Source organism: Polynucleobacter sp. AP-Reno-20A-A9 (genome assembly GCF_018882085.1).
Lineage (GTDB): Bacteria > Pseudomonadota > Gammaproteobacteria > Burkholderiales > Burkholderiaceae > Polynucleobacter.
This window is the reverse complement of the sequence record NZ_JACVPB010000010.1, coordinates 1-56,011: the sequence shown is the minus strand read 5'-3', so window position 1 is coordinate 56,011 and position 56,011 is coordinate 1. Positions and strand designations below refer to the sequence as shown.

General features: G+C 45.3%; 62 protein-coding genes (1 of these 62 cut by a window edge). 22 read left to right on the top strand and 40 right to left on the bottom strand.

Features of this window, described 5'->3' with window-relative positions:
• Window positions 1–2,188, bottom strand: partial view of an NADP-dependent isocitrate dehydrogenase gene (locus ICN39_RS09150; protein WP_216233730.1) — the 5' portion only. It extends 47 nt beyond the left edge of the window; only the first 2,188 of its 2,235 coding nucleotides appear in the window; the start codon lies at window positions 2,186–2,188; its stop codon lies off the left edge, out of view.
• A 236-nt stretch (window positions 2,189–2,424) separates the two neighbouring features.
• Between ICN39_RS09150 and ICN39_RS09145 the strand changes: the two genes are divergently transcribed.
• Window positions 2,425–3,621 (top strand): MFS transporter, encoded by a 1,197-nt coding sequence (locus ICN39_RS09145; protein WP_216233729.1) that lies wholly within the window; start codon window positions 2,425–2,427, stop codon window positions 3,619–3,621.
• Here the strand turns inward: ICN39_RS09145 and ICN39_RS09140 are convergent.
• The gene (locus tag ICN39_RS09140; RefSeq protein ID WP_216233728.1) at window positions 3,618–4,634 is read right to left on the bottom strand and encodes a DUF6352 family protein; all 1,017 of its coding nucleotides are present in this window, start codon (window positions 4,632–4,634) and stop codon (window positions 3,618–3,620) included. The genes ICN39_RS09145 and ICN39_RS09140 overlap by 4 nt on opposite strands.
• 87 nt (window positions 4,635–4,721) lie before the next feature.
• Here ICN39_RS09140 and ICN39_RS09135 point away from each other — a divergent pair, with 87 nt between their 5' ends.
• The gene (locus tag ICN39_RS09135) at window positions 4,722–5,069 is read left to right on the top strand and encodes an FKBP-type peptidyl-prolyl cis-trans isomerase (RefSeq protein ID WP_216233727.1); all 348 of its coding nucleotides are present in this window, start codon (window positions 4,722–4,724) and stop codon (window positions 5,067–5,069) included.
• Window positions 5,070–5,149: 80 nt separating this feature from the next.
• Here ICN39_RS09135 and ICN39_RS09130 read toward each other — a convergent pair whose 3' ends face one another.
• Entirely contained in the window at window positions 5,150–6,142 is a 993-nt protein-coding gene (locus ICN39_RS09130) for a transglycosylase SLT domain-containing protein (protein WP_216233726.1), read from the bottom strand.
• Between the two features lie 507 nt (window positions 6,143–6,649).
• Between ICN39_RS09130 and ICN39_RS09125 the strand changes: the two genes are divergently transcribed.
• Window positions 6,650–7,672, top strand: coding sequence for a DNA/RNA non-specific endonuclease (locus ICN39_RS09125; RefSeq protein ID WP_216233725.1), 1,023 nt, complete (start codon window positions 6,650–6,652; stop codon window positions 7,670–7,672).
• Here ICN39_RS09125 and ICN39_RS09120 read toward each other — a convergent pair.
• Window positions 7,664–7,906, bottom strand: a complete 243-nt coding sequence (locus ICN39_RS09120; RefSeq protein ID WP_215359302.1) for a DUF3820 family protein — start codon at window positions 7,904–7,906, stop codon at window positions 7,664–7,666. The genes ICN39_RS09125 and ICN39_RS09120 overlap by 9 nt on opposite strands.
• Before the next feature lie 152 nt (window positions 7,907–8,058).
• On the opposite strand from ICN39_RS09120, the gene ICN39_RS09115 reads away from it, so the two are divergent.
• The 5 genes from ICN39_RS09115 to ICN39_RS09095 are packed head-to-tail and all read left to right on the top strand — an operon-like array spanning window position 8,059 to window position 11,002.
• On the top strand, window positions 8,059–8,973 hold the full coding sequence (locus ICN39_RS09115; protein ID WP_216233724.1) for a DUF6662 family protein: 915 nt from the start codon (window positions 8,059–8,061) through the stop codon (window positions 8,971–8,973).
• 12 nt (window positions 8,974–8,985) lie between these two features.
• Window positions 8,986–9,165: a hypothetical protein gene (locus tag ICN39_RS09110; RefSeq protein WP_216233723.1), complete on the top strand. Its 180-nt coding sequence runs from the start codon at window positions 8,986–8,988 to the stop codon at window positions 9,163–9,165.
• A 30-nt stretch (window positions 9,166–9,195) separates the two neighbouring features.
• Window positions 9,196–9,756: an FMN-binding protein gene (locus ICN39_RS09105; RefSeq protein WP_216233722.1), complete on the top strand. Its 561-nt coding sequence runs from the start codon at window positions 9,196–9,198 to the stop codon at window positions 9,754–9,756.
• Window positions 9,756–10,577 (top strand): FAD:protein FMN transferase, encoded by an 822-nt coding sequence (locus ICN39_RS09100; protein ID WP_216233721.1) that lies wholly within the window; start codon window positions 9,756–9,758, stop codon window positions 10,575–10,577. The genes ICN39_RS09105 and ICN39_RS09100 overlap by 1 nt, the downstream gene beginning before the upstream one ends.
• Entirely contained in the window at window positions 10,574–11,002 is a 429-nt protein-coding gene (locus ICN39_RS09095; protein WP_216233720.1) for a hypothetical protein, read from the top strand. Before ICN39_RS09100 ends, ICN39_RS09095 begins: the two co-directional genes overlap by 4 nt.
• Here ICN39_RS09095 and ICN39_RS09090 read toward each other — a convergent pair.
• From ICN39_RS09090 to ICN39_RS09075, 4 genes are read right to left on the bottom strand one after another with little or no spacing between them, the layout of a single operon-like run.
• Window positions 10,986–11,504, bottom strand: a complete 519-nt coding sequence (locus ICN39_RS09090) for a DUF6803 family protein (RefSeq protein ID WP_216233719.1) — start codon at window positions 11,502–11,504, stop codon at window positions 10,986–10,988. The genes ICN39_RS09095 and ICN39_RS09090 overlap by 17 nt on opposite strands.
• Before the next feature lie 26 nt (window positions 11,505–11,530).
• On the bottom strand, window positions 11,531–11,743 hold the full coding sequence (locus ICN39_RS09085; RefSeq protein WP_216233718.1) for a DUF2892 domain-containing protein: 213 nt from the start codon (window positions 11,741–11,743) through the stop codon (window positions 11,531–11,533).
• Between the two features lie 49 nt (window positions 11,744–11,792).
• A complete protein-coding gene (locus ICN39_RS09080; protein WP_216233717.1) occupies window positions 11,793–12,104 on the bottom strand; it encodes a metalloregulator ArsR/SmtB family transcription factor in 312 nt (103 codons plus the stop codon).
• Between the two features lies 1 nt (window position 12,105).
• Window positions 12,106–12,999, bottom strand: coding sequence for an MBL fold metallo-hydrolase (locus ICN39_RS09075; protein WP_216233716.1), 894 nt, complete (start codon window positions 12,997–12,999; stop codon window positions 12,106–12,108).
• A gap of 69 nt (window positions 13,000–13,068) precedes the next feature.
• Between ICN39_RS09075 and ICN39_RS09070 the strand changes: the two genes are divergently transcribed.
• A complete protein-coding gene (locus ICN39_RS09070) occupies window positions 13,069–13,887 on the top strand; it encodes a sulfite exporter TauE/SafE family protein (RefSeq protein ID WP_216233715.1) in 819 nt (272 codons plus the stop codon).
• 62 nt (window positions 13,888–13,949) lie between these two features.
• Entirely contained in the window at window positions 13,950–14,450 is a 501-nt protein-coding gene (locus ICN39_RS09065) for a hypothetical protein (protein WP_216233714.1), read from the top strand.
• A 69-nt stretch (window positions 14,451–14,519) separates the two neighbouring features.
• On the opposite strand, the gene ICN39_RS09060 is transcribed toward ICN39_RS09065, so the two are convergent.
• The 6 genes from ICN39_RS09060 to ICN39_RS09035 all read right to left on the bottom strand — a co-directional run bounded on the left by ICN39_RS09060 (window position 14,520) and on the right by ICN39_RS09035 (window position 22,094).
• On the bottom strand, window positions 14,520–15,248 hold the full coding sequence (locus ICN39_RS09060) for an ABC transporter ATP-binding protein (protein ID WP_216219709.1): 729 nt from the start codon (window positions 15,246–15,248) through the stop codon (window positions 14,520–14,522).
• Between the two features lie 30 nt (window positions 15,249–15,278).
• A complete protein-coding gene (locus ICN39_RS09055) occupies window positions 15,279–17,207 on the bottom strand; it encodes an ATP-binding cassette domain-containing protein (RefSeq protein ID WP_216233743.1) in 1,929 nt (642 codons plus the stop codon).
• A gap of 2 nt (window positions 17,208–17,209) precedes the next feature.
• Complete coding sequence (locus ICN39_RS09050) at window positions 17,210–18,088, bottom strand: branched-chain amino acid ABC transporter permease (protein ID WP_215359283.1); 879 nt, start codon at window positions 18,086–18,088, stop codon at window positions 17,210–17,212.
• A gap of 141 nt (window positions 18,089–18,229) precedes the next feature.
• On the bottom strand, window positions 18,230–19,414 hold the full coding sequence (locus tag ICN39_RS09045) for an ABC transporter substrate-binding protein (protein WP_216233713.1): 1,185 nt from the start codon (window positions 19,412–19,414) through the stop codon (window positions 18,230–18,232).
• 135 nt (window positions 19,415–19,549) lie between these two features.
• Window positions 19,550–20,467 (bottom strand): EamA family transporter, encoded by a 918-nt coding sequence (locus tag ICN39_RS09040; protein ID WP_216233712.1) that lies wholly within the window; start codon window positions 20,465–20,467, stop codon window positions 19,550–19,552.
• Window positions 20,460–22,094, bottom strand: a complete 1,635-nt coding sequence (locus ICN39_RS09035; protein ID WP_216233711.1) for a GMC family oxidoreductase — start codon at window positions 22,092–22,094, stop codon at window positions 20,460–20,462. Before ICN39_RS09035 ends, ICN39_RS09040 begins: the two co-directional genes overlap by 8 nt.
• 288 nt (window positions 22,095–22,382) lie before the next feature.
• Here ICN39_RS09035 and ICN39_RS09030 point away from each other — a divergent pair, with 288 nt between their 5' ends.
• Both ICN39_RS09030 and yjgA read left to right on the top strand, forming a co-directional pair.
• Window positions 22,383–23,168 carry a hypothetical protein gene (locus ICN39_RS09030; protein WP_216233710.1) on the top strand — a complete coding sequence of 262 codons (786 nt, stop codon included), beginning with the start codon at window positions 22,383–22,385 and terminating at the stop codon, window positions 23,166–23,168.
• Window positions 23,169–23,227: 59 nt separating this feature from the next.
• Window positions 23,228–23,755 (top strand): ribosome biogenesis factor YjgA, encoded by a 528-nt coding sequence (yjgA, locus tag ICN39_RS09025; RefSeq protein ID WP_216233709.1) that lies wholly within the window; start codon window positions 23,228–23,230, stop codon window positions 23,753–23,755.
• On the opposite strand, the gene ICN39_RS09020 is transcribed toward yjgA, so the two are convergent.
• The 6 genes from ICN39_RS09020 to ICN39_RS08995 form a co-directional block, all read right to left on the bottom strand.
• On the bottom strand, window positions 23,752–24,840 hold the full coding sequence (locus ICN39_RS09020) for an acyltransferase (RefSeq protein ID WP_216233708.1): 1,089 nt from the start codon (window positions 24,838–24,840) through the stop codon (window positions 23,752–23,754). The genes yjgA and ICN39_RS09020 overlap by 4 nt on opposite strands.
• A gap of 39 nt (window positions 24,841–24,879) precedes the next feature.
• On the bottom strand, window positions 24,880–25,479 hold the full coding sequence (locus ICN39_RS09015; RefSeq protein WP_216233707.1) for a cytochrome c: 600 nt from the start codon (window positions 25,477–25,479) through the stop codon (window positions 24,880–24,882).
• Window positions 25,476–26,711, bottom strand: coding sequence for a sorbosone dehydrogenase family protein (locus ICN39_RS09010; RefSeq protein WP_255532417.1), 1,236 nt, complete (start codon window positions 26,709–26,711; stop codon window positions 25,476–25,478). Before ICN39_RS09010 ends, ICN39_RS09015 begins: the two co-directional genes overlap by 4 nt.
• 108 nt (window positions 26,712–26,819) lie before the next feature.
• Window positions 26,820–28,979 (bottom strand): TonB-dependent receptor, encoded by a 2,160-nt coding sequence (locus tag ICN39_RS09005; RefSeq protein ID WP_216233706.1) that lies wholly within the window; start codon window positions 28,977–28,979, stop codon window positions 26,820–26,822.
• A gap of 31 nt (window positions 28,980–29,010) precedes the next feature.
• The gene (locus ICN39_RS09000) at window positions 29,011–29,187 is read right to left on the bottom strand and encodes a hypothetical protein (RefSeq protein WP_216233705.1); all 177 of its coding nucleotides are present in this window, start codon (window positions 29,185–29,187) and stop codon (window positions 29,011–29,013) included.
• A 34-nt stretch (window positions 29,188–29,221) separates the two neighbouring features.
• Window positions 29,222–29,920, bottom strand: a complete 699-nt coding sequence (locus tag ICN39_RS08995; RefSeq protein ID WP_255532415.1) for an HdeD family acid-resistance protein — start codon at window positions 29,918–29,920, stop codon at window positions 29,222–29,224.
• A gap of 67 nt (window positions 29,921–29,987) precedes the next feature.
• Between ICN39_RS08995 and ICN39_RS08990 the strand changes: the two genes are divergently transcribed.
• The 4 genes from ICN39_RS08990 (at window position 29,988) to ICN39_RS08975 (ending at window position 31,269) form a co-directional block, all read left to right on the top strand.
• Window positions 29,988–30,212 carry a hypothetical protein gene (locus ICN39_RS08990; protein WP_072583213.1) on the top strand — a complete coding sequence of 75 codons (225 nt, stop codon included), beginning with the start codon at window positions 29,988–29,990 and terminating at the stop codon, window positions 30,210–30,212.
• Between the two features lie 14 nt (window positions 30,213–30,226).
• Entirely contained in the window at window positions 30,227–30,586 is a 360-nt protein-coding gene (locus ICN39_RS08985; protein WP_255532414.1) for a hypothetical protein, read from the top strand.
• An 81-nt stretch (window positions 30,587–30,667) separates the two neighbouring features.
• Entirely contained in the window at window positions 30,668–30,898 is a 231-nt protein-coding gene (locus ICN39_RS08980; RefSeq protein ID WP_072583215.1) for a hypothetical protein, read from the top strand.
• On the top strand, window positions 30,898–31,269 hold the full coding sequence (locus tag ICN39_RS08975; protein ID WP_370623720.1) for a type II toxin-antitoxin system death-on-curing family toxin: 372 nt from the start codon (window positions 30,898–30,900) through the stop codon (window positions 31,267–31,269). The genes ICN39_RS08980 and ICN39_RS08975 overlap by 1 nt, the downstream gene beginning before the upstream one ends.
• A 28-nt stretch (window positions 31,270–31,297) precedes the next feature.
• Here ICN39_RS08975 and ICN39_RS08970 read toward each other — a convergent pair whose 3' ends face one another.
• Together ICN39_RS08970 and ICN39_RS08965 are read right to left on the bottom strand one after the other, a co-directional pair.
• Window positions 31,298–31,612, bottom strand: coding sequence for a hypothetical protein (locus tag ICN39_RS08970; protein ID WP_216233702.1), 315 nt, complete (start codon window positions 31,610–31,612; stop codon window positions 31,298–31,300).
• A gap of 148 nt (window positions 31,613–31,760) precedes the next feature.
• The gene (locus ICN39_RS08965) at window positions 31,761–33,038 is read right to left on the bottom strand and encodes a serine hydrolase (RefSeq protein WP_216233701.1); all 1,278 of its coding nucleotides are present in this window, start codon (window positions 33,036–33,038) and stop codon (window positions 31,761–31,763) included.
• A 179-nt stretch (window positions 33,039–33,217) separates the two neighbouring features.
• Between ICN39_RS08965 and ICN39_RS08960 the strand changes: the two genes are divergently transcribed.
• Genes ICN39_RS08960 through cobA form a run of 3 tightly spaced genes read left to right on the top strand, consistent with a single transcriptional unit; the run spans window position 33,218 to window position 36,330 of the window.
• Entirely contained in the window at window positions 33,218–34,933 is a 1,716-nt protein-coding gene (locus ICN39_RS08960; RefSeq protein ID WP_216233700.1) for a nitrite/sulfite reductase, read from the top strand.
• A complete protein-coding gene (locus ICN39_RS08955) occupies window positions 34,930–35,496 on the top strand; it encodes a DUF934 domain-containing protein (protein WP_216233699.1) in 567 nt (188 codons plus the stop codon). Before ICN39_RS08960 ends, ICN39_RS08955 begins: the two co-directional genes overlap by 4 nt.
• An 18-nt stretch (window positions 35,497–35,514) precedes the next feature.
• Complete coding sequence (gene cobA, locus ICN39_RS08950; RefSeq protein WP_216233698.1) at window positions 35,515–36,330, top strand: uroporphyrinogen-III C-methyltransferase; 816 nt, start codon at window positions 35,515–35,517, stop codon at window positions 36,328–36,330.
• A 5-nt stretch (window positions 36,331–36,335) separates the two neighbouring features.
• Here the strand turns inward: cobA and ICN39_RS08945 are convergent, their stop codons facing one another.
• From ICN39_RS08945 to ICN39_RS08935, 3 genes are all read right to left on the bottom strand, one after another.
• The gene (locus ICN39_RS08945; RefSeq protein ID WP_072583222.1) at window positions 36,336–36,710 is read right to left on the bottom strand and encodes a hypothetical protein; all 375 of its coding nucleotides are present in this window, start codon (window positions 36,708–36,710) and stop codon (window positions 36,336–36,338) included.
• The gene (locus tag ICN39_RS08940) at window positions 36,707–37,048 is read right to left on the bottom strand and encodes a DUF6516 family protein (RefSeq protein ID WP_216233697.1); all 342 of its coding nucleotides are present in this window, start codon (window positions 37,046–37,048) and stop codon (window positions 36,707–36,709) included. The genes ICN39_RS08945 and ICN39_RS08940 overlap by 4 nt, the downstream gene beginning before the upstream one ends.
• Before the next feature lie 62 nt (window positions 37,049–37,110).
• Entirely contained in the window at window positions 37,111–37,479 is a 369-nt protein-coding gene (locus tag ICN39_RS08935) for a sirohydrochlorin chelatase (protein WP_216233696.1), read from the bottom strand.
• Between the two features lie 90 nt (window positions 37,480–37,569).
• On the opposite strand from ICN39_RS08935, the gene ICN39_RS08930 reads away from it, so the two are divergent.
• Window positions 37,570–38,589 carry a calcium:proton antiporter gene (locus ICN39_RS08930; protein ID WP_216233695.1) on the top strand — a complete coding sequence of 340 codons (1,020 nt, stop codon included), beginning with the start codon at window positions 37,570–37,572 and terminating at the stop codon, window positions 38,587–38,589.
• 30 nt (window positions 38,590–38,619) lie between these two features.
• Here ICN39_RS08930 and ICN39_RS08925 read toward each other — a convergent pair whose 3' ends face one another.
• From ICN39_RS08925 to gspG, 15 genes are all read right to left on the bottom strand, one after another.
• The gene (locus ICN39_RS08925) at window positions 38,620–39,549 is read right to left on the bottom strand and encodes a M23 family metallopeptidase (protein WP_216233694.1); all 930 of its coding nucleotides are present in this window, start codon (window positions 39,547–39,549) and stop codon (window positions 38,620–38,622) included.
• Window positions 39,550–39,554: 5 nt separating this feature from the next.
• On the bottom strand, window positions 39,555–40,775 hold the full coding sequence (gene gspF, locus ICN39_RS08920; RefSeq protein WP_216233693.1) for a type II secretion system inner membrane protein GspF: 1,221 nt from the start codon (window positions 40,773–40,775) through the stop codon (window positions 39,555–39,557).
• Between the two features lie 32 nt (window positions 40,776–40,807).
• Entirely contained in the window at window positions 40,808–42,235 is a 1,428-nt protein-coding gene (locus ICN39_RS08915; protein WP_216233692.1) for a GspE/PulE family protein, read from the bottom strand.
• A gap of 46 nt (window positions 42,236–42,281) precedes the next feature.
• Window positions 42,282–44,576 carry a type II secretion system secretin GspD gene (gspD, locus tag ICN39_RS08910; RefSeq protein ID WP_255532412.1) on the bottom strand — a complete coding sequence of 765 codons (2,295 nt, stop codon included), beginning with the start codon at window positions 44,574–44,576 and terminating at the stop codon, window positions 42,282–42,284.
• A gap of 50 nt (window positions 44,577–44,626) precedes the next feature.
• Complete coding sequence (gene gspN / locus ICN39_RS08905) at window positions 44,627–45,457, bottom strand: type II secretion system protein N (RefSeq protein ID WP_216233691.1); 831 nt, start codon at window positions 45,455–45,457, stop codon at window positions 44,627–44,629.
• A gap of 11 nt (window positions 45,458–45,468) precedes the next feature.
• Window positions 45,469–46,128: a hypothetical protein gene (locus tag ICN39_RS08900; RefSeq protein WP_216233690.1), complete on the bottom strand. Its 660-nt coding sequence runs from the start codon at window positions 46,126–46,128 to the stop codon at window positions 45,469–45,471.
• Window positions 46,129–46,211: 83 nt separating this feature from the next.
• On the bottom strand, window positions 46,212–47,618 hold the full coding sequence (gene gspL / locus ICN39_RS08895; protein WP_216233689.1) for a type II secretion system protein GspL: 1,407 nt from the start codon (window positions 47,616–47,618) through the stop codon (window positions 46,212–46,214).
• Between the two features lie 75 nt (window positions 47,619–47,693).
• Complete coding sequence (gene gspK, locus ICN39_RS08890; RefSeq protein ID WP_216233688.1) at window positions 47,694–48,644, bottom strand: type II secretion system minor pseudopilin GspK; 951 nt, start codon at window positions 48,642–48,644, stop codon at window positions 47,694–47,696.
• A gap of 20 nt (window positions 48,645–48,664) precedes the next feature.
• Window positions 48,665–49,444, bottom strand: a complete 780-nt coding sequence (locus ICN39_RS08885) for a type II secretion system protein J (protein WP_216233687.1) — start codon at window positions 49,442–49,444, stop codon at window positions 48,665–48,667.
• Window positions 49,445–49,647: 203 nt separating this feature from the next.
• Complete coding sequence (locus ICN39_RS08880) at window positions 49,648–49,881, bottom strand: antitoxin (protein ID WP_216233686.1); 234 nt, start codon at window positions 49,879–49,881, stop codon at window positions 49,648–49,650.
• A 102-nt stretch (window positions 49,882–49,983) separates the two neighbouring features.
• Window positions 49,984–50,925: a nucleotidyl transferase AbiEii/AbiGii toxin family protein gene (locus tag ICN39_RS08875; RefSeq protein ID WP_216233685.1), complete on the bottom strand. Its 942-nt coding sequence runs from the start codon at window positions 50,923–50,925 to the stop codon at window positions 49,984–49,986.
• The gene (locus ICN39_RS08870; protein WP_223146559.1) at window positions 50,925–51,569 is read right to left on the bottom strand and encodes a DUF6088 family protein; all 645 of its coding nucleotides are present in this window, start codon (window positions 51,567–51,569) and stop codon (window positions 50,925–50,927) included. The genes ICN39_RS08875 and ICN39_RS08870 overlap by 1 nt, the downstream gene beginning before the upstream one ends.
• 214 nt (window positions 51,570–51,783) lie before the next feature.
• Window positions 51,784–52,212 (bottom strand): type II secretion system minor pseudopilin GspI, encoded by a 429-nt coding sequence (gspI, locus tag ICN39_RS08865; protein ID WP_216233684.1) that lies wholly within the window; start codon window positions 52,210–52,212, stop codon window positions 51,784–51,786.
• The gene (locus ICN39_RS08860) at window positions 52,209–52,925 is read right to left on the bottom strand and encodes a prepilin-type N-terminal cleavage/methylation domain-containing protein (protein WP_216233683.1); all 717 of its coding nucleotides are present in this window, start codon (window positions 52,923–52,925) and stop codon (window positions 52,209–52,211) included. Before ICN39_RS08860 ends, gspI begins: the two co-directional genes overlap by 4 nt.
• Window positions 52,852–53,358 (bottom strand): type II secretion system major pseudopilin GspG, encoded by a 507-nt coding sequence (gene gspG / locus ICN39_RS08855; protein ID WP_216233738.1) that lies wholly within the window; start codon window positions 53,356–53,358, stop codon window positions 52,852–52,854. Before gspG ends, ICN39_RS08860 begins: the two co-directional genes overlap by 74 nt.
• 305 nt (window positions 53,359–53,663) lie before the next feature.
• Between gspG and ICN39_RS08850 the strand changes: the two genes are divergently transcribed.
• A complete protein-coding gene (locus tag ICN39_RS08850) occupies window positions 53,664–54,050 on the top strand; it encodes a hypothetical protein (RefSeq protein WP_216233682.1) in 387 nt (128 codons plus the stop codon).
• 514 nt (window positions 54,051–54,564) lie between these two features.
• On the top strand, window positions 54,565–55,653 hold the full coding sequence (locus tag ICN39_RS08845; protein WP_216233681.1) for a glycosyltransferase: 1,089 nt from the start codon (window positions 54,565–54,567) through the stop codon (window positions 55,651–55,653).
• Window positions 55,654–56,011 lie beyond the last annotated feature (358 nt).

Sequence of the window (56,011 nt, the reverse complement as noted above, 5' to 3'; positions counted from 1 at the left end):
GCATTACTGCTTCAAACTTCTCCGAATCAGGCATGAAGTAACCGCCAATATCCGCTGGCTTACCTTGAACTGCCTTGAGTTCATCCGCAATCTTTTGCTCATTCTCAATCAAAGATTTTGCCAAAGGAGCGAAGTGCGCTTGCAATTCTTTATCTTCTGTTTGAGCAGCCAATGCTTCAGCCCAGTACATAGCAAGGTAGAACTGGCTGCCACGGTTATCTAACTCACCAGTGCGCGGTGAAGGCGATTTATTGTTATCTAGCAACTTACCAGTTGCTTCATCCAAAGTGCGGGCCAAGATTTTCACCTTATTGTTGCCAGTCTTATCACCGATATCCTCAAGAGATACAGCTAAAGCCATGAACTCACCAAGTGAATCCCAACGGAGGTGGTTTTCTTCTACCAACTGTTGAACGTGCTTAGGGGCTGAACCACCAGCGCCCGTTTCGAACAGGCCGCCGCCAGCCATCAAAGGCACGATGGATAACATCTTTGCGCTTGTACCTAATTCCATAATTGGGAATAAGTCAGTGAGATAGTCACGCAAAATATTACCGGTCACAGAAATAGTGTCCTTGCCACGAATCACACGCTCCAAGGTGTAACGCATTGCTCGTGTCTGGGACATGATTTGAATATCTACACCCTTCAGATCGTAGTCCTTGAGGTAGGTATGCACCTTCTTAATTAATTCAGCTTCGTGCGGACGGTACTCGTCGAGCCAGAATACTGCTGGGGTGTTGGAGAGGCGCGCGCGATTCACGGCCAACTTCACCCAATCACGAATTGGCGCATCTTTAACCTGACACATACGCCAGATATCGCCCTCTTCCACATGTTGCTCAAGCAATACGGTGCCATCATCAGCAACGATACGGGCTACACCCGCTTCAGGAATCTCAAAAGTCTTGTCGTGTGAACCATACTCTTCAGCCTGTTGAGCCATCAGACCGACGTTAGGTACTGTACCCATTGTCGTTGGATCAAAGTTACCGTGTGTCTTACAGAAATTAATCATTTCTTGATAGATTCGGGCAAAGGTGCTTTCAGGAATGACTGCCTTCGTGTCATGCAAACGACCATCAGCACCCCACATTTTTCCGCCAGCACGAATCATTGCTGGCATGGAAGCATCCACGATCACATCGCTTGGAGAATGGAGGTTGGTAATACCCTTAGCAGAGTCCACCATCGCCAATGCTGGACGATGCTCGTGGCAGGCATGCAAATCTTGAATGATTTCTTCGCGCTTAGATTCTGGCAAAGTTTGAATCTTTTCGTACAGGCTACTCATACCATTATTGGCATTCACACCCAACTCTTCAAATAGCTTAGAGTGTTTTGCAAAAGCATCCTTGTAGAAAATCTTTACTGCGTGACCAAACACGATTGGATGAGAAACTTTCATCATGGTTGCCTTGACGTGCAAGGACAACATCATGCCGGTCTTATAAGCGTCTTCGATTTCTTTTTCATAAAAATCACAAAGGGCTTTTTTACTCATATACATGCTGTCGATAATTTCGCCAGCCAATAAAGAGACTTTTGGTTTAAGAACGATAGTCTTACCGCTCTTGGTTACCAAGTCCATCTTCACGTCGCAAGCCTTAGTCAACGTCATAGACTTCTCACCAGCGTAAAAATCGCCGCCATGCATATGAGAAACGTGAGTACGAGATGCCTGACTCCACTCCCCCATCGAGTGTGGATTCTTACGAGCGTAACGCTTCACAGCAGGAGGAGCGCGGCGATCAGAGTTACCCTCGCGCAATACAGGATTTACTGAACTACCTAGGCATTTGGAATAACGAGTGCGAATGGATTTTTCTTCATCCGTTTTTGGATCTTCAGGAAAATCAGGAATCTTGTAACCTTTGTTTTGCAACTCTTTAATGGCTGCGAGTAGCTGAGGTACGGAAGCACTAATATTTGGCAACTTAATGATGTTGGTATCAGGCAATAAAGTCATTTTGCCTAACTCAGCCAAGTTATTGGGAACTTGCTGCTCAGGGGTCAGGCATTCAGGAAACTCAGCCAAGATACGAGCAGCAACTGAAATATCACTCGTCACGATCTCCACGCCAGCAGGAGCTGCAAAAGTACGAATAATTGGCAGAAATGCGCGAGTGGCCAAAAGTGGCGCCTCATCTGTCAGCGTATAAATAATCTTTGATTTCTCTGAAGCCATGAATGTTTCCTCAATATTGAAAAAATTACAGAGTCAGGTTTTTACCCTGTCGCCCTCAAATCCACATTTTGCAAGTCGCTTTTAGCGCATCTTTTGCCAATGAGGCGAGATTTCCATTTTAAATCATCGGACCTAGCAAAAATGGTGGTTTTGCACCTTAAAGCGCCTGATAAAGGGCAATTTAAGGGAATCCCCCGAGACAACTTCCACTGCAAATTCACCGTACACTGCAAGCCATGACCAGCAAACATCCTTTACTTAACAAAAACCTGGTGCTGCTGATCATTTGTCAGGGGCTATTCCTCACCAATAACGTCACTTTTATCGCCATCAATGGGCTAGTAGGGCTTAGCTTGGCACCAGCCAGCTGGATGGCCACCCTACCCGTCATGGGCTATGTTGTCGGGGGCGCCTTTTCCACCTCCATTGTGGCCAAATCTCAAAACTACTTTGGGCGCAGAGTCTCTTTCCAGCTAGGCTTGCTAGTAGCAATGCTCTCAGCACTTCTATGCGCGTACGCCGCCATTACAAGAAACTTTTGGCTTTTAGTCTTGGGGACCTTTATTGCAGGTTATTACAGCGCCAATGGGCAGCTCTACCGCTTTGCTGCAGCAGAACTGACAGACCAGAGTCAACGCGATAAGGCGATCTCTTGGGTGCTTGCTGGTGGCATTCTTGGTGCAGTCATTGGACCCAATCTAGCCTCCTGGACGCGAGATCTATTTGATACCGCCTTTCTGGGGGCATATCTCACTCTATCCATTGCCGGGTTCATTGGCATCTTCGTGATGCAGTTCATTCGCTTTCCACAAGAACTCAAGGCGCAGCATGCACTTACTGATGGACGCCCTTTAAAAGTCATCCTCCAGCAACCCGTCTTTATGGTTGCCATCATTGGTGCAGCATTAGGGTATGGGGTTATGAATCTACTCATGGCCGCCACACCTTTAGCGATGCAAATATGTGGATTACCATTCTCGGACACCGCTTTAGTTCTGGAGTGGCATGTGATTGGCATGTTTGCTCCCGGATTTTTTACAGGCTCACTCATCCAACGATTTGGGGTATTGAAAGTGATGGGGACCGGGGTGTTTCTGAACTTCATCTGCATTGCAATCGCACTGACTGGAACCGATCTCCATCAATTCTTTATCGCCTTATTTTTGCTCGGCGTTGGCTGGAACTTTTTATTTACTGGCGCTACTTCTTTAGCAATGACTGCATATCAACCCAATGAGCGTGACAAAGCACAGGCTGCCATTAACTTCTGTGTTTTCGGAACTATGGCCTTCACTTCCTTTGGATCGGGTGCCCTAGTCACTTCACATGGTTGGAGCATCCTGAACTGGGGATCCCTCATCCCCGTTGTAGTGAGCGGTCTGGCGATTTTCTGGCTTGCTGAGCAGCGTAGAAAATCGCGAGTGCAGGCTTAAGAAGTTTTTGCTAGCGGCAGGTTAAACAATAGGTTTTGAGGCTTTAACTTCAGCTGCTGCTGGTCGTTCATGGCAATGGCCATATATACCGGCTTACCAGCCTGCGCCTTAGCAACAGCAGCCTCATCAATAAAGTCTAGGCGAAATAAACAAATCACTTTCTGCAACTCATCTGCCTCAACCAATTCTTTGTTGTAAAGCTTATTAAGTATTTCTGTAGCGGCTGCATCTAAGCCGACATGCCATGACCACTTAGGATCAGTAATTTGCTGCATCGGCGTAATGCGTACGCCAATACCTAGAAAATGTTTTATCCATTTCTCCAAGACGCGACAAAAATGATTAATGGGCTCATGCCCAAAATTTAACTGAACCGCCAAATCAAAATCTTCGTTTCGCGTCCAGTAGATGTCGGCATTGTCTTCGTGCAGAACATCCAGATCGGCTGAACGCATTGTCATTGACTTACCTTTAAGTAAATCCATGATGTTGCCGGTATCACTAGCCTGGGCATTACGAGCAACTACCTCATCATCTGCGCCCATCACAATGCCATCATCAATAATGGTAATCTTTTGAGTTCTGAAAAAAAGCTCACCCATTCGCGCTTCTAATGGATGCGCATCCTTACCAAGAATATGTCTTATGAAAATCTGGGCAAGCTGAGCAATAAATAATGGCGGCACGTCTACTCCCTCACCCTTAAATAAACTCATATAAAAATTCTCTAGGGAGCTTGCCGCCAATAAACGCTTCCGATAACGCAGCCAAACACGATAGTTCTCCTGAATATCCTCATCAGCCATCGCCGAGATTTCATCATCAGCGAGTTCTGTGCGAGGGTTTTCAGTCAGACGCTGATGCAGCGAGCGCTCGATAGGACAGGATTCAGGAACCAGCTTGAGCTCCGGCCTCTGCATATAAGTACGCAAAAAGTCGTCTGTCACCAACAACTGATCATCGGAACTAATTGTCAGGGTGCTATATGCAGAATTTGGCCAATAATTTGTCATACATTTTTGCTAAAGCATTATTACCGAAAGAATTTACAGAGCTCAGAATATACTAGCCAATCAATTTGTGTGAAATAGGAAAACATCATGAGTGAACTCAAAAAAATCGATACCGTTGTAGGCGAAGGCAAAGAAGCTACAAAAGGCAATCATGTGGACGTGCATTACACCGGCTGGCTCTATGATGAAAAAGCGGCTGACCACAAAGGTCAAAAGTTTGACAGTTCTTTAGATCGTGGCCAGCTCTTTAGCTTCCCTCTGGGCGCTGGACATGTCATCAAGGGCTGGGATGAAGGCGTGGCTGGCATGAAAATTGGTGGCAAACGCACCCTGATCATTCCCTCTGAGATGGGCTATGGCCCTCGCGGTGCAGGCGGCGTCATTCCTCCAAATGCTACCCTCATATTTGATGTTGAGCTCCACGGCGTTAACTAAGCCATCAGCAAAAGGCAGCAAAACAAAAGCCACCCTCGGGTGGCTTTTTATAGTCTTCTGTCCATTCAAGAGCTGAAAACTTAAGAGCGTAGATCCTTGCCGTTCAGTGTCAAGCGATTAGATGAACGGTTTTGACACAAACCAATCAGGCGATTTCTTTCAGCCATCACTTTGTCCGCATAGCCGCCATCATCCTCAGCATTCGCAGCACCAACGTAATACTTCAGGCCATTACGCAATGAACCAGCCGTGGCAATCAGGTATTTCAAAATATAGGCGCCAACACGGATATTGACTTCAGGCTTAGCAGCCTCAGAAGTTCCGCCAAAGATTGCATACTTATCCTTGTGTACCGAGGTCATTACCTGCATGAGACCTTCAGCACCAGCATGACTCTTGGTGTTTGGGTTGAAGTTAGATTCCACTGAAATCACTGCCAACAAAAGTACCGGGTCGATGTTGACCTCTTTTGCAATCAAGATCGTATTTGAAACGTACTCTTCAATCTTGGCGCGGTCGAGACTGTATTTCTTCTCAAAGAAGTCAGCCACAGCACGTTGATTCTGAATCGAGCCCATTAAGTTGCTATCCAAAGCCTGGGGATCAATCTTGGACGTTGGAATGCGATCAGACAGATGAGAAATTGACTTCACCTGCATTTGCGCCACAGAAGGCATCAACAAAGCTACAGTCTGCTGCTTGGCGCTAGTTAAACCAGATGCAATAGGAGTTTTTGACTTGCTATAGATCACCGCCGCGATCTCGGTATCAGCGGTTTGAGCAGCCGCTGCTGCATTGGACTCTTTGTATTGATTGAGCATCCCAAAACCGTTGCTCCAAACCAGATGGCGCGCTTCTTCAGGAACCAGAATACGAGCCAGATCAAAAGGGCCGGCATTGGTACCGTTGCCTGAAAGCCAAAGCCCAACCACCATAAATACAGTTAAGACAAGTAAGCCATTTATGACTCGATAGGCAGGAGCCATGGCGTGCGCTAGCAGCTCTTTAGCAGTCAAAACACTTGACTGCGCATTCTTCATATCGCTCAAATTGTTAGCTAAACATTTACTCATTCATTGTTTGCAAGACCTCAAAAAACTAGATTACCGTTTTATGCTGCATTGCAATATCTTAAAAACATGGGTCATCCTAAGAAGTTTCTTATATCAAGTCAAGAATAAAGAACTAAAAATCAATAACTTATTGATCTAGGAATCCGGGAGATCCCGTATATAGATCTCCGAAAGCATATATAAGTTAATAAAATCAATAGCTTATACAAGTTAGGGAGCGCTAATTTCACTCTATAAAAAATTGCCTTAAAGAGGACTTTTTTGTGTTTTTGGCCAAAAATTCAGCCACCAAAACCATATATTTAGTGCTTTGACTCCTGCAATTTTCTAGGGATAGTAGCAAGATACTACTTATTACAATTCGCCATTTCAATAGCACTCTTTAAGAAAAAATGCATTTTGATAGGCAGAAAGTTATCAAGAGAGCCCTGATTCTTATTAGCTCTGGAGCTAGCTCAAGATAAAAAGATGGGTGCTCGGAAAGCGAAGCTCATACACTAAGAACCCATGAAATTCCTTCGTCACCTTCTTGCCCTTATAGCGGTTTCAGCCTCATTAAATGCACTGGCGGCTTTTGAGGAATGCAAAGATCTGTTTCCGGCTCAGCAAATACCAATGAGTCCGCAAATGGGGCGCGACCTTTGCTTTGATAGTTTTGCCATCTACTACTCCCCCAAGGATAAGAAGCCAATCTATGCCGTTGAGAAGCTCAATCGAGAGCAGCTCTCCGCCCCACACCCTCGGAGAAGCAATCAGTTTTATGAAGAAGCCAGGCTACCCTTCTCTGAACGAGCCTTGCTCTCGGATTACCGTGGCAGCGGCTATGACCGTGGTCATAACGCCCCAGCCGGTGACATGAGTAATGAACGCTCAATGGCTCAGTCTTTCTCATTGGCCAATATGATGCCCCAGGCAAGGCAAAACAATCAGGGTATCTGGGCCAAGAATGTCGAGGAGCCGACTAGAGCTTATGTCAAAAGATCTGTTGGCGATATTTACGTATACACAGGCTCCATTGGTAATAGCGGCAGTATTGGCAGAGGTCGCGTAACGATTCCGAGTCATTTATACAAGTTGGTATACGACTCCAATAAAAATATTGCTTGGGCATATTGGATTGAAAACACCAATGAAGCAAGTATGACTCCACCCATCTCCTATCAAGAGTTGGTGCAAAAGACGGGAATTGACTTTCATTTACCCGTAGGTGAAGGCAATACGGCAAGTAATGCATCAGCGGAAACCCATGACATCAAGAGGCAAAAGACTCTGGTAGGTGGTTGGTATCCCATTTTTTTTGACGATTACTCCCAAAATAAACTCAATGATGTCGTTAACAACATCAAGTCAGGCAAGGTGGCGAGCATTCAAATTCAATATGACCGCAATGAAAATCTTGCAAAGCAGATCGCCTCTCACATTGAGTCTCAGACCAATTTAAAAATCAGCCCAGTTCAAAGCAGCCCACCAGAATCGTCAACAGTGACTTACGAACGAAATCGCGTTACGCTGATTGTTCGCTCAAAGTAATTTAGATTTTGCTTGTAGGCCGTGTGCCCGCTGGATTGGCGCCAAGAGTCCACGCAAACCATTGTGGTCTAAGGTGTGCATTAACTCCAATAACTCACCAAGCTCACCTTTAGGAAAACCTTCGCGAGCAAACCACGCCAAATAATTCCCCGGCAAGTCAGCCAATGCGCGCCCTGCATGCTTACCAAAAGGCATCTTCATCAAAACCAGTTTTTCCAGGGACTCAGCATTCATTTGGGGAAATCTTACAAGCAAAAAAGAATAGGCCTATAGATTCCGCCACTTCTTGGGTAATGGTTATTTTATTTAGTTGAGAATCATTCTCATCTAATGCTATATTGAGAACCATTCTCATTTAGATTAATAACCACCAACCTCAAGGGACCATGAAATTGACCATTAATAGACTTCTTGCCTTTAGCCTCTTCTTAGTTGCCACACTTCACTTTTCTTTGGCCCATGCAGGCGAGGGAGTGTTTGGCTGGATTTACACCTTAGATTTGCAGCCCAAAGGCAAGCTGGAATTTGAGCAGCGTCTGCAGCTCAATCAGCAGCAAGCCGCAGGAACGTACGATGCATTGACTGCGAGGACTGAACTGGAATATGGCTTAACTAACGACTTGCAAGTGGCCGGCTATATCAACTCTTACTACACTAGTGCAAATCAAAATTACACCAATCCAGAAGCATGCGGAGATACACCAACCTGTACAGGGGGTTATGGCGTCCCTTCTTCGCACGATCCATCTACAGCTTATAAGAAAAGTGGTATTGAAGGTGGTTCATTAGAGGCGATTTATCGCATCACAAATCCAGTAACTTCACCTGTGGGCGTAGGGCTTTATTTAGAGCCGACATGGGGAAGAAATAAAGATGAGCTCGAAGCGAGACTTTTACTGCAATCGAACTTTATTGATGACCGATTGATATTGGCAGGCAACGTTGTAGCCGCGAATGAGCGCTTAAAGTTTATTGAAAATGGCAATGTTCCTGAATCGATGCTCGATTTCCTGGTGGGCGCTAGTTATCGCTTTGCTCCCAAATGGTCGGCAGGTGTAGAGGCTCGCTTTCACAATGATTATTCAGAGTTGAATTTACGCAATCAAGTTCAAAGAGCTACTTTTGTAGGCCCCAATATGCATTACGCAGCCAAAGACTGGTGGGTTACTGGTGCCTGGCGCTATCAACTTGCAGGCGGCACTTGCATGGGTGGCGGAGAAGCTGAATGCTCAAATGCTCGCGTCTGGGATAGCCACTCAGTAAATGAATTCATAGTCAAAGTTGGCTTCCCGCTCAATTAACCGAAAGTATTTATGGAAATTCAGAACCTATTAGTTGCAGCTTTAACTCACTTAGTGAAGTTTCAATCCACCCAATGTCAAACTGCCAAGGAAAGAGCGCTGATGATGTTTGAAAAATTATCTACCCTCGAAGATATCAACCCAGAAATTCAAGCGCTTTGTAATGAGGTAAATGATTTACTCGCAGCCTAAGTATTCATTCATTGCCCCCCTAACTAGCCCATGAACTGGAAACCCAACCCATTAGCAATCCTTGGTTTGGCCATGATGAGTGCGCCCATCATGGCCCATGCAAAAATTTATGTTTCTGCAGAGCAAGCACAGAAAATTCTTTTTCCCAACAAAACACTGACGAAGAATCCCATCATCATTACAGATGATCTTCAGGAAAAGATGCGTATAGCCTCTAGCATTCGCTACCCTTTTCAGGGGGAGCGTATCTGGAAGGCAGCTGACGGCTCCTGGTTTGTTGTTGACGAAGTCATTGGCAAACATGAAATGATTACTTATGCCGTTGCCATTCACTCAAATGGCAGCATCGCTGGCATCGAAGTTTTGGAATATGTTGAGTCTTATGGCTATGAAGTAGCAGAAGCAGAATGGCGTAAACAGTTTGTCGGCAAGACTGCAAGCGACCCAATTAAGCTCAATCAAGATATTCAGAATATTGGTGGCGCAACGCTTTCCTGCAAGCATCTCACTGATGGGGTGAAGCGGTTAACGGTTTTATATGACCTGGCCCTGAAGAGCCCTCATTCAAAACCAAGCCCTGAAAAGCAATAATGTTTCGCTGCAAACCGCTTCTTGGAACCTTTGTAGAGATCTCTATAGATCAAGACGATGGTCAAGCTGCAATAGATCATGCTTTTGAGACTATTCAGATGGTCCAAAATCTCATGGGATTCCACGACCCTAAAAGTGAACTAAGCCAAATTAATCAATGCGCCCACTTAGCAGCAGTAGAAATTCATCCATGGACTGCGCAAGTCATCCGCATTGCGAAAGAGGTTCACCTTGAGTCTGATGGCTTATTCAATTGTGGCATTGGTCATCGCCTGGTTGCTGCGGGATTATTACCGCGTCACATCACTTTCTCTAATCATGAGCTTGGTGGCGTTGAAGATATGCACTTCTTGGCGCCCGACTTGATTCAGTCTTCCCGTCCAGTCTGCCTGGATCTGGGCGGAATCGCGAAGGGGTTTGCAGTAGATATGGCGGTTAGAGTCTTAATATCTGAGGGCATCACATCTGGCTCAGTAAATGCTGGTGGTGACCTACGGGTTTTTGGGAATACGTCCCTCCCAATTCAACTTCGCCACCCTGAGACCCCTGAGGAGTTAATTGAAATCGGCTCTTTGAAAGATGGGGCTATAGCCACAAGCAGTCTTTACTTTGCAAAAAGAGATCGTCAGAAGAGTCACATCATTAATCCTTTGGCTCAGAATTTATCGGAGGTTCATGTGGAAATTTCTGGATCTTTCTCCATCCTTGCAAAAGAGTGTGTTTATGCAGATGCACTCACGAAGGTTCTAGCTTTATCCAATAATGAGTATCACCCTTGCTTTAGCCGTTTCTCAGCACAAGCCCTGAGGATTGCCGCATGAGTCGCCTTGGGAAGATGCCAGGCTGGCAAAGAACGTTTGTCATCTGCAGCATGATGACTTGTTCTATCACTGGTCTTATGTATCTTCTGGGCCATCAATTTCTGATACAAAAATCTACCCTTGGTACCTACAGCGTTCTCGCTGCCCACGGCGTTGCTGCACTGCTGGCCACCTTAGCGCTTGGCTCAGTGTTACCTTTTCACATCAAAGCGGGCTATAAGTCGAAAAAACAGTTATGGAGCGGATTCAGTCAGCTAGGCTTTCTTGCTGCGCTGCTGGTTTCTGGCGCTCTACTCTATTACGGCCCCGAGGAGATACGAGATGGCGTAATAGAAACCCACTGGGTAGTGGGCCTCCTATTTTTTGCTATTTTTATATTGCATGCATTTACCAAACTTCGTAGCGCAATTAATGTGGATGTGTAACCGGCATCGGCGCGTCGGTTGCATGAGTGCTAGCTTGGTAGCCAAGCAAGCCCGGATCAAGCATGCCACTAATCATTGCAACGTGTCCAAAAACCAAGAAGAGCGCTACACAGATTGCATGAATCTTGAGCTTGCCCTCTTGGTTTAGGCTCCTATTAACAAAACCTAATTCTTGCAGAGCGATCCATATCAATGGTAGACCTCCAATTAAATAAGACCCAACCGCTACTACGTCAATCACCGTTCTCCACTCACCCGCTTGCGTAATTGGAATAACGGCAGTAAAGACGAGATACCCAATCACACCAATGAAGTAAATACCAACTGCAGCACCAGATATGCGGTTAATGCGCCAAACAAGGCCATGAAATTTTCTGGTAAATAAAATATAGAATTCGGTAATCGCCAAAGTTTCGGCAAGCACAATTGGAATAGCCATAAAAATCATAAGATTCCATGGCTGATTGTCTGCTAATAGCTGCATGTAGTGGGTCATATTCATACGTAGATTCCAAAAATATTAAAAAATTACTTACAGCACGAGTCTTTGCCAGAAGAAGCTCCACATGAGCTAATACCCAACAAAGGATAGGCAGGACAAAAACGGAATAAGCCTGTTGCAAGTGGAATGAAGCCAAGCCAGCCCCACCAACCCACTACGCCATTTGCAGCTAGGCCCACTAATAGTGCGCCTATAGCAATTCTGAGGATCCGATCAATACCGCCGACATTGCAATTCATGTTGAACTCCTTTTGATAAAAAATGACTTGAATAATGATGTTTGAACAACTATCTTTTGCAATAGTATTTATAGAGCAAGCCCATTACCGCTACAGCAACCTCGCTAGCCAGGGAATAGTAAATCTGCTTTCCTTCTCTGCGCGTCTTTACCAGCTTTTCCTTGCGAAGAACGGTTAATTGCTGAGATAGGGTAGGTTGATGCAAGTCCAAAGCAAGCTCTAGCTCGCTGACACATTTTTCACCTTGGCCAATCTCACATAACAGCATCATGCGATCGCTATTGGATAAGACCTTCATTAATTTGCAAGCATCCGCAGCCGATGCCTGCATTTTCTTTAGCTCAGATTTAGTAATAGTCATATTAAAGAGTGTTCAAGGGGATTCTTAAGTAAGACTTGCCATTAGCTTCTGGGGTCGGCAGGTGGCCAGCTTGGATATTGACCTGGATAGATGGCAATATGAGATTAGGCATATCTAAAGTGGCGTCACGTTTATTGCGCATTTGCACGAATTCACTCTCGCTAATGCCCTCGTGCACATGAATATTAGACCGCTTCTCCTCGCCAACAGTTGTGCAATAAGCCACAGGACGATCTGTAGGCGGATAGTCATGGCACATATATAGCGTGGTCTCATCAGGATAGGACAGCACCTTCTGAATGGATCGATATAAGGTCTGGGCGCTACCCCCAGGAAAATCACAACGCGCCGTACCAACATCAGGCATAAATAGAGTATCCCCAACAAATAGAGCATCTCCAATTTCATAAGCCATACATGCAGGCGTATGGCCAGGGACATAAAGCGCTTTTAGCGAGAGGGCTCCAAATGACAAGGATTCACCATCCTTCAATAGTCGATCAAACTGAGATCCATCAACCGAAAATTGCTCACCCAGATTAAAAACATTCTTAAAAACGTTTTGTACATTAGTGATGTGATCTCCAATGACAATCTTCCCACCCGACTTACTTTGGATATAGGGAGCTGCTGTGAGGTGGTCAGCATGCGCATGGGTTTCCAGAATCCAATCTAACTGCAACTGCTCATTTTGCATAAAGCCAATGACTTCGTCAGCACATCGAGTAGAAGTTCTACCTGATTTGGAGTCATAGTTCAGGACCGAGTCTATTACTGTGCAGGGGCTTTTCTTGCCCGCATAAACAACATAGGTAAAAGTCCCGGTTTCTGGATCAAAAAACGCCTTAACATCAGCACGAGAGCTTGGATTCACAAAGACCTTTCTTGGCAACATCGTATTTATTCTCGAAAAGAGTAAATGATATATATATTTATATATTATCTTAATATAAAATTAATTGCAATGGACTACTCAATCTTCATCAGCCCCTGCTTGGGTCTTATTGTGGGCTTATTAATGGGTCTTACAGGTGCTGGTGGCGGCATTCTTTCTGTCCCACTTTTAGTCTTTGCCCTCCACCTGACCGTTGCAGAGGCTGCACCCATCTCGCTTGCAGCAATCTGTCTTGCGGCAGGGGTTGGCGCATTACTGGGACTGAAAAACAAGATTCTTCGTTACAAAGCTGCAGGATTCATGGCATTCTTCGGCCTAATACTTTCCCCAATCGGATTGTGGGTATCTCAGCGCCTCCCTAACGCGCCACTATTAATTCTTTTTAGCTGCACCCTGTTCTATGTCTCCATTCGTCTATATCGGCAAGCTCACAAAGAAATTCATGGCATACCTGACTTTGAAGGTAAATCACCGCCACCATGCTTGCTGGATTCCTCCAGAGGTAAGCTATCTTGGAATGTTCCCTGTGCCAGAGCATTAATGCTGTCAGGTGGATTAGCAGGCTTTCTATCGGGGCTCTTGGGTGTAGGCGGAGGCTTTGTTATTGTTCCTGCCTTGAAGCGCTATACCGATTTACCCGTCAACTCAATCGTCGCGACATCATTGGGTGTGCTTGCCATTATTGCTGGGGGCGGCACTTTTTTCTCTGCTATGTCCGGCAATCTCAATATCATCATTGCAGCACCTTTTGCAATGGGGGCATTACTTGGATTACTGACGGGCCAAGAATTAGGCAAAAAATTAAGCGGTCCAAGATTGCAGCAAATCTTTTCTGTTTTAACATTTTGTGTAGCTGTCAGCCTGATTGTTAAGGGATTTTCAAGCTAATGAAAAGACCTTTGGCGTCCTTTACCTTTATTCTTATATTCAGCCTTTTGGGAGTCCTGCTGATGTCTATTACAAAGCCAAGCACTTTTTTATCGACCTCTATTAGCATCGTCTCTGGCACAGTCAGCAATCTCAATAATGAGCTGCTGGAATACGTAAATCCCGAAAAGCCCACTCACGACCATTCGTCACAATATTACAAACGTTTCTTTATTTCTAAATTTAATTTAGGTGATAAAGCAGTCGAAGCAAAGTTTTCATCTCCCATGAAGATTGCCGAAGGTGATCAGATTACCGTGTCAGGATACCCAAAAGGTGACAGCTTCCAGGTTCTTGCCTATAACAACCAAACCCAACGAGTGATCAGCAATGAAAATTGGGTTGTATTGGGCTTGGGCGCTCTCTTCTTCCTTGCAGTAGCCGTAGGCCTACTCAATGGCGAGCTAGTAGCTGAAGGCGCACTGATTCCTAAGCTCTTTCTATTTGGATTTACGCTAGTAGCAATTTATATGGGATACAGAGCCCTCTTGATACGCGAGGCAATTAAACTAATATCAAACTGAGGTCACCCAAATAAAGAAAAAGCCCTTATTGCTAAGGGCTTTTTTATTACTTTCAGATGGGACAACAACTTAGTGGCCACCTGCGCCGCCTAAGTAAGCCGCTTTCACAGCAGGATCGTCCTTGAGCTTTGCAGCAGGTCCATGAGTAGCAATCTTGCCATTCTCTAGAACATAACCGTAATCAGCTACGTTTAAAGCGGCAGCAGCAAACTGCTCAACCAACAACATGGTTACGCCCTGTGACTTGAGGTTAGAGATGATCTTAAATACTTCCTCAACCAAGATTGGCGCGAGTCCCATGGATGGCTCATCCAAAAGAATGATCTCTGGGTTCAACATCACAGCACGAGCCATTGCTAACATCTGCTGCTCACCACCAGATAGCGTTCCAGCTAATTGATTGCGACGCTCTTTGAGGCGCGGGAACATTTCAAGAGACTTTTCCAAGTCATGCTTGATGTCGCCTTTTGGACGACTGCCTGTGAATCGCGGAAATGCGCCAAGCAACAAGTTGTCTGTTACAGACATCGTTGTAAACACACGGCGACCTTCAGGACTGTGAGCCAAACCTAAACGGGCGATTTTATGAGAGTCATAACCGTCAATTTTCTCGCCGCCTAATGTGACTTCGCCAGCCGTTGGTTTGATCATGCCTGTAATAGCGCGCATGGTCGTCGTTTTGCCAGCACCGTTTGAGCCAATCAAAGTAATCACTTGCCCTTTAGGAACATCAATATTGATGCCGTGGAGGACTTTTACTTTGCCGTAGCCTGCTTCAAGATTCTTAATAGATAACATGGTATTTACCGATTCAATATGTTCTAGTGATTAAGTACCCAAGTAGGCATGAATCACCTTCTCGTCTGCCTGAACTTCAGCTGGCTTACCTTCTGCAATCTTCTGACCGAAGTCCAATACAGAAACGGTATCGCAAACTGACATCACCACATCCATATGATGCTCAATCAGGATGAAGGTAATACCGCTATCGCGGATCTTACGAATAATGCGCAAGAGCTCTTTAATATCGGGAGCCGTCAAACCTGCAGCTGGCTCATCCAAGAGGAGCAACTCAGGATCCAACGCCAAGGCACGGGCAATCTCGAGTAAACGCTGCTTGCCGTATGGCAAGTTACGCGCCTCTTCATTCGCTAAATCATCTAGGCCGACGAATTTGAGTAAGGCCATTGCACGAGCATATGCTTCAGCTTCTTCTTTCTTATAACGTGGCAGATGTAATGCAATTTCCACCATGTTTGATTTGAAAGTGTGATGCAAACCAACCAAAATGTTTTGGATAGCAGTCATCTCGCCGAAGAGCTGAACGTTTTGGAAAGTACGTGCGATACCTGATAGCGCAATGTCAGAAGAAGTCTTACCAACAACACTTTCGCCAGAGTAAAGAACGTTACCAGCCGTAGGTACGTAAATACCAGTCAATACGTTCATCATCGTGCTCTTACCAGATCCGTTAGGACCGATCAGACCATGAATAGTGCCGCGCTTGATGCTGAGATCAACATTGTTCAATGCCTTTAAGCCACCGAACTGCATTAATACAGAGTCGACTTTCAGGAGCTCAGCGCCTGTATTTTGGTTGGCAACAGTACTAATGAAGCTAACGGAATCATCCACCGCTTCAGCGTCACCGCCACGAGTAGTTTTTGCCTTACCAGCAATAGATTGGTAGAAGCTCTTTGCAAAACCAACAATACCGTTTTGCAAGTAGTACACCACCAACAAAATCATGAAGCCGAAAATACTGAGACGCCAGTCGGAGATGCTATTTAACCAGAATGAAAATGCTGCCAAACCGACTACACCAGCAATAGGAACGGCTACCCGTCTTGGAGTAGTTACTTGCTTTGACAAGGCCATGCCAGCACCCACTACCACCACGATTGCAATAATGGAAGCAACGATACGGAATAGATTGATGTCATCCAAGAGTTTTGGCAACAAGACGATGATGGCAGCACCAAGCAATGCGCCCAAGCGAGACTTACGTCCGCCCATGATGATGCCGAGTAAGAAGAGAACAGCCAATTCATTGTTATAGGTGTTTGGTGAAATGTATTGCTCTGAGTAGGCATATAAGCAACCAGCCAAACCTGCAAAGCCAGCACTAATCACAAATGCGATCACCTTAAAGCGATATACAGATACGCCCATACAGTCACAAGCAATTGGGCTATCACGCAATGCTTCGAATGCGCGGCCAATTTGGGACTTCACAAAACGATCAACTACGATCAGTGAAATGATCAAAACTGCGGAAACTAGCCAGAAGTACTCCGCCTTAGTCATTGGTACACCCATTAACTCTGGCTTTGGAATCTTGATGCCCAAAGGACCTTCAGTCAACCAAGTCATCTCATTAATCAGAATCTGCGCAATCGTACCGAACGCCAAAGTCACCATCGCCAAATAAGGGCCAATGACTTTCAAGGCTGGTAACGCTAGGATTCCACCAAAGATCGCGGTAACAACAATAGCAGCCGGAATATTGACCCAAATTGGCATGCCAAAGTGGAAATACAAAACACCAGCGGTATACGATCCAATTCCGAATAAGGCTGCATGCCCCAATGAAACCTGACCAACATAACCTACGACGATATCCAAACCATATAACAAAATGGTGTAGATCAGAATCGTTTCAACTAAGTGAATGTAGTAAGGGTTGTGAATAAAGAGGGGCAAACAAATCAGGCCCGCAATCGCAATCAATATAGGTAATAGAGACTTCAATTTCATCATTAAACTTTCTTAATCGCAGATTTGCCGAAGAGACCAGATGGTTTGTACGCCAACACGAGCAATAACAAGATCAAACCAGGCACATCTTTGTAACCAGTAGAGATATAAAAACCGGTTGCTGTTTCTACGATTCCGAGAATCAAGCCACCAACAATAATGCCAAGGCCGCTAGATAAGCCGCCAATAATCGCTACAGCGAAAGCCTTCAAGCCTAGAGCACCACCCATGGTTGCGCCAGTCAAGGTTAACGGCGCAATCAATACACCTGCAAACGCTGCAGTTAAAGAAGAAAGTGCATAAGAGAAGGTAATGACTACGCTAGTATTAATGCCCATCAAGCCAGCAGCATCACGGTCGTTTGCTGTAGCAACAACCGCCTTGCCGTAAATAGTTTTGCGGTTAAAGAACTCCACCAACAACATCATCACTAACGCGCCAACGACTACCAAGATTTCCATTGGGAGAATATTTGCACCCAAGAAACTCATTGGCTCCATTGGTAACGGTGATGGAAATGGCAATGCATCACGACCCCAAATATTTTCAGCTACGTTCTTGAAAATAATACCGAGCGCGATGGTAGACATAATCCAACCAAACTCAGATTTAATCTTGATAGCAGGGCGAACGCCGATCAGCTCAACGAAGCTACCTTGAATCATTCCGAACAAGCAAACCACTGGAATCATCACCCAGTAGTTCATGCCAAAAGTATCTACGCAAGTTAAACCTACAAGAGCACCTAACATCAGCGCCTCACCCTGACCGAAGTTCAAGGTGCCAGATGTGGCAAATGTGAGCTGAAAGCCGAAAGCGATGACCGCGTAGATCATCCCCACTGCTATGCCGCTCGAGAGGATTTGTGCAAACATGTCCATGTTATTGGCCTAAATATTCAAAAAACTGTTTTATTAACGAATCCGACATTGTAAGCAAAACGCCGCTTGTAGGCGGCGTTTTGCTTTATCTAATGCTGCAGTGCAAAATAATTATTTAGATTGCCTGCCCTAGAGCTTAAATTACTTCTTTTTCGCTGTTGCGTCTTCAGCATTCAAGAACTGAACACGGCCGCTTTCAACCACACCCATAACCACGTCTTTTGACTTGATGGCCTCATGGTCAGTTGCAGTGAATGGCTTGTTATAGGTAATCACAACGCCTTCAACAGGAGCCTTCAGGTCTTGCAATGCTGCCAAAATCTTTGGTCCTTCTGTGCTATTTGCCTGCTTGATAGCGGCAGCTAACAAGTAAACAGAGTCATATCCCTGAGCAGCAGAAACTGGGGATGCAATGATGCCGTTCTTAGGCTTAAAGTCTTTCAGGTAAGCCTCAACGAAAGCTTTGCGCTTTGGAGTTGTTGCAGGCTGCTGAATGAAAGTCTCAGGCATAGTTGCGCCATCACCATTTTTACCGGCTGTATCAATAAAGCTAGCCATTGACAAAGTCCAGCTACCAATCATTGGTTTTTTCCAACCCAACTTCGCCATACCGTTAGCAATTTGTGCCAACTCAGGTCCAATTGCGTAAGTCAAAACAACATCAGCACCAGCATTTTTTGCTTTGAGCAACTGTGAAGTCATATCAACGTCACCAATGTTGAACTTCTCAACAGCAACTGGAGTTACGCCGTAACCCTTCAATGCCTTCTCCAAGTCCTCACGACCTAACTGACCGTAGTTAGTTGAGTCAGCCAAAATGGCTACTTTCTTCAAGCCACGCTTCTCAACCGCTTCTTTAGCGATCATTGGTGCTTGAATGTTGTCAGCTGCAGCATTACGGAAAATATAGTTTTCAGCAGCATTTGGGAACTGGTGCGTAATTAAAGAACCAGTAGCAACGTTATTAAATACTGGAATCTTTGCATCTTGATAGAAACGCTGTGAAGCCAATGCAACACCAGTGTTGATATAACCCAAAGTAGCAACTACTTTTTCGTTGTTAATCAATTCTTGTGCAATTTGTACGCCACGCTCGTTTTTCGCTTCATCATCGCGCTCAACCAAAACAATTTTGTTGCCGTTGATACCACCAGCAGCATTAATTTCTTTTGCAGCAAGGCGAACACCGTCACGCATACTGACACCCATTGAGGATGAACCACCAGTAAACGGTCCTGCAACACCAAGTTTGATATCGGCAGCATAAGCGCCGGTTGTAAGCATTGCAGCAGCTGCTACTGCAAAAATGTGATGACGAATGTTCATAAAGTCTCCATGACTAAAAATTGCTAATTAATAAATACTTTTTTATAGGTAAAACCGAAACGAACAGTTATCTTACTGTTAATACAAAGGCAAAAAAAGGGCTTTGTATTAGGGTTTTACATTAGCCCCAAAAGCTCAAGAAAGGCGCCGCTTAAGGCTAAGTTCAATGTTTGGCCAAAAAAGGTTAATGATTAGTCCAACAATCACCAAGCCTGCTGCCAAGATCTTCCAGACAGGCAAAGACTCCCCCAGGAAATACGCTGCAGCCCCCATGCCAAATATCGGCACCAGCAAAGGCGCAGGGGCAACCACCGCTGCTGGATGCTTAGAGAGAAGCCAGGCCCATGCGGAATAGCCAAAGATGGTGTTTCCCCAAGACTGCCAAAGGACACCGGCCCATGCCCCTACTGGGGCTGAGGTTAAAGATGCATTCATATGCTCCCACCCACCCTCAAAAAAGAAGGAAATCGCAAATAAGGGGGGAATAGCGAAAGCACTTGCCCAAACCACGTAAGCCAGCATATTGATGGAGCCAGCCCTACGGCTAACCGTATTGGCAACCCCCCAAGAAAAGCCAGTAAATACCACCAAGGCAAGCCCCAAGAAGGTGGTTGTGGCATCTGTATGCAGGGCAATAATCCCTAATCCGGTCATAGCAACCAATACCGCCAGCATTTGGTAAGTACGCAAACGCTCTTTGGCAAAAAACATTGCAAAGCCGATAGTAAAAAATACCTGAGTTTGGATCACCAGAGAAGCTAGACCCGGGGAGATTCGGCCATCGATCGCAAAGTACAGAACTCCGAACTGTCCTACACCTACTGCCAAACCATAAATACAAAGATTGACCCAAGATGTTTTGGGTCTTGGCACAAAGAAGACCAAAGGAAGAAATGCAAAGGTATACCTCAGTGCAGCGAACAAAAATGGCGGAAAAGCTGCGAGTGACAATTTAATGACTACAAAGTTCGTGCCCCATACCGCCACAATAGCCAACGCTAGCAATAAATGACTAGCGGGTAATGAATAGCTTTTCTGTGAAGTCTTAGGCACGCGTCAGTAATTCCGCCACACGCTCAGCGATCATCATTGTAGGAGCGGCAGTATTGCCAGAGGTAATCGTAGGCATGGCCGAAGCGTCAACCACACGCAGATGATGAATGCCTCTCACGCGTAATTCAGAATCGAGCACTGCCATCGGATCGTTATCGCGCCCCATCTTGCATGTACCCACTGGATGGAAGATGGTAGTGCCAATATCTCCCGCCGCTTTAACCAACTCATCATCCGTTTGATATTGCATACCTGGTTTGTATTCTTCTGGAGCGTAAGGACCCAGGGCAGCCTGCTCAACAATCTTCCGAGTTAACCGTAAAGACTCTGCCGCAACCTTGCGATCTTCATCCGTCGACAAATAATTGGGACTAATCACTGGTGGCGCCTCGGGATCGGTCGAGTTGATGTGAACACTTCCCCGCGAGGTAGGGCGTACATTACAAACACTTGCTGTGAAGGCGTTAAATGAATGCAAATCTTCACCAAATTTTTCGAGAGACAAAGGTTGCACGTGATATTCAACGTTGGCACTCTTTTGCTCTGGCGAGCTATACGCAAATGCACCCAACTGTGATGGTGCCATCGACATTGGGCCAGATCGCTTGAAGAGATATTCCAAGCCGATCATCATCTTTCCCAAAAGGGTATTGGCTTTGGTGTTCAAGGTCTTAATGCCATTCACCTTGTAAACCATGCGCAGTTGTAAGTGATCTTGTAAGTTCTCGCCAACACCTGGAAGATCGGCAATAACAGAGATACCTAATTGGTTTAAATGTGCAGCAGCGCCAACACCGGAGCGCTCCAATATTTGCACACTACCAATTGCACCCGCACTCAATAACACTTCGCCACCCTGCTCGATGGCACATAAGGCTTCGCGGGATTTGCCATCCTCGATGTATTCAACCCCAAGGCAATTTTTAGTAGCGGGATCAATGTTGAGTTTGGTCACAATAGCTTGAGTTAATACTGTGAGATTAGGACGCTTTGCAGCATCCCTTAAAAAAGCTTTGGAAGTATTCAAGCGCCAACCAGCGCGCTGACTGACATCGAAGTAACCCACGCCAAAGTTATCGCCGCAATTGAAGTCCTCTGAAGCCGGAATGCCCGCCTCAACTGCAGCCTCTTTAAATCGATCCATGATGGGCCAACGTAAGCGCTGCTTTGAAACAGTCCACTCACCACCCTTACCATGCCACTCATTTGCGGCGCCGTGGTAATCCTCAAATGCCTTGTAGCGCTTGAGTGCATTTTCCCAAGACCAAGAATCATCCCCAGTTGCCTGCACCCAAGACTCATAGTCACCCGCTTGACCACGCATATAAATCATGCCGTTAATGGATGAGCATCCGCCCAAAACACGGCCACGCGGATACAACAAAGATCGTCCGTTTAAGCCTTTTTCAGAAGCTGTTTTAAAACGCCAATCCGCCCTTGGGTTATCAATGCAATATAAGTAGCCAACTGGAATATGGATCCAGATGTAGTTGTCATTCTTACCTGCCTCAATCAGCAAAACCTTCTTATTGGGGTTTTCAGTCAAGCGCTTAGCCAACATGCAGCCGGCACTACCGGCTCCGATGATGATGTAATCGTAGAGATTATTTCGATTGATTTCAGTCATAACTATTTCTCAAAGCAAATCTTTTATTGGCACCCATTATTCCTCAAACACAGAAAATGGGTTCATACTTATTCCAATAAAGGGTTTGCTGCTTAGATAACCACAATATATGCGACTTCACGGAAACATCAATCCAGCAAACTAAAGCTCTCTTCAGCCCTCTAATTGCCGCCCGCCCAAATGTCCTCGTTAAAAATTTTTGTTGTTTTTCATCAAACATTAGATCAGCGCTTAATTTTTCCCCATTTTACTAATGCGGAAGTAGCTAAATGGTTTTTGTTTTATGGGGTGAATATTGAAAAAACGAATAAGAAAATGATAGGCAAAGATGGTGCTGAAAATACAGATTTAGCAAATACCCCCGGAGTCACATTAGAGTACCAACTAGATTCTTACAGTCCAGAACTACAACAACAAGGCTACATGGAGACATCGTGCTTTCTCCATATCCTCTCCAATAATCTATTTCCAAATTCAGATCTCATAGGTGTCACGCAATACGATATGCGATGGACCGAAAAATCCACGGGCTTGCTCAGAAAAATAGCCAAGGGGGAGTCTCAAGAGGGGCTCTTCAACAAAATAAAACGGCTTGTCAGAAGGGCAATCAACCCAGCATTTGTTTCTCCACAAATTGCTTATGCGCAAGTTGGAGGAAAGATCATGGATAGCGCTGGACAACTAAGCCCCATGACTGCATCTTATGCATTTAACTGGCCCTATCTCATTGAAAGCTATAACGACTTCTTTGGCACTCATTGGTCAATCAATGATCTTCGCAACCAACCCCTGACTCTATGGCAAACCTATCTGCTGCCAAGAGCGGTTTTTACCAGGCTAGCAAGTTGGCTCAAAACATTCGTCGATGAGGTCACCCCCTGGGCAAACAAAGCTCCCTATGAAACGCATTGGGGTGTCCTTGGGGGTTATACAGAGAGGGCAGAGGCCTTATTCATTGCACTACAAGTGAAAAGTGGGGCTCTAATAGTCCACCCACTCATGCTCGAACATGATGAAAATATCCCAATAAATTTGCAGGTAAGCAAAGAGCACTATGCTGAAGGCACAAGTTAACTAGCCTCAAATACAAACGAAATATAGCCCCCTTCTCTATACCCATCTAAAATAGCAATATGCATATTAACGAGAAGAATCGCACTCCCAAGCTAGTTGACCCTGATGATGGGCCCAGCAAGTCAGAACTAAAGCGCCAAATGACCGAACGCCAGAAGTTGGCTGAAGTTTTGGCAGCTTTGAGCAGTGATGCCTTAAAAACGATTCCCATGGATGAGGCTATTAAGGCTGCGGTTGCAGAGACCAATAAAATTAAAAGCTTTGAAGCGATTCGCCGTCATAAGCAATATCTTGGAAAACTCATGCGCTTCTTAGATGCAGAAGAATTAGATGCGATTCAGAAGCGTTTAGATGCGATTCAAGGCGTGAGTAAAGCAGAGACCGCCAAGCTTCATTTCTTAGAAAGCTATCGCGATCGACTGATTGCAAATGATGAGGCCTTCACTAAGATGATTGAACAATATCCTGATATGGATATTCAGAATATGCGCACCTTAATTCGGAATGCGCGTCGCGAGAAGGAACAAAACAAACCGCCTAAGGCCTACCGCGAAATTTTTCGCGTTCTAAAGGATATGGGTCTTTAAAGTTTGATCTTACGAGCCGGTACCTCTACCCAGCGATAGAGGTAAGTTGCTGTCACCCAGCTAGCCACTACAGCAACCAACATCAAGGCAAGCGCCATGAAACCATCATGAAAGCCGCTCATCCCCCAAGCGATATACAGCGTATTTGCTAGCAAGACAAACGAGAAATGAATTAGGAACGCGCAGTATGATCTTCTACTTCCCCAGAGAATGCCATTGACCAGTTTGTGTTTTCTGGACTGATGTTGAGGGCGCTTCTGATCTTGCTTCTGATCTTTGTAAGCCGAGTCTCCCCAAAGAATGAGGGCAATGGCGACTAAATAGGCCAATATGTTTCTGAGCCAAATTTGGTGAAAGCTTGAAACAACAATAACTACACCAATCCCTACAAACATGATTTTGGCAAAGCGATTTACTTTAGGGTCAGGATAGTTCTTGCAAAGCTGCGCCAGCACCCCAAGTCCATAAGCCCCCATAAAGTAAATGAAGTAGTTTTCATAAGCGCCAGAGCGATTAAAAAATAGCAAGGATGCTACGCAGAGCACCAACAACATCCATATCAGAGAACGAAAACTGGGAAACATCCCCAACATGATTGCCAGAATGGCATAAAGCTGCCAATCAATCGCCACATACCAAACGCCAGCAGAAATCGAATCTAAACCTAAGATCCCTTGCAGAAAAAATAAATGGGCTAAGAACTGCATAAGGGTTTCTGATTCACCAACAAACTCATCCTGAACCCAAAAACGAGCAACCCAAGCGCACAAAATCGTGAGAATGAGCGCCACTACATAGGGTGCAAATAATCGCAAGTAACGATTAAAGATTACTTTCAATACATTGCGGACATTCTTCAGATCAGTGGAACGAGTCAGTGATTGGGCTGCCAAATAGCCACCCATCACTAAAAAGATTTGCACTGCGTAACGACCGTACTCAAACAACCACGTCATTACCTCTGGTAGTAGCAGCCGTGTATCTTCTGCAATTTGCCCATAACTCGAGAAATGATGCAGGATGATGATTAAGGCTGCAAAGGTCTTTAAAAAATCGACAAGAAGAAAATGGTTTTTGGACTGCAATGAGAATATTGAATAAAAGGTTGATTAGGGGCTACGGAACTACTTCAGAGAAGCAGCATATGCAGCCAAGGCATCAATATCATCATCGCTAAGGCCACGTGCCGCACTACCCATTGTGCCATCCATATCAATTCGCACACCAGATCGAATATTCTTCAGTTGAGTAATGAGATATTCCTTAGATTGCCCGGCCAATCTCGCAATGTGTTTCTGACCTTGAAGCTGGGGGCCATGACAGGAATTGCAATACTGGGTACCAGAGATTTGTTGCCCTTTGGCAATTTGATCGGCGTTACCTGATTTTGCAGGCGGTGCAGGCAAGCTAGCAAAGTAAGCGGCAATGTCGCGCATATCTTGATCACTGAGTGGTGCAGCAAGTGCTTCCATTGCGCCACCCCTACGCTGCTGGCCTCTGAACTGAATCAACTGAAAAGTGATAGATAGTGGTGGCTGCGCAGCAAGATTAGGGATATCTGGCGATATAGAAATACCATCCTCACCATGACAAGCAAAGCAAGTTTGTGCTTTTACTTTTCCAGCTAGCGCATCGGGAGGTGCAGCATAGACAACTGACGATACACAAAGGGCAGTAAAAAAGGCCACCCCGAGGATGGCCTTAGTGCTAATTACAAATTTCATTTACCGTAAGACACACGGAAGATTGCACCAGTCTCATCATCAGATACCAACATCGATCCATCTTTGAGAACTTGTACATCCACTGGGCGACCCCAGAAGTTTTCACCCTCAACCCAGCCAGTAATAAATGGCTCTAGCTTGACAGGTTTGTTCTTGCCATCCAAAACTACGCGCACCACTTGATAACCAGATTTCTTCGTTTTATTCCAAGAGCCATGCTCAGCAATAAAGATGTTGCCTTTGTATTCTGCTGGGAACATATTGCCGTTATAAAAACGCATACCCAAAGCAGCAACGTGAGCACCTAGTTTCATTTCTGGCTTATCAAACTCATCGCATGATCGGCCCTTACCGAATTCAGGATCCAAGAAGTCGCCTTGATGACAGAATGGATAGCCGAAGTTCATGCCTTTATGAGCCAAGCGATTTAAGGTGTCGTTTGGTAGATTCTCATCTGCCCAATCACGGCCATTATTGGTAAACCAAAGTTCTTTCGTACCTTTTTGGAAATCCATGCCAACACTATTACGAACACCAGTAGCTACGTATTCCAAAATATTAGTTTTCAAGCTCAAGCGCACTATCGCAGCGTGAGTAGATGGCGGTACAACAATATTGGCTGGGGTACCGATCTGGAAATACAAATACTGTCCATCAGGACTTAATGTCATGAACTTCCAACCATGCGGCTCATCTTTAGGGAGTGCATCGAATACCACTACTGGTGCCGGTGGATTATCTAAATTCTTTTCAATATTATCGTAGCGAATAATGCGTGAAAGCTCGGCGACATAAAGTGAGCCGTTTGCAAATGCAACACCATTAGGGCGATGCAAGCCTTTAGCAATCGTCTTTACTTCACGCTTGCCATCTTTTGTTACCACTGCATAAACGTTGCCAGTAAAGCGTGTGCCAACATAAACCGTACCACTTGGAGATTCTGTCATTGAGCGGCCATTAGGCATACCAGACGCCCAGAGCTCAACCTTAAAACCAGCCGGTACCTTGAGCTTGCTTACAGGAATTTCATCCGCAGGCATTGCAGAAATACCAGGAGGATTGGGGGCCAAAGAGGGGTTCATACCGTCAGGCGCCCTACCTTGTGCCCAGGTTGGCGGAATACCGCTAGCTGGTGGAGCAGCAGGAGCTTGTGCGCCAGCAACACTAACGACTGCCATGCCGGCAGCAAACATTAGCGCGTGAAGAGCGCTGTTATTCATGTTGTACTTCATTCTGAATCTCCTATGATTTTGTTATTTTTATCAATAAAGCGATGCTATAGCATTTTTGTGAATCTAATTTACACCATTCAATCTACTGCAGCGCAACAAATTAATTACCTAAAACTGAAGGCGCGCCCCCACGGTAATTGCTTGCGGCATTCCCGCCTGATAAGCCGAGGCCTGAGAGGCAATGTTGAAGGTAACGTACTGACGATTAAATAAGTTCACTACCGAAGCAAAAACAGAAGCCTGCGGTGTCAGTTCATAGCTCGCCTTGAGGCCAACGAGTGCATAAGCCGGCACCGGCAATGATCCAGTAGACATCCAAGAATTACCAACATACCGAACCGTCGTAGTCAAACTTGCTCGAGGAACCGGGTAATACGTTAGGCCAGCATTAGCCATATTTCTTGGTACACCACCCACCTGCGTATTAATTGGATCGGTTGTTGCAGTCCAAGTCAGCATGGTATTTGTATAGCTGTAACCCCCATCAAGAGCCCATTGCGTATTTATATCTTGGTGATATTGCAGCTCAATACCTCTACTTAAGAGATTTTGCTGGTTAGTGTAGTAGCTAACGTTTGTGTAGCCACCAGTGCTTGTACTACAACCCGAAATACCCGCAGCAGCACAAAGGCTATTAGCAAAAGCAGCATTCGCATTGGTGATTCTGTAGCTCGCAATGGCATTCTGAATGTAATTATTAAAAGCCGTTAGTTGCGCAAAACCACCCCTCCATCGATAGTCCGTTCCAACCTCATACCCCGTCATCGTCTCAGGCGTTAAATTGGGATTTGCTAAAGAATAGCCGCTCACTGAATTTCCATAACTACGTAGAGTGTTATTCATGCTTGGCGCATGAAAGGCTTGGTAAGCTGCGCTACGTAAGTCCCAGTTTCGCGTTGCCTTATAAAGCAATCCCAAAGATGGGCTCAGCTGTGTCTTGCTTTGATTGGGGATGGCTTGGTACAAAGGATTTACTCCATTCGCGCCTGCATTATAGGATGTTGGTGTTTGGCTATTCCATGCATCGATTCGCGCACCCACTGTTGCCTCCAAAGGTATAACGCTAGCACTCGATTTGATTTGCCCCAGGAGGCCATAAAAATTTTGCTGACCCTGCGCGTAATTGACAGAACTTACTGCGCCAGTAGTGCCCAAGTTATTAGTTTGATTCGATGCGGAGATATTTCTGGCGTCTACCCCAAGAATATATTGATCAATTCCTACTGCTTTTAGATCATGAGTGTATTGCGCCGAGGCACCTACAGTTGAATAAGGATCGGTGTAGTTCGCATTGATATAAGGTTTATAAGGTGCCGCGCTCAAATTGTTTGCCGTCTGCTTATAAAAATTAGCAGCCTGGTAGTACACATTCACTTGGGCTTTTTTATCGACATCCAAATTGGTGGTTGACCCAGCAGCCACATCTGCCGTCTGTATTAAGTTAGGGGCGATGGAATAGTTGTTACTTAAGTCTGCCATCGTGCTATAGCCCAATCTCAAGAAGGCATTCGTGTCTTGCGTAGGCTTAAAGTAATTTTGGAGGCGAACATTAGAATTCTTAATGGCATCAGTACCCATGCCATTTTTAATATTGCCAGGTGAACCCGGGGATATCGTCGCGTAGTTCTGAAAGCCTTCACTAGAGAAGTAGTCTGCCGAGAAACGCATCTGCATCGCATCCGAAACAATTAAGTCTTTTGAAGCTGCAACATTGCCTGTAGCAAATGATCCATAACTAGCAGAAACATCTTGACCGCTATTTTTAGGCGTCTTAGTGTTGATGTTAATCACGCCGCCCATGCCATAGTTTCCCCACAAGCTAGAGACTCCCCCGCGCACAAACTCAACCGACTCTATCGACGACATGGGAACCAAATTCCACTGCACCGTTCCATAGAAGGCATCATTCGCTGGTAAGCCATCAATTAACACCAGAGTGCGGCCATAACCCAAGCCACGCACGTTAATACTCTGACCCGTGGGATCTTTTTGGTAATACGGTACGTCGTTTAAGAAAACCCCAGGCACATTCTTTAAGACCTGATCAATGGTTTGATCAGGTGAAGACTCTAGAACCTCTTTAGTCAGAATCGTTGTATTCAAAGACATCTGATCAAGCTGTGTACCAGAGCGAGTTGCACTTACTACAACATCGCTGAGTTTTTGATCGTAATCTGGCGGGGGTGCAATTTGCGCAATGACTGTGCTGAATGTAGCAAGCAAAATCAGCGTCGACACGCAAGATTTGAGGTATATCCTCTGACGCATATCTAATGCCTATCTGCGTCTAATTAGATAACTACTTAGATTTAGTCTTATCCATTAAAGAAGCTAGCAAGGGATTGGCATTTGCTAGTTCTTTTTTGGATTTAGCCTTCTCAGCAACGCCGAGTTTAGGAGACTTGGCAGCATTTTTCATTCCCTGCGCAGTTTTCAAAGCGAGATTCTTATAGAGATCCGTTTTTTTCATGGTCATGATGCAGCTCTCTACTCTAGCGAACGAATTTCAATTACTTAATCAATGAACGAGCGGCTAAGCCCATGAACAGCATTGACCAGCCCTGTAGCAGCAACTCAATAGCGATCAACATACCAGGGAGCCAAAGGCTAGACTCTGGATAACCATTCATGATCAATACGCCCATCAAGATAGAGATTGCTGAAGATAGTACCAACCAGAACCATTCACGGAAGTGGCGATGCTGAAATGCAGAGACCAGGCGCAATGCGCCGGTTATAAAAAAGATTGCGGCAAGCCACAATGTTATTGCCTCAAGTGCTGGAATCGGAAAGGCCCAAGTAAAGATTGCGGCCACAATGTAAAGGGCTGCTAAAACGAGCTGTACTCCAACACTCTTCCATCCTTGTGATTTCAAAGCATGAGCGCCTTGCAAGATGCCGCCAGCAAATAAGAAGATCCCTAGAATATTTACCGAGATAAAAGAAAACAATGTCTGACCTGCGATACCAATCATGCCAAGCACGATAAATAAAATTCCGAGGCCAATTAAAGCGCTAGGCACTTTGGCTGCCGCGCCCAATACTTTGGTACGAATTTCATTAATCTGTGCGGTGTTGAGTTCGGCCATATTGATGCTTTCTATTGGAGTAATTACAAAAGTAGCCTCTACTGTATCAACAAACCCAGTTTGAGCACGAATATTGCAAATTTGATCGCCGAAGTCAGGGCCTGGCGGGGTGAAAAACAAAAAAGGGTATTCTTGATCCTTTTACAGCCCCAGCAATGGGGATTGTTAGCAAAGAAAGTTATCCCTCATGAATAACACCCTCACCGTTATATTAGGCATCGTTGCCATACTTCTGCCTCTAGTCGTAGGCCGCCTTTTCTGGAAGCGCTTTGACCATTACTTTGGCCGAAATGATGAGGCTTATATGGATACCCTAGAGTACTTCCTAAAGAAAATCGGCTCCACTGTCTTAGTTGCCTTTGTTATCCTTTGGATTGGGATGAGCCTGGTATTTAACGGTAGTGCCTCATAAAAATGGGCGTCCAATTGAAAGAAGTCTTAGTTAAAGCGCAATTGAACTTTGCAATCTTGGCTTCTATTCTGATCATTGCAGTCTTGGGGAAATTTATCCACCCAGAACTTACCAATAGTATTTTTGTAACTGCTGATCAGTTGGTATCCGAGCTCTACCTAGTGTTTGTCGCCATTACCTTGGGCGCCTTTATTCCCAATTTCAGACTGGTGGCTTTTGGCTCGATTGCCGCCTTTATAGGCGCGGCCATCTTGATTCACCTGGGCATCTTTACCTACCTCACAACTGAATATTTATTTGCTGTACTGATTGTGGTGCTTGGTTTTGCATCTATCGCCAATCTTTACAGACACTATCGAGAATACGGGCTTTAAACCTGCTATTTAAGGGGTGACTGACTTTTCTTGATTTTTCATGAAATTTCAAGAATAATCTTGAAAAGCGAGGAAAATCCCATGGGAAACCTAAATTTAAGCAAATTCTCATCTCAGGCCAGCCCAGATGTATTAAATGGCCTGCACCAAATAGCTGATTCCGAGGGCCGCAAGTTTCATGCTGTCTTAGATGAGGCCTTCCGCGACTACCTTAATAAAAAAGGTTTTTCCATCAACAGCCGCATAGCGATGTCGCACTTTGCTCAAAGCCTTCAAGAATTCGAAGATCTCTACAAAGAGCTTGCTAAGTAGTGCTTTATCTTTCAACCAAAGAGGTCATGTTGGTGCATGGCGTCTTGATACATCAATTCGGCGGTTCACCAGGCATAAGAGATATCGCCGCACTTGAGTCCGCCCTAAATCGTCCGCAATCTGGGTATTACACAGATGTCATTACTCAAGCAGCTGCGCTGTTCGAAAGTCTTGCCATTAACCACCCTTTTGTTGATGGAAACAAAAGAATTGCATTTGCTGTCATGGATACTTTTTTACGATTAAACGGCTTTCGTATCCATGCTACATCCAAGACATTGCATAACAAAATTATCTCAATGTTTGAAAAGGGGGAATTAAAATTCGACTTTATTGATGCGTGGTTGCGCACAATATGTCAGCCGATTTAATCCCCCAAAAATTACCTGACTGCCGGCATTACCACCATGACCAATTAGCATCATGTCTATGGCGGACCTCAAAAATCGGATCTGCCAAACCCTTAAGCCATAGCCTCATTACCCTGTTATTTCTTGTGCGGCGCCGATGCTCAAATGCCCTCCGATACCAACGAGGTGCCGCACTTGCCATGGTGACCTGTGCATCTGAGTGAAAAACTGCGATTGCTTTACGTCCAGCAGGTGATTTCGGGCTATGGTGAACGGTACGCACCCCCTTAAAAAAGGTATCCCAATCTTTTAACACCCAAATATATTCATGTTTTTGATTTTTACGTCTAAATGTTCTCGACATAACAAACTCCTCTTACTTTTATTTACTAGTTACATCATGTCGATCTCCTTCGAAAAAATTTAAACAATAAAAAACGCAGTCATATTTAGTGACTGCGTTTATTTTAAAGAGCGGAAAAACCATACTCAAATAATGGTACCTAGATGCATTACTTCTCTAGCGCTCCATAAATGACTGCGTTAAGTTGCTCACGATGTACCTTACGAATTTCTCCTGGTGCAACGCCCATCATCACTACAACCATCTGCTCTTTGGGGTCAGCCCAGAAGATGGTTCCGTAAGCGCCGTTCCAAGTAAAGTCGCCAACGTTACCGTTAATGGCTGATAAGCCTCTATCAGTACGAACCGCTACACCCAAACCAAACCCATAACCCATACGTCCTGGCTCAGTACCACTCACATTGTTCTTAATATCTTTATTGAGATGGTTTGATGTCATGAACGCAACAGTCTGTGGGCCAAGCACGCGCTTACCCTCTAAGCTGCCACCATTCAGCAACATTTGTCCAAAACGAATGTAATCACCCGCAGTGGAATAAGCACAGGAACCACCACAATCAAACTTCACTTTCTGCGTATGAATATCCACCTTCTGTGGTTTGCCAGTCAATGGATCAATTGGAAGCGGCTGCGCTAAACGCGGACGATCTTTTTCGGCAAGATCAAAGGTAGTGTTCGGCATGCCAACCTTATTCCAAATGCGCTCTTGCATGATCGCGCCCAATGATTTGCTGGCAATTTTTTCTTCAATAATGCCAAGCACATCGATACCAAAACCATAATCCCAAGCAGTGCCAGGCTCATACAACAATGGATTACTCGCTAACTTATCAATAAATTCTGCTGCTGTGTATTGCACTGCTGCTGGTGCAGAGCCAGCAGGGTAGGTCTTATGCACTGGTGTAGCGCCACGACCGCCATACGTTAAGCCATTGGTATGACGCATGAGATCTTGGACGGTAATCGGATTTTTAGCTGGCACTAAATTGAGCTTTCCATCGCTATCAACTTGGCCAACTTTCATATCCTTAAATTGCGGTAGCCAATTGGAGATCGACGCATTCAAAGGAAGTTTGCCTTCCTCATAAAAAGTTAAGGCGCTCACTGAGGACATTACCTTGGTCATCGATGCCAAATTGAAAATGGCATCCGTAGTCATTGGCTTATTGTTTGCTTTATCTAAATACCCATAAGGTTTAAAGATCGTGAGCTTGCCATTTTTAGAGACCGCTAGAACAGCACCAGCCATGTTATTGGCGGCAATTTGATCGGCAAAGAACGCATCGATTCTCTTGAGACCTTCTTGGCTAAATCCTTGCCCTGGGGTGGCGCTTAAAGGCAATGGTGCTTTTGAGGTATCCGCTGCAAACAGGGTTGTACTGGCTAATAAACCAGCAATAAGGCTGATCGCCCTTAATTTCTTCATCTTTTGTCTCCGCTATTGTTTATTTAATGCAATTCTTGGGGCTTTTTATCCCTCTGAGCCTATTGAAGCAGACTTTTTAAATAACGATCAAATTCAGCATCTTTATATGAATTTAAATATATAGGATCAACTTTTAATTATTTGTAGAAATATCTGTCAAATATGACAATAGCCTTCTTATGTATAAATACGATGCCATTGACCAAACCCTTGTAGATCAACGGGTTGCCCAATTTCGCGACCAGGTTGCGAGGCGCCTAGACGGCACCCTTGCCGAAGAAGAATTCCGTCCGCTACGACTCCAAAATGGTTTGTATCACCAACGGCACGCTTACATGCTGCGCGTTGCCATTCCTTACGGTTTGTTTAGTGCAAAGCAATTACGCACGCTGGCACTCATCTCAGAAAAGTATGACCGTGGTTATGGTCATTTCACTACACGTCAAAATATTCAGTACAACTGGGTAACGTTAGAAGACACTCCGGATATTTTGGCTGAGCTTGCTAAAGTAGAAATGCATGCAATCCAAACTTCTGGAAACTGCATCCGCAACATCACAAGCGATGCCTTTGCTGGAGTTGCCGCTGATGAATATGTCGACACTCGTCCTATTTGTGAGCTCTTACGTCAGTGGTCAACCCTGCATCCTGAGTTCGCTCACTTACCGCGTAAATTTAAGTTCGCAGTCAATGGTGCCAAAGAAGATCGCACTGTATTGCTTTGCCACGATGTTGGTATCGAGCTCAAGAAAAATACTGCTGGAGAATTAACTGCTGACATCTATGCTGGTGGCGGCATGGGTCGCACCCCGATCCTTGGATCCCTGATTAAACAAGGACTTCCTTGGAATGTACTACCAAGCTATCTCACCGCTCTGCTGCGTGTTTACAACCGCTTCGGCAGAAGAGATAACCTCTACAAAGCCCGTATCAAGATCTTAGTCAAAGCCTTAGGCCCAGAAGAATTCGCTCGTCAAGTCGAGGGTGAGTGGACTCATATTAAAAATGGTGATGATAACTTTACTCAAGCTGAGTGGGATCGTATTGCTCAGCATTTCACAAAGCCGGCATACAAGAGCTTGCCCGCATTGAGCGCTGACCAAGTTTTAGCTGGCGCCCCAGATGCAGAGCGTGCTGCATTTGCTCGTTGGATTGAACGTAATGTGAAGCCACATCAGATCCCAGGTTATGCCAGCGTTATTCTGTCACTCAAACCACATGGCACAGTAGCACCTGGTGATGCTACTACTGCGCAGATGAATGCCATTGCCGATCTTGCCGATCAATATAGTTTTGGAGAGTTACGTGTGACTCATGAGCAAAACTTAGTATTAGCCGATGTTGAGCAAGCCAAGTTATTTGAACTCTGGCAAGAAGCCAAGAAGCAGAAAGTTGCCTTGCCAAACATTGGCCTGTTGACTGACATCATTGCTTGTCCTGGCGGCGACTTCTGCTCCCTCGCCAACGCTAAATCTCTTCCGATTGCTAAAGCGATTCAAGAGCGCTTTGATGATTTAGATTATTTATTTGATTTGGGCGATATCAACCTGAACATCTCCGGCTGCATTAACTCCTGTGGCCACCACCACGTGGGCAATATCGGGGTGCTCGGCGTTGATAAAGACGGTGAAGAGTGGTATCAGATCACACTGGGTGGTGAGCAAGGCAGTGCCGCCTCAATTGGCAAAGTCATTGGCCCTTCTTTCTACGCCGATGAAATTCCAGATGTCATCACCAATGTAATCAACACTTATGTAGGTGAGCGCAGTGGCGATGAGCCATTCATTGAGACTTATCGTCGCGTTGGGGTAGCACCCTTTAAAGAAGCGGCCTATAGAGATAAAGGTGAGAACGCTAAGAAAAAAGAGAGCGTGATTGAAGGGGGTGTTGCATGAGTCAACTCAATATCACCTCCCATCAAGAGATTTTGCATTTCCCCAAAGGCGATAAACCCACCCTCGCCCCAAATGAATGGCAAGTATGGAGCGGCAGCCAAGATGAAGGTGGTTTACCTGACTTAGAGCATGGCGCCCACAAAGTATTGGTACCGTTTACATGGTGGCTTGAGCATCATCATGAAGCAGACGTGATTGCCAAAACCCAGAATGGTCAGATTGGCGTTTGGCTTGCCACTGATGATGACATTCTGAAGCACGCCGATATGATTGATGCAGGCAAACAGGCTTGGCCTTTAGTGGCTGCACACTTCCCCATCTTTAGAGATGGTCGCAGCTTTAGCACTGCCGCCTTATTGCGTAATCGTTTTGCTTGGCAAGGTGAGATCCGCGCCATTGGTGATGTGTTGATTGACCAGCTCCTGCAGGGCGCTCGTGTTGGCTTTGATAGCTTTGCTTTGCGCCCCGATCAAAACCTAGATGTCGCCTTAAAACAATTTGATTTGTATACGGTCACCACCCAAAATAGCTGGCGTGATAAGCGTTCAACATTAAGCGCCTAGGAAGTCGATTCTGCAACTATGACAACAATATCTACCAATAACAACAATACACTTGGGAAAGTATATTTAGTAGGTGCCGGACCGGGTGCTGTGGATCTGATTACAGTACGTGGCGCCAAACTATTGGCACAAGCGGACATTGTTTTCTACGATGCTTTGGTTGACCCTGAGATGCTGAAGCTTTGCCCCAAAGCCATTCAAATCGAAGTGGGTAAACGTTGCGGCAAGCTATCCTCAGCACAGCAGTTTATTAATAAGCGCTTAGTGGATGCCGCACAAAAGCATCAAGTGATTGTGCGCCTCAAAGGTGGCGACCCGATGCTATTTGGTCGTGCCGATGAAGAAATCCAGGCTCTCAAAGCTGCTGGGATTGAAGTTCAGGTGGTGCCGGGAATTACTGCCGCCCTGGCTGGCGCAGCAAGCATTCAGCAGTCACTGACATTGCGTGGAGTATCCCGTAGCGTGGCGTTTATCACCTTAGCTCAGGGCGCTGAGAATGTCGCTCCAGGGCAGCCTATTTCAAATCCTTCAGCCGACACCCTGGTGTATTACATGGGTCGCAAAGATGCGGCGCGTATTGCACAACAACTGATTGAACAAAGCCCCAATCAACATAGCAACACGCCAGTGCAAATCTTGGAAGCAGTGAGCACTCCACGCGAGCGTTTATGGACGAGCACCTTACAAGAGTTGGCTGCTGGCAAAGCAGATCAGTGGTTTGATAGCGCCTCACCTGCACTTATTATGATTGGTGAGGCTCTGAGATCCCCTAGCACATTAGCCTCAGATACCGCTGAGGAAAAAATTGATGAATGCCTGCAGAAAGCAGGCTAAAAGGGTTACCCTAAAGTTGCAATCATCTCAATCTTGGGCGCAACTGTTTGAACCATCTTTTCGATACCATGCCCTGGGTTACTAATCTTTTGTGACACCAAAAGGCCAATCTTTTCTAACATCCCAATATCTTTATTGATAGCAGAGCGATCACGGTGCAATTTATGACTTAATTGCGTAATAGTTTTGGGCTCATTCATCACCTCCAGCATTAGACGTCTACGCGCCTCGGATAGCACCATAAACATCTCTTGCGGGTCTTCAAACGAAAAGGTGGCCGATTTCTTGAGCGCCTCTCCACGATCACTTTTTTGGGCGGCCTTTTTAGCGCGATCAAAGAAGCCTTCAACGGTATCGGTACGAATTATCATCTTTGTCATTTTTTACCCTTTTTTACTTCCTTGATAATTTCTTGCCACTCTTTTTCAAAACGTTCTAATGTTTTTTCATAACTTACAAAAGATACTGGGGTCACCTTACCCATGTAGTGCTTGTGGTGATAGTCATGAGCATTGTCAAATCCAAGCACTCTGCCATTATCTTTTTGGCAAATCAACCGATTGATATATGCCAGGTTATAGCGAGTCACTACTGTTTTACCCTCACTGATATAACCCCAAACTTCAAAGCTCAAAACACCGCCACCGCTACCTGCCTTTAACTTAAATGTTTCTCGTTCAATTAAGGATTCAAGCTTAGGCCTAACTTTTTTTGTCATGGCTCATTGTAATACAGGTATGTAATTATATTACATACCTGTATTACAAGTATGGCTAATGATTACAACCCTATTTTTCGACTCCCAAAATCGACAATCGCTTGCAAGACAGCCAAATCCTCACCAACAGCAGGCGTCGCGCTTAATTGAACGTTGGGGAATTTACCCCGGCACTCTTCTAGTAACACTGGGAAGTCATTTCGTAAGTGGCCGCCCTGCCCAAAGAAAACTGGCACGATAGTCAATTCAGTGGCGCCTTTAGCGCTCAGGCTAGCAACCGCCTCCTCTAGTGAAGGCTGCATCATTTCCAAGAAAGCCAACTCTACAGGTATGCTGGGATGCTGCTCTTGCCATAAAGCAGCCAAACGATCAAAAGGCTCACGCCAGCGGCTATCACGGGCACCGTGCCCAAATAAGATCATGGCTTTCATGGATGGCTATACACTCTCTTTAATATGACTCAACTGTTATACGATTTACCGATAGCTTAACCTTATTTTGAAGATCAAATCAGACAGCCTATGACTAACTTACTCAGCCAAACTTGGTTCATCGCGCTCATGAGCGTCACGCTGATTGGAGCAGTTCTCTCAGCCGTTCACCATGCTGAAGTGATTGCACATAAAACTGGTGAGCCATTTGGCACCTTGATACTGTCTATTAGCGTCACTATTATTGAAGTATCTCTCATCATTTCGATGATGCTCACTGGTCATGAAGGATCTGAGTTCATTGCCAGAGATGCAGTATTTGCCACAGTCATGATTGTGATTAATGGTGTGATTGGTCTCTGTATCTTTATGGGTGGCTTAACCCATCATGAGATGACTTTCCGCAATGAAGGCACCAATTCAGCATTAGCGGTATTAACTGCATTGGCTACTTTTATTTTGGTCATGCCAATTGTTACTGTCAGCACACCTGGTCCTGACTTCACAAAGAGCCAGCTTGCTTTTGCAGGCATAGCTTCATTTGCGCTCTACATTGCATTTTTATTCTTCCAAACCGTTAGTCATCGCGACTACTACTTGCCGAAGAGGGTAGATAAGAAAACGGATAGTAATGTTCATGCTCCAAAGCCCAGTGGACTGAAGACGGCAGTTAGTGGCGCTCTTTTATTGCTATCCCTGATTACAGTAGTTGGGCTTGCAGAGCTTCTTAGTCCAGCCATTGAGCGCGGTGTTGCAGCTGCAGGCGCACCTAAAACGATTGTGGGCATAGCCATTGCTCTACTAGTATTAATGCCGGAGGGCTTTGCGGCTGTTAGGGCAGCTAAGGCTAATCGCCTACAGAGCAGTTTGAACTTGGCTTTGGGTTCGGCTTTAGCCAGTATTGGCTTAACCATTCCGACAGTTGCAGCCATTGCGATCTTTTTTAATCTCCCGCTAAGTCTGGGTATTAGTGATCTCAATATGACATTGATGTATTTGTCATTCTTTATTGGCGCACTCACTCTAGCGATTGGTAGAACTACCCTCTTGCAAGGTGTAGTTCATATCATCATCTTCTTAGAGTATCTGTTCTTAAGCTTAGTTCCTTAAATAGGCAATCAAGCGAAGCGCTACTAATTATTAGTTCTTGCCTAAGGTAACACCATCCCTTAAGACCTCATAATGTAAGTGGGGACCAGTCGATCTTCCAGTTGAGCCCACCTTAGCAATCGCCTGGGATTGTCTTACAAAGTCACCCTGCTTTACCAGGATCTCTTGGGCGTGGGCATATCTTGTTACCACTGCGTTCTTATGCTGCACATCGACTACATATCCATACTCCTGATCCCAGGCTGCACGAATCACGACACCCTCTGCTGTTGCTAGAATTGGTGTGCCATAAGCTGCCGGGAAGTCTGTGCCCTCATGCCAAGCAGTTTGCTGGGTAATCGGATCGATACGATAGCCTAGGCCACTGGATGCTTGAGGCATGAGTGGCAATGGTGAAGCCGTAGGAATCGAGCTCGATACATCCCAACTTTGTGTCAGAGACTTTTGCACTTCTTGCACACGATTGCTCAGTGCAATGGAGTCTTGTACGGTGCGATCTAAGCGAGCACCATATTGCTCACCTTGATTACCTAAGTTAATTACCGCATTTGCTGGGCTCAATGGCCCGCCTTGTGCATTGCCAAGGTTCACTACATTGTCGCCGTAGTTGATTGAGTTGCTTGAGTTGCTAGCTAAATTCACACCATTGGTTTTTGCTAACTGCATACGCAAGTCGTCTAGCTGAGCTAGGTTACGCTGCGCTTCATCTAATCTAGCTTGCAACTCCATGAGCTTAGTCTCATAGTCATCTTCTGAGTTGGCAATAAAGCGCTTCTCTAAGAGATCTTTTTTCTCCATCGCATGCAAGATATCTTTAGTCTCATTGGTAACGTCGTTAATAGCAACATTTGCACCTACGAGCAAGGCCAAACTGAGTGCTCCACCGAAAACCAAATGGCGCGCCGTGAGAGAAATCTCTCTCACTTTGCTGTGCGGTCCAGTCATGATTAATATTTGCATTTTTATTACCTTACCCCTGAATTCATTTCTAAGATTGGTTGCATCACTGCCATTACGATTCCCAAAACCATTAAGCCCATAGCCAATATTAATAAAGGTTCGAGCAAACTGGTAAATATTTTGGTTTTTTGCTCAGATTCGAGCTCAGCGTTCTCTGCTCCGTACTTCAGCATCTCGTCTAACTTGCCCGATGCCTCACCTGAACGAATCAAGTGGATCAAGATTGGTGAGAACACCCCTTGGCTACCCAAGGCTCTAGAAAGACTAGTGCCCTCACGTAATCTGACTTCTGTTGAATCAATCGCTGCACGCAAGACTGAGTTACCTAAAGTGCTACGAGCACTGTGTAGGGCCGTCAGGATGGGCACATTAGCAGAAACTAACATAGCCATCGTATTGGCAAAGCGGGCTGTCTCAAAACCCAAAAGTAGCGGACCTAATAAGGGTGCATTCAGTAAGGCACGATCCACCTTTAAACGAATGTCTTCTTTAGCGAGAGCACGACGCCCATAAAAAATAGCGGCGGCAATGAATATCACTAACAACCAACCCCAGTTCACAATGAACTCGGATAAACCCAAGATGAAGCGAGTGGAAAAAGGTAAAGCCTGCTTAGTACTCTGAAACACGCGCGCAATTTGCGGAACAACATACGTCATCAAGAACAAGACAATCATGAATGCCACACCCGTCAGCATGGCCGGGTATGCCAGGGCACCCATTGCCTTGTTTTTGAGGGCTTGACGCTTCTCCAAGAACTCAGCTAACTGTGTAAGCACTTGCCCCATCTTGCCAGACTGCTCTGCTGCTCCTACCACCCCTTGATACAAAGGATCGAATGAAAGTGGTTGGCCTGCAATTGCTTTAGATAAAGGTAACCCGGCACGAAGCTCAGCAACCACTGCCTGTAAAACTGTTTTGACATGGGCTTGGCTTGCTTCTTCAGCGAGCACAGAGAGTGCTTCATCAATCTGCACGCCCGATCGCACCAAGATCGCCACTTGCCTGGTAAAGATCGCGAGATCTGCACGACTAAGCGGCTTGTTCTCTGAAAACCATTTATTCCAAAAACGCTGTTTGCCCCATTCGGTTTCGAGATCAATCGTGACAGGCACTAATTGCTTAGCCATCAGGGCCTGACGCACTGCACGCACGCTCTCGCCTTCAACGCTACCGCGCTCGCTCTTACCTGCGTAAGTTAGGGCTTCAAAGCGATAGCGTGGCATAGCTCATTAATTTGATTGAGTTAGTCGATTGCTTAGTCAACTTCTACTGAGCCAGTAACACGCAGAATTTCTTCTGGAGTCGTTTTACCTTCAGCTACCCAGCGCTTGCCATCATCAGCTAAGGTACGCATGCCACCTACTAAAGCTTGCTTACGAATATCACTCTCAGCCGCATGCTGATGAATCAATTCCCGAATTTTTTCATTCGTGGTCATGAGCTCATAAATTCCGGCGCGACCACTATAGCCAGACTCACCACAGGTAGGGCAACCTTTGCCGCCACAGGCCGAACAGGACATCCGAATCAAGCGTTGACCTAATACACCCAACAAAGTAGATGATAGTAGGAATGGTTCGATACCCATATCAATCAAACGCGTAACTGCTGAAGGGGCATCGTTGGTATGCAAAGTTGCCAATACCAAGTGGCCAGTCAGTGAAGCTTGCACTGCAATCTGTGCCGTCTCCAAGTCACGGATCTCACCAATCATCACAATGTCTGGGTCTTGACGCAAGATGGCGCGCAAGGCTCTGGCAAAGTTCATATCAATGCGGGAGTTGACTTGGGTTTGTCCGATACCATCAAGGTTGTACTCGATCGGGTCTTCCACCGTCATGATGTTATTAATCTTGTTACGCAAGCGCAGTAATGCGCCATATAAGGTGGTGGTCTTACCGCTACCTGTTGGGCCAGTCACCAAAACAATGCCGTGTGGACGATGAATGAGTTGATCAAACTGATTAAAGGTATCTTCGGCCATGCCTAGTGCACGTAGGTCTAGGCGATCGTAATTCTTCTCTAACAGACGCAGCACCACACGCTCACCATGCGATGTAGGTAATGTAGATACACGCACATCAATCGCGCGCCCACCGACGCGCAAAGAGATACGACCATCTTGTGGCATCCGCTTCTCAGCAATATCGAGCGAAGCCATGATCTTGATACGAGAAACTAAAGCGGCATGTAGATCACGACGCATATCAACGATATCGCGCAAATTGCCATCTACCCGAAAGCGCACAACGGACTTGCGCTCAAAAGCCTCTAGGTGAATATCCGATGCCCCATCACGGCTAGCCTGCTTAAGCAAACTATTAATCATCCGAATCACTGGAGCATCATCATTCATCTCCAATAAATCTTCAGAGATAGGCATTTCTTGTAAGAGGCGAGATAGGTCTACAGCCTCTTCTACTTCATCTACTACTTGAGACGCATTGAGATCACCTTCGGAGTACGCAGCATTAAGCGCCTCTAAAACTTCTTCGCTGGTTTGCTCAACACGACGAATGGGGCCCACTAAACGGCAGATCTCTTGTAAGACTGAAAGATCTGTCTCAGGACTATGAATTAAGGTTGGAACACTCTCTTCACCACCCTCATTCACCGCGCCCTTAATCAGCAAAATCTGATTTGCTTTGGCATAGCTAAAGGGAACGCGGGGAAGGTGCTGCATGGCTTCTGTGTAAGTTCTTCTTACTGGATAGTCTTATTGAATCGTCTTATTGAATCGTAATGGGTACTGGCGCACCAAAAGCTGGAACAGACGACGGTCTTACCGGAATTGGCTTAGTTAATCCAGAAGACGGCAGATTATTCGGCGTTTGATTGACTGGTTTACCAGGCGGAATCAATGGCGGCTCAATATCGGACATCTTCGTCAAATCCTCTTTAGGCAAGAGCATTGGCGCTTGCTTAAATGCAGTTTCAGTTTGCTGGACTAAGTTCAAACGGTTGGTAGTGATGTCGGCAGCTTGATCTTTATCACGCAAAATATAAGGACGCATGAAGACGAGCAAATTGGTTTTGGTACGAGTCTTTGCATCAGACCTAAATAGCGCTCCAATAATTGGAATGTCTTTTAAGAATGGCACGCCATTGGAGCCGTCGTTGTACTTATCTTCAATCAAACCACCGAGAACAATAATCTGACCATCATCCACTAGGACATTAGATTCGATATTACGTTTGTTCAAAATAATGCCGGACGCAAAGTTTTGGTTATAGATGGAAGACACTTCTTGATAAATCTGCATCTTCACTACACCGTTATCAGAAACCTGTGGGCGCACTCGTAAAGTCAGGCCAACGTCTTGACGGGTGTAGGTTTGAAATGGCGTAACAGTACTGGTTGAGCCTGTTTGCGCATACGAACCAGTGATGATCGGCACGTTCTGACCCACCACAATACGGGCTTCTTCGTTATCCAAAGTAATGAGGTTTGGTGTTGACAGAATATTCGTGCCTTGCGTTGTCGCCAAAGCAGTAATCAAGGCTGACATGCCATAAGTGCCATTGAATTTGGTAAGTAAGCCCAAGTTCAAACCAGGTGCGGGCGGAACAACAATGCCAGTTGCATTACTTGGATTGAGAATATTGTTGACGTTGGAACCCAGCCCAATAATGTTTGAGCCAGTCTGCCCCGCAGCATTGGTGTAATTGGTGCCACCAAAGCCAACGTTCTGATTACCAGAACCAACCAATCCTTGCCACTGAATTCCCAACTCTTCCGCATTGGTTGAGCTCACTTCAGCAATCAAAGACTCAATATAGACCTGAGTACGACGACGATCTAATTGCTCGATCACATGGCGCAAGTTGCGATACAAAGGCTCACTGGCAGTAATGATGATGGAGTTGGTGGCTGGCTCCGCCTGAATAATGCCGCCGGTAGTGGGGTTGCTTGAGCTCGTTAGAGCAGAAGTAGCAGCAGAAGATCCTGAAGCACCAGGAGCTGTATTGGCTTGCTGATTGGCTGACTGATTGAGGTTGGCCGCAGGATTGACGGCACCTGGCTGCCCTGGAGTACTACCTACTTGCGCAGAAAGAGAAGCATCTGCCGCCACAATTGCCCGTAGAGTAACTGCAAGCTTGGTTGCTTCTGCGTTCTTGAGCGGTACAACCCAAATGTTGCCGTTATTAGCGGTAGGCACATCAAGACGAGCAACCAACACACGAATTTGACGAATACGTTCTGCACTAGCACCGCGTACCAAAATAGAGTTGCTTCGTGGCTCAGCCAAAATCATGGTTTTGAGCGAAGGATCGGCACCACCGGTTGAAGCGGTATCCAATACCTTACTGAGGATGGTGGCCATATCTGAGGCAATGGCGTAGTTGAGTTTGATGCTTTGTACATCGCTTGAAGTCGGTGCATCAATCGATTCGATCAATTGCCCAATACGCTGAATATTGCTAGCGTAATCCGTAATCACAATCGTGTTGTTACCTGGATAGGCATTGATTGTGTTGTTTGGTGATACGAGTGGGCGCAGTACTGGGAGAAGATTATTGGCAGATTCAAAATTGAGTCTGAACACACGCGTAATGATCTGATCACCCTCTTGCTTGCTCTTGCCCGTTGTGACTGAGTTACTAATGAGCTTAGCATCGGCCTCAGGAACTACGCGGTAAACGCCATTCACATCTACCAGCGCAAAGCCTGATGTTCGCAGGGCTGTAGAGAAGGCATCAATTGCCTTAGGCTTGGTGAGCGGTCTATTGCTAATAAGGTTGATCGTGCCTTTGACCTTAGGGTCAACCAAAATCGTTTGGCCAGTTGCCTTCGCTAAAACACTCGCAACAGACTCAATATCAGCATTAGAGAAGGACAAAGTTACAGCGCCCTCATCAGGCACAGTGATATTGGAAGGCGCACTATTTATACGATTAGCTTGTGCGTAAGCCAAAGGCATGACGACACTCTCGCCGACGAAGCAAAGAACAACCAAGATCGCTAAGCGCTTCTTAAAGTTGAGTTGCAGGTTCTTTTGCATTTGACTAATGACTGTTTGCATGCTTTTTTCTTTATTACCACTGTTCTGAACTTGTAAATTCACCTAAAAACTTAAAACTTCAGGCGATACCTATCACCTTCTTTTTTACCCAATAATGACAACAATCCAATTAAGGATTCTTGTGACTCTGGTGAGGCACTTGCTTCACCAGAAAATTGCATTCCTTTACTACCAGCCTTATTACTAAATTCTCCCTGCCCTTTTAGTAAGAGCGGACCACTCGTGGTCGATAGAGTCCAGTTCATCCCCGTATCGGCAATATTGGCTGAAATCTCATAACCGCCTAATGGCTTTACAGGGCTAATTGGGCTAGTTAAGTTACTTATGATAATTCGAATAACTCCTGACGATGGGGTATTTCCAGCCCCGAAACCGGGTAAGTTAGCCATTAAGCCCGCCAAATTGATATCGGTCCAGCGCGCGCCAAGTTCGCCACGAGGGCGTAAGGTGCTCCAGGGGTTGCCTAAACCCTCCAATACATTGGCTGGCAGCTTGATTTCATTAGAAGCAATTTGGGTTTTGCTCAAGCTCCAACTAATTAATTGAGCTTGCTCGAAGGCAGCAAACTGCAGCTCGGTATTGCAGGTCATGGATAAGAGCTTACAGCTAGTAGACCAATGAAAGCGTTCGGTAACGGACATAGGATCGCGGCATCCACCTTCAGCGGCGTTAGGCTCAGAAAATGCCAATGCGGCACTACCTTGCCAAATCGTTCCAATGGGTTGTTGCAACATGACGCGGCAACCTGTTTGGGATGCAAGCGATCCGCTGACCCAACTGATGGGCATTTGGCGAACAATCACCACCAGGCAGATGAACACCAACGCAGCCCAAAATAATTTAGGCAACTTAGGGTGGGTAAAGTCGAGGACGAGTTTCATGAAATAGTCATCTACCTATTCATACCGGCTTGACCACCGTACTGCACTAGGACACCGCTGATATTTACCATACCTGCACCACTAGTAGAGATGACATTGAGTTGCTCTGGATATAAGCGCCAAGTCATACGCAACTCATCTAGCGTATCAAGTAGCACTGAGAACATGGCATCACTAGCTTGAAACTCAATCCGTGGAGGGTTATCGGCAGTTAGGCGAAGAACACTTGGCTTTAAACCACGTGCAGTCAATACACTCCGAATCTTTTGTATCTCCATATCATCCAACAAGGTCACCGTCGCAATCCCGGGACCATAGGATGAGGCTTGCGAGGTAGAGGAGCTTGAGAATTTAGCCAGCTTAATTAAGCTTTGCAACTGAGACCACTGCGCTGGACGCATATCCAATTGATTTTGGACTCGCTGACTGTAAGGGGCAATGGCAAACATATTTATCGGCAATAGCAGCAATGCTATAAATAACAACACAAATGCATTGCGTTGCTCCAGCACAAATCGACGCGCTAGAGCCGATAATTGCTTGATGTCAAACTTTGAGGGTGATGAAGCTAGTGCTGCACTTGTAGATGTTTTACCCAGACTGTTCTGTGCCTCAGAAAACTTCTGCTGCAGTGTTTTAGGTAGAGATTTGAGATTTTTCAAATCTTGCATTGAGTAGTCTTTACTCAACAGCTCCTTTACCTTCCTCAAGAAAGTAAGTAACTTTTCAGCGAACTGATTTAGTGGACTTTGATTCATTGTCCAAGCCCTGAATATGGCTCTAGGCGATAGCGATTGGTGCCCAGTGTTTTAACCATTAAACCTAACGAGCGGGCTTTTTGCATGACTTCAGCGCTGGTCTGCTGATTTGATCCTTTTAGCGCCCCGGGCTTAAATTCAAAATTGATAGCGTAGCCATCGTAATCAAGCTTTTGCAAAACCTCTGGCCCAAAGGCAGTCTTGAGTTGCTGTAGTTTGGCCGCCATTGGCGCAAAGTCTGCATCCGATACCAAGCCTTGGCGTCGCTGGTCTTGGGTCACTTGTTTTGTAAATGCAGTGATTACAGAATTTCCAGACGAGCTGCTTATGCCTATGGCTTTGTCTTGTAATTTGTCTTGCGCCTTTTCTTGATTGAATTTGGTAATAGACACTGGTGTTAATGACTGGGCTGCCAAGACTTCGAGTTGATTTCCCCACCGCCAGTTATCTACTACCAACCAACCTAAGTGCAAGAGATGTCCAGCAACAATGCTGACGATTAAATACTTTGACCACTGTGCAGGCTGACGCCAGATTGCTGGGTCTATCCAAGTTGCGCTTGCACTAACTGCTTGGTTTCCATCTACGCGTTTACGCTTTAGGTAATTAGATAGATTTGATAAACCTTTACCTGCTTCGCGTCTAAATGTTTTAGGTAGCAAATTAAGAGAGTAATTGGCTGACTTAGATGATGCGTTATCTTTTAAGAACTGTTTTGCACTTAATGCCAAACAACTCCAAGAGAGCTCAACCGCTGATGAGTCCTGCAATACTTTGGGAAGAGTAATACTGTCACCATCATGGTCGTCCGCCCTCTCAACCCAGGCCACGCCTAGCTGTAAGCCAGTACGCCGAGTCAGAATTAAGGCTTGCTCAACCTGTTGATAAGCAATGGAAGGGCTATCAGGATTTGCATTCTCTGAATCCGGAAGAGCCAGCAACAAACATTCCGGAATTAAACGAACGCGCTGACTAATTAAGTTTTCCAACTGTTTAGAGAGCCATGTAAACCATGTGCGATCAATGAGCGCAATGACTCTTTGTAATGCAGGCTTGCCTGGCATCGGCGGCAATGCTTGCACTGCAAGTGATTGCGCTCCAGCGAGGACATACTCTTCAATGAGATTAGGAAGAATTTGCTGTAACTTCTTCGCGTTAGCCAAAGGCACTTTGGCTTCGATCAGGCGCACATCGATCGTCGGCAACAGGACCAATACTTCATCTGCATAAGGCATCGATTCGGTAGTGCCCATGCCTGTTTCTAGAGTTGTATCGTCACCCTCAACTAAGCACCATTCAAATCGCTCTGCGCAATTAAGCTCCGACCACTCTCGAGCAGAGTCCCCTGGGGATCCAGAACCAGAAAATGGCTTTAGGGGGCAACGTACTATTAATAGGCTCAAATGCTTCGTTCTTTGATTGGTTCTTTACTTAGTTCTTTACTTAGCTCTCTACTTACTTTGTTTTCACTTGCTTTATCAGTCAGAGATCACTTTGCCAGTCTTACTCCAAATCACTTGCGTGAAATTACCATTAGGCAGTGGTGTTGGGGACCTCTGAATCAGTGCCGAACTAACAAATATACCTCTTCCCATGCGTATTTCTGAGCGTGCGAGCCAAAATTGGGAGCGTACGTCGACCAAGGAGGCATCTAGGGTGATGCCTTGGCTTGCCCCCATCTTATTTAAGAGGGAGGTGATTTCATCAACACTCTTAAGAGGGGTTGCAGCTCTTTGTTGCACAAACGCACCCGCTGCCGACCTTGAAAGCCCCGGTACTGCCGCCATCAACACCTCTGAAGAAGCGGTATTGACGTTAACTGTCGTTAAAATCGGTAAAATCGTTACAAAAGGTCTTATCTGCTCCAAAATAGCTGGACTGTAGGATGGCAGCTTTAATAAGCCCTCTAGGTCATATATCGGCATATCCATCTGCAAAACACCCTGGGCGGTCTGTTGGGCCAAGTTTTTATCTAAACCCAAAGCGTCCAAGAGGCGTCCATATTCCTGCACTCCAGGAGGATTTACTGTTTTAAAGCTTTTATCCCAAAGGTTGGCTAAATTGAACTGACTTTGAGCATCGATGAGTTGCCCCTGTAAAGTGACAGCGGCTATCTCATCCGGTACGTCGGTATTCTTTAAGAAATCCGCTACTTTTCCATCAGCCAGAGGCAAAGCCCAAGCTTCACCCAAATGATCAATTTGGCTATTGCGTTGATCTTCCACTAAGACCAAGCGAGCAAAATCAATTGCGGCGCGTTGCAACCACTGCGCCTGCACTTGATCACGCGCATTCTCAAGAGTCCGAATCTGAATTTGCTGACGCCACATCAAGCCCGCTAGAAGAACGGCAGCAACACCCACCACAATCAATGCAGTGACTGTTGCCGAACCACGCTCACGATGAGATGCATTAAAAGTAGTAAGCAAGGAGCGTATTCTTAAAGATGTCACAGCGCACCTCCCATCAAACATGATCGCGTAATAGGCAAGGCAACATCTTTAATCCACCACTGCATGACGACGCCCTGTTGCTCAGGAAGTAAATTACTGACATTAAGAGTAGTACTAGCAGGAGGATTGGTGGAGGGAGTGGTAGCAGAGATGTTGGCAGTAGCATTAGGGCTACCCGTACCGGAGGCGCTAATGCCACTGGTGCCGGCACCACTAAGCACCGAAGTCTGCCCCTGAAAGGCTTGGCGTATTACTGTAGGTACTTCCAGGCTTAACAGCAAATCACTTGAAGCCAAATCAGGATCACGAGAAATACCAAACCACAATGCGCCAGCATCAGATCTCTGCAATAAAGGCTTGCTGGTCCAGCGTTGCAATCCAGAAGGACCCATGCCATAGCCAGCAATCAACCAAGCGTCAACGTTATCGGCACGATAACGACGCAAGAACCAAATATTTTTAGCGCCAGATGCCACAGCAGAAACAGCGCCACCATTTGCATTAGCGCCCGCTTGAGAATTTGCCAAACTACTAAGCTCATCACGTACTAAAACGGATTGGCAATCTTTTTCAAACTGGCGTACAAGTTGCGAGTAATCCGCATCTTGATTAGCGCGCCGATCAATGACTTCGCGCCCCCGAATCATGGCATCCATGCCGCGCCATGCCATTAAGCCTACTAAAGCCATGATGACGAGCGCAACGATGACTTCCAGTAAAGCGAAGCCATGCTCTTGTGAATTTAGCCCTTGTTTATTCGGCTTTAGATTAATCATATTGCGCAATAAAATAATCTAGCAAGACTGAGTTGATTTGACATAATTTTCACCTCTCTCAAACCTATTTTTCCGGTCTCAATCCTGGCACTATTGAAAACTCTTTTTGATATTAGTGACTAGAGCTTAATCCCTTAAAGCACTCCAAAACAGAGGAAAGTTTTTGATCGGTGATGTAGATACCAAACTTGTATCTAGCAAAATCAAGAGGCAATCTCCGACTGGCCTTGTTGCTCTGGCTGCTCGCGTATTAATTGCAAGCCCGGCTCAAAACCAGCTAAAGAAGCAGAAATAAACGTAAAGAGGCTACTTTTGGGCGAGAGGAGAAGTTCACCGCCAAAATGCTGAGCAGCGACCTCTGATTCAGTTAGGCGATATTCCTTGGAAAAACTTACCGCTTGGCTTTGGCCAGTTTTAAAGATGTGAGCTGCATCCATGATCTACTCCTCTTGATAAATGAATGATATCTTCTTTGATAGGCATGGCGGAATTTCGCAAACTTATTTTTGCTAGCAGTCCTTGATTTAAAAAGCTGATATTTAGAGGCTATGTATATGCTGGCCAATACGATTTAGTAGATCGCCAAAACTTGGCTGCCCTTGGTAATAAAGGCTAGCTACCTTTAGATATTCAGATTCAAATAACTTTCGATCTTGTGAATCACTCAGAAGAAAAGCTGGGTTTTGAGAAATGACTAAGTTATCGGACTTGGGAAAACGCTCTATCTTTCTAGTCTGATACCTATCAGTCTTAAAAAAGCCTAACACTGATGGACAGTCTAAGAGGCAATATAGATCGTAGTAATGTCTTAAGAAATTCTTAGGAAATATCTTCCCTTCTTTGTATTGACGATACTTTGTAGTAATGGTTTGCAGCTTCTCTACAAATGTATATTCTGGCAGGTAGCAAAGGACGTCTTTAGCTCTATTGTCATTAAGCCCTTTGACGTACTTAATCGCATAATCGTATGCCCATGATGAAATATCTACCGCTTGATTTGGTGCTGTATCGTCAAAACCCAATTCCAATAAAACGCCATCCTTTAAACCACTAAGCAATGGTGTTGTAGATAGGTAATTTAAGCGAATCCCACCACTGCGCATTTTTTCTTGATCATCGAATGCATGATCTCGTATAACTTCTTGTATGCCAGAAATCTTAAGCTCACTGGCAACCCAATCGTAATAGTCTGCGCGAGATTTGATGTGCACTTTTTTATCTTGATTTTTTCCAGTCTTAACATCCATGCCTGCTGGCGGCTCAATACGAATATCAATATCTTCGGAAAAGCGATGGATGAGTCCAAACCCTTTGGATAATGAAGTTCCGCCTTTTAATTCAAATGCGAACCCTTGTTGCTGCACTCCCCACAGACAATGCATGATCCAGTAATCTTTTTCAACCAATGTAGGATCAATACCCATAGCATCTGATACTGCTGCAATCAGATCCCTGAATTCCTTGTGGTCATGCAATAGCATTAAGTACTCGCTTTCTGGGGGGCACGCAACCAAGATAAAACCTGCTTCTTAGTTCTGCCTGCACCATAAGTACTAACCATTTTTTGCAATTTAGCAGTTTCAAACTTATTTAATTGTTTCTCTGCCATAGCCAATACGTCGCTTTTATTCTCGGCAAGCGAATCTAGATTATTCAATAGATCTACCAACAGGAATTCTTTATCCACTTTTTTGGGGAAGCGCGGCTTTACTCGAAATTCAAAACTTCTATTGCCTAATTTAAAGATGCCGTGACGCTTATGGTTGTACACCACGGTCTTGTTATAGAGCTGGGTTGTTCCTAGACCTAAAGAGTTATAGCCATTGGGTGAAAGCAATAAAAAGTTCTCATCTTTTAAAAAAGCTTCGACTAAATCTTCGTCCTTTGGAGGCACCCTACCAAACGCTGAGGACTTGGGCGAGTAATACAGTCCTTGGGCAAGCTTTTCTAAATCACCCGCATCAACTAATTGCTTTAAATGGCGATCAACTGCATTAGTGTCACTTAAAAAGTCTTCCCTTCTGTAGACACGACCTCTCTTTAAATGCGAGCGAAGTCTACCCAATGCGCTATCGCGCACCTCAGGTGAGGTACTCAAGAAGGGTTTTACTGGCTCTTTTTGCATGATTTTTTATTGAAATTTCATGCAATTTTAGCGTATCACCTACAAAACTGCAACCAAGATTGTCCCTAGACATATATCACCCAATACCATCTGAGGTCGGCTTTTTAAGACCATAGGGAGGATTTTAGGAAGTAATGCTTCCCTCATCCACAGAAAGCTTTCCCAATAGGGGTGCATCTTATTTGCAACAAGGCAAATTACTGCGCTAGCAGGATTACATCACACCACCAGACGGATTGGAGACTACGGTAGTCAACCAAGCTAGACGAGGTCCGCTGGCTACATCTGTGCTACTCGGGCTAGATAAGTAGACAGTGACTTCAATTCTGCGAAAGGCTGGATTGGGAGTGCTAAGCACTTTACGTTGACAAACAAAAACATAAGTCGCTTGAGGACAACTAAAGGTAGATGTTCCTAGTTCTGGCCAAGCACGACTCATGCGTAAATCCAAGAGCGTATTGTCAGCACTCCACAAAGCCATGGTTCTTTGTGAGACTGCGAGTTGCGTATCTGCACCATTTGCAATCGCACGTAAACCAGCAAGCATGGCAATGCTTAAAACTGCTAAACCCACCAACACTTCAATAAGTGCAAAGCCATTGCGATGGTGCAGAGCTTGCTGAGTGCGATCAGATGCACTCATAACTTCGTCCAACTAAAACGGCCATTACGATTGCGGATCAATATTGCTTGCCTGGTATCTTGAGCGCCACTGCCAGTGACTTGTTTGATCGGGATTTGCAATACTTGCGCTACTTGCTCGCCACCTAAGGTGAGTTGCAAAGGAGCAATCTCCACAGGCTTGTACCAAGATTGAGGACGATAGACATCAGGCATCAGCCCCGAAGGGTTGTTGACTGGACTTACAGCACCGCCACTTCCATTACCAGCAAGTGAAATGGATTGTCCACCTGGTGCGCTAGAGCCCATAGACCCTGCAGATCCCTGAGAACCATAGGCGCCGTTACTATTGGGAACAAAAAATCGCCAGCCCGCTGAATCAATTTGCGCAATCATCGGGGTACCAGACATGGCGCTTTCGTCTTGCGCAAGATTGAGTGATGAAACGAGTTGATCGAGATTGTCTTTCCAATAACGCTCATCATGATTTGGAATAGCTAAAATAGCTACACCCAGCATCACTGCCATGATGGCAATGGCGACGAGTAACTCGATTAGGGTAAAGCCAGCGTCTACAGCTCTTCTCATTTTTGAGGTAGAACTTACCAACATACTCTTAGCCTCTACATTCAACCGAATAAGCTTAGATGCAACTAAAGACTTACTGCCAATTGCCAATATCGGCATCGTTTCCGGTTCCGCCTGGCTTACCATCTGAGCCATAGCTATAGACATCGATTTCGCCATGAGTACCTGGGTTGGCATATTGATATGGATTACCCCATGGATCTTTAGGAATGGAATCTAAATAGCCGCCTGCTTTCCAGTTCTGCGGAACAGGCTCTGAAGTTGGCTTTTCTACTAAGGCTCTAATACCTTGCTCAGTAGTTGGGTAGCGACCAATATCAAGACGATAGAGCTTAAATGCCTGCACCAGGGTGCCTACGTCATGTTTAGCAGCAGTTGCGCGTGCCTCATCAGGGCGTCCCATAATCTTGGGAACAATTAAGGTAGCCAAAATACCAATAATGGCAATGACCACCATGATCTCAATTAGAGTAAATCCAGCATCTCCACCCTTTTTCGGTGCGGACTTAGGAAAACGAGTAGCCCTAGAGGCTTTAGAAGGTGACTTTTGAGTCAAAAAAGCAGACTTACTGGCAGACATGAAGCGAGCTACGAAGTTAGACCTATGGTGAGACATATGGTGGTGCTTTCAATGATTTAAACTGAATTAAATTTTATAGGTATTTTGTCACTTTGAGCGAATTTATCAAACGAATACAGGACAGGCTAAAGAGCTCCAAACAAGCCACAAAGCAAGAACCTAAAGCCGCCTCAAAATCGAGCAAGCCAAACTATGCTCAAGGTGCCCTGGCAATTTCCTTAAACCGATTGAGCCCAGCTAATCTCACCAAGTTCATAACCTATCTCCTAATGCTTGCATGCGCCATCTCAGCAACCTATTGGTTCATGAGAATCCTGCAAATTCCGGGAACCCCAAATCAGCCAAGCAATGGAATTTCTAAAGGTCAAACCTTATATTCGAATCAGGATGCAACTGCTGGCTACGCTTTGTTTGGTAGTAAGCCACTGGTGACCGAGAATATTTATCTGCGCGGTGTTGTTGCTACCTCTAAAAACCCTGATGGCACTCTTGATGGCTTTGCTATTTTTGAGATTGATGGCAAACCAACCAATGCCATTAGTGTTGGTGAAACGATTGGTAAAGGCTTGAGTCTGCAAAGTATTGGCGATGAGTCTGCCACCCTTCTCTATCAGGGTCAGAAGCTGAGTTTCAAGCTCAGCAAGCCCACTAAAGATAAGAGCGATAAAACTAGTAGCTCTAGTAAGAAATAAACCATCCACCCGGTATGAGACCAAACTCATCCTCTCGACCTAATCAAGCAATCCTAATTGTCACCCGCGTAGCTTGCGGACTTCTCACAGCCCAAGTCAATAGACCAGCCCAATCAAACTACTTCAGGATACGTAAAAAGCTTAAAAGTTGCCAGAGCACAATCAAAACTCCAAGAATAGCTAAAATCGGCGGACTCAATTCCAGACGAAAAAGACGTGCTCTTTTATTTATGTATTCAATAGATAACATGCAAACCACCCCTCATTAATTACTTAAGGAGTTAGGGTAAACCAAGCTAAAGATCTGGTTACCAGGCAATTACACATTGATTTGAATGAATTGGATGATTTGCCCATGACAATAAGAAAACAGCCAACCCATCAAGTGGGGCAATAGATTTAATATGTGTTCAATACATTGGGGCATTTACCATCTACTAACCCAGGATGGAATCTAGGGAGGGTGAATTAGATTCCATTCTCAGAAAATGGTTTTGGAACTTATAATTAGCTCATGATTGGTTTACTCTCTGCCCTCTTTGCATCCTTTATTGCAACTTTGCTTATGATTCGTTTTGAGCATCTACATAGCCATATCTCTGCAGATTCTGATTTATCAGGCCCCCAAAAGTTTCATAAAAAAGCTGTACCAAGAATTGGTGGGATTGGCATTGCACTAGGCTTATTGATTGCGATACTTCTAAAGCTTCAAGCACAACCTACTTCTGTCATTGAATCAACAATTCTCATTTGCGCTATTCCAGTCTTTGCCATCGGACTAACAGAAGATCTCACCAAAAAAATTAGTGTACGTATGAGGCTTTTGTTCGTGGCTATTGGCGCACTTTTAGCAATCAATCTTTTAAATATTCAGATCACCAAGCTTGATATACCTGGGGTAGATTACCTCTTAGGATTTTCGCCAATTGCAATTGTATTTGCTGTATTTGCCGTAACTGGACTATCAAATGCCTACAACATCATTGATGGCTTCAATGGTCTTTCAAGCATGGTAGGAATGATCACCCTTATGGCGCTTGGTTACATGAGTTACGTACTTGCTGATCCAATATTGATTTCTTTAAGCTTCATTATGGTGGCCGCCATACTTGGCTTCTTTGTTTGGAATTACCCCAGAGGACTTATCTTTCTCGGTGATGGTGGCGCTTATTTGATAGGTTTTTGGATTGCCATCATTAGCATCATGCTGGTATCGAGACATAGCAACGTATCCCCATGGTTTGCCTTGCTAGTGAACGGCTATCCAATCCTAGAAACCCTATTTACGATCTATCGCAGGAAAATTCACCAAGGTAAGAGCCCTGGTCAGCCTGATGGCATTCATTTTCATTCATTAATTTTTAGACGCGTTCTTAGTTCGGGTAAAAGCGGCATAAAACAAGATGATTGGTTTACAGCAAATGCCAGAACATCACCCTACCTTTGGATGCTAACCACTTTAGCCATTATTCCGGCAATTCTTTGGTGGCAATCAACCCCTATTTTGATTGGATTTTTTGCTCTGTATATCTTTAGTTATGTATGGCTCTATAAGAGAATTGTGTGCTTTAGAACCCCACGATGGATGCATCCAATTAATTAATTCTAACAACTTTTTAATCTAGGAATACTGGTTGCATGCTACATGGCATTAGCGGGCACTTCTCCTGCCAGAACATCAAAAAGCTGGGTAGTTCGTTTTGCAAAATGGGTGTTTAGTCAGCATCAACCAAACACCCATCCTGACTTATTCACTACTACCTGCTACTCAGCTCTCTTTACCTCCATTGACTTGTGACCAGAATCTGGATTTTTGGGTGCAGACTCTTTAGGGGGTGACCTGTCCTGGGATTTTCAGACCAAAAGCTTTTAGAGATAATGACTCCTTCAACCTAAGGAGCAGGTATGAAGAGAGCACGGTTTTCAGACGAACAGATTGTTCGGATATTGCAAGAGGCAGA

Bases quoted from the DNA above. Each gene is read 5' to 3' on its own strand.
- ICN39_RS09145 (WP_216233729.1), top strand. From the start codon at position 2,425: ATGACCAGCAAACATCCTTTACTTAACAAAAACCTGGTGCTGCTGATC.
- ICN39_RS09140 (WP_216233728.1), bottom strand. From the start codon at position 4,634: ATGACAAATTATTGGCCAAATTCTGCATATAGCACCCTGACAATTAGT.
- ICN39_RS09135 (WP_216233727.1), top strand. From the start codon at position 4,722: ATGAGTGAACTCAAAAAAATCGATACCGTTGTAGGCGAAGGCAAAGAA.
- ICN39_RS09130 (WP_216233726.1), bottom strand. From the start codon at position 6,142: ATGAGTAAATGTTTAGCTAACAATTTGAGCGATATGAAGAATGCGCAG.
- ICN39_RS09125 (WP_216233725.1), top strand. From the start codon at position 6,650: ATGAAATTCCTTCGTCACCTTCTTGCCCTTATAGCGGTTTCAGCCTCA.
- ICN39_RS09120 (WP_215359302.1), bottom strand. From the start codon at position 7,906: ATGAATGCTGAGTCCCTGGAAAAACTGGTTTTGATGAAGATGCCTTTT.
- ICN39_RS09115 (WP_216233724.1), top strand. From the start codon at position 8,059: ATGAAATTGACCATTAATAGACTTCTTGCCTTTAGCCTCTTCTTAGTT.
- ICN39_RS09110 (WP_216233723.1), top strand. From the start codon at position 8,986: ATGGAAATTCAGAACCTATTAGTTGCAGCTTTAACTCACTTAGTGAAG.
- ICN39_RS09105 (WP_216233722.1), top strand. From the start codon at position 9,196: ATGAACTGGAAACCCAACCCATTAGCAATCCTTGGTTTGGCCATGATG.
- ICN39_RS09100 (WP_216233721.1), top strand. From the start codon at position 9,756: ATGTTTCGCTGCAAACCGCTTCTTGGAACCTTTGTAGAGATCTCTATA.
- ICN39_RS09095 (WP_216233720.1), top strand. From the start codon at position 10,574: ATGAGTCGCCTTGGGAAGATGCCAGGCTGGCAAAGAACGTTTGTCATC.
- ICN39_RS09090 (WP_216233719.1), bottom strand. From the start codon at position 11,504: ATGAATATGACCCACTACATGCAGCTATTAGCAGACAATCAGCCATGG.
- ICN39_RS09085 (WP_216233718.1), bottom strand. From the start codon at position 11,743: ATGAATTGCAATGTCGGCGGTATTGATCGGATCCTCAGAATTGCTATA.
- ICN39_RS09080 (WP_216233717.1), bottom strand. From the start codon at position 12,104: ATGACTATTACTAAATCTGAGCTAAAGAAAATGCAGGCATCGGCTGCG.
- ICN39_RS09075 (WP_216233716.1), bottom strand. From the start codon at position 12,999: ATGTTGCCAAGAAAGGTCTTTGTGAATCCAAGCTCTCGTGCTGATGTT.
- ICN39_RS09070 (WP_216233715.1), top strand. From the start codon at position 13,069: ATGGACTACTCAATCTTCATCAGCCCCTGCTTGGGTCTTATTGTGGGC.
- ICN39_RS09065 (WP_216233714.1), top strand. From the start codon at position 13,950: ATGTCTATTACAAAGCCAAGCACTTTTTTATCGACCTCTATTAGCATC.
- ICN39_RS09060 (WP_216219709.1), bottom strand. From the start codon at position 15,248: ATGTTATCTATTAAGAATCTTGAAGCAGGCTACGGCAAAGTAAAAGTC.
- ICN39_RS09055 (WP_216233743.1), bottom strand. From the start codon at position 17,207: ATGAAATTGAAGTCTCTATTACCTATATTGATTGCGATTGCGGGCCTG.
- ICN39_RS09050 (WP_215359283.1), bottom strand. From the start codon at position 18,088: ATGGACATGTTTGCACAAATCCTCTCGAGCGGCATAGCAGTGGGGATG.
- ICN39_RS09045 (WP_216233713.1), bottom strand. From the start codon at position 19,414: ATGAACATTCGTCATCACATTTTTGCAGTAGCAGCTGCTGCAATGCTT.
- ICN39_RS09035 (WP_216233711.1), bottom strand. From the start codon at position 22,094: ATGACTGAAATCAATCGAAATAATCTCTACGATTACATCATCATCGGA.
- yjgA (WP_216233709.1), top strand. From the start codon at position 23,228: ATGCATATTAACGAGAAGAATCGCACTCCCAAGCTAGTTGACCCTGAT.
- ICN39_RS09015 (WP_216233707.1), bottom strand. From the start codon at position 25,479: ATGAAATTTGTAATTAGCACTAAGGCCATCCTCGGGGTGGCCTTTTTT.
- ICN39_RS09010 (WP_255532417.1), bottom strand. From the start codon at position 26,711: ATGAAGTACAACATGAATAACAGCGCTCTTCACGCGCTAATGTTTGCT.
- ICN39_RS09005 (WP_216233706.1), bottom strand. From the start codon at position 28,979: ATGCGTCAGAGGATATACCTCAAATCTTGCGTGTCGACGCTGATTTTG.
- ICN39_RS09000 (WP_216233705.1), bottom strand. From the start codon at position 29,187: ATGACCATGAAAAAAACGGATCTCTATAAGAATCTCGCTTTGAAAACT.
- ICN39_RS08990 (WP_072583213.1), top strand. From the start codon at position 29,988: ATGAATAACACCCTCACCGTTATATTAGGCATCGTTGCCATACTTCTG.
- ICN39_RS08980 (WP_072583215.1), top strand. From the start codon at position 30,668: ATGGGAAACCTAAATTTAAGCAAATTCTCATCTCAGGCCAGCCCAGAT.
- ICN39_RS08970 (WP_216233702.1), bottom strand. From the start codon at position 31,612: ATGTCGAGAACATTTAGACGTAAAAATCAAAAACATGAATATATTTGG.
- ICN39_RS08965 (WP_216233701.1), bottom strand. From the start codon at position 33,038: ATGAAGAAATTAAGGGCGATCAGCCTTATTGCTGGTTTATTAGCCAGT.
- ICN39_RS08960 (WP_216233700.1), top strand. From the start codon at position 33,218: ATGTATAAATACGATGCCATTGACCAAACCCTTGTAGATCAACGGGTT.
- ICN39_RS08955 (WP_216233699.1), top strand. From the start codon at position 34,930: ATGAGTCAACTCAATATCACCTCCCATCAAGAGATTTTGCATTTCCCC.
- cobA (WP_216233698.1), top strand. From the start codon at position 35,515: ATGACAACAATATCTACCAATAACAACAATACACTTGGGAAAGTATAT.
- ICN39_RS08945 (WP_072583222.1), bottom strand. From the start codon at position 36,710: ATGACAAAGATGATAATTCGTACCGATACCGTTGAAGGCTTCTTTGAT.
- ICN39_RS08940 (WP_216233697.1), bottom strand. From the start codon at position 37,048: ATGACAAAAAAAGTTAGGCCTAAGCTTGAATCCTTAATTGAACGAGAA.
- ICN39_RS08935 (WP_216233696.1), bottom strand. From the start codon at position 37,479: ATGAAAGCCATGATCTTATTTGGGCACGGTGCCCGTGATAGCCGCTGG.
- ICN39_RS08930 (WP_216233695.1), top strand. From the start codon at position 37,570: ATGACTAACTTACTCAGCCAAACTTGGTTCATCGCGCTCATGAGCGTC.
- ICN39_RS08925 (WP_216233694.1), bottom strand. From the start codon at position 39,549: ATGCAAATATTAATCATGACTGGACCGCACAGCAAAGTGAGAGAGATT.
- gspF (WP_216233693.1), bottom strand. From the start codon at position 40,775: ATGCCACGCTATCGCTTTGAAGCCCTAACTTACGCAGGTAAGAGCGAG.
- ICN39_RS08915 (WP_216233692.1), bottom strand. From the start codon at position 42,235: ATGCAGCACCTTCCCCGCGTTCCCTTTAGCTATGCCAAAGCAAATCAG.
- gspD (WP_255532412.1), bottom strand. From the start codon at position 44,576: ATGCAAACAGTCATTAGTCAAATGCAAAAGAACCTGCAACTCAACTTT.
- gspN (WP_216233691.1), bottom strand. From the start codon at position 45,457: ATGAAACTCGTCCTCGACTTTACCCACCCTAAGTTGCCTAAATTATTT.
- ICN39_RS08900 (WP_216233690.1), bottom strand. From the start codon at position 46,128: ATGCAAGATTTGAAAAATCTCAAATCTCTACCTAAAACACTGCAGCAG.
- ICN39_RS08885 (WP_216233687.1), bottom strand. From the start codon at position 49,444: ATGATTAATCTAAAGCCGAATAAACAAGGGCTAAATTCACAAGAGCAT.
- ICN39_RS08880 (WP_216233686.1), bottom strand. From the start codon at position 49,881: ATGGATGCAGCTCACATCTTTAAAACTGGCCAAAGCCAAGCGGTAAGT.
- ICN39_RS08875 (WP_216233685.1), bottom strand. From the start codon at position 50,925: ATGCTATTGCATGACCACAAGGAATTCAGGGATCTGATTGCAGCAGTA.
- ICN39_RS08870 (WP_223146559.1), bottom strand. From the start codon at position 51,569: ATGCAAAAAGAGCCAGTAAAACCCTTCTTGAGTACCTCACCTGAGGTG.
- gspI (WP_216233684.1), bottom strand. From the start codon at position 52,212: ATGAGTGCATCTGATCGCACTCAGCAAGCTCTGCACCATCGCAATGGC.
- ICN39_RS08860 (WP_216233683.1), bottom strand. From the start codon at position 52,925: ATGTCTATAGCTATGGCTCAGATGGTAAGCCAGGCGGAACCGGAAACG.
- gspG (WP_216233738.1), bottom strand. From the start codon at position 53,358: ATGTCTGCCAGTAAGTCTGCTTTTTTGACTCAAAAGTCACCTTCTAAA.
- ICN39_RS08850 (WP_216233682.1), top strand. From the start codon at position 53,664: ATGAGAATCCTGCAAATTCCGGGAACCCCAAATCAGCCAAGCAATGGA.
- ICN39_RS08845 (WP_216233681.1), top strand. From the start codon at position 54,565: ATGATTGGTTTACTCTCTGCCCTCTTTGCATCCTTTATTGCAACTTTG.